This window comes from Nitrososphaerales archaeon (assembly GCA_025058425.1).
Lineage (GTDB): Archaea > Thermoproteota > Nitrososphaeria > Nitrososphaerales > JANXEG01 > JANXEG01.
Map to the genome: position 1 here is coordinate 1 of JANXEG010000002.1, position 48837 is coordinate 48837.

Here is a 48837-nt window from a genome sequence, read left to right on the forward strand (position 1 = left end):
GTTCGATGTAGTCGCTTTTGTAGAAGTTTCGAACTACGATGATGTCCGTAAAGTATCTACGAGTATCAACACGTTAGAAGGGATAAGAAGTACTGAGACATTGGTAGAGGCATAGTAATAACGAAATTAAATTCGTAAATATGCATATCCTAATCATCGTATCAAAATCTTTCAACCGATCGTATTAAACTTAAATTTCAGTCTTGGTTTAGTTAAAGTCGTGAGGGTAGAAGATTTAAGGTGCTTCATTCCAGTCGGTGGTAAAGCTCTAAGATTAAGACCTTTAACTCACGATGTATCGAAGCCTTGCATTAGATTCTTGAATAGACCTTTGATCGAGTTCGCCCTCTGTGAATTGGCTGAGCAGGGTGTGAAGAACTTCATCTTTGGAGAGTACGGCTACACCAATTACACGAATCTATTCGACCAGTATGGTGAGGGAGTCGGTTTTTCTGCGAAGTATAAAATCGAACCAAGAGTCCATATCAAGCATCAGCCCAACCTAGATGATTGTGGGAGTGCAGATTCTTACAGGTTGAATGTAGAGTATTACGATGTCCAAGATCCCGTCATCGTTGTACAAGGGGATAACATCTTTCGCATAGACCTTCAGGACTTTATAAGAAAGCACGAAGAGAAAGGTGCTATGATGACGATAGCGCTCTTTAAAGTTGATAATGTGGAAGGTTTTGGTGTAGTAGACTTGGATTCAGATATGAGGATCAAAAAGTTCGTCGAAAAGCCCCCGCCGAATGAAGCACCTAGCAACTACATCAACGCTGGTATATACTTACTCTCGCCTGAAATAAGAAATGAAGTTAAGAGTGAAGCTGTGATGAAGATAATGAAAGAGAGGAAGAGGTTAGATTTTGGTTACGATTTTATACCATACTTGGTCGATAAAGGTATACCGGTATACGGTTATGAGTTGAAGGTATGGTATGATATAGGTAGTCCAGAGAGTTATCTAAAGGCCATGAAGGATATCCTGTATGGTGCGATCAATATTAGGATTGTAGAAGAGAGGCTCTTCCCGGGTAAAAATATCTGGATTCAAGGTTTTAGTAAAGAGGCTCTAAAGGTAAAGAATGATACGTTGAGAAGATGTATTGAAGGGAGGTTATCTATAGAAGGAGCAGATTTGATAGGTAGGCACACGAGGATAGGTGATTATAGTAGGATAATCGATTCGAATATCGATAACTTCTGTATAATCGGTGAACATGTAAATATAGAGAGTTCAGCGATCATGGATGCGGTTAAGATTGGAGATTATGCAAATATATCGAATAGCATCGTAGGTAGAAAGGTCGTGATAGAATCGAACCGTCAAAATCCCACCCACATTGAAGGTGTATCGGTCATCGGTAATGCCGTCCGCATCGGAGAAGGTTGCAGACTTATAAGTACCAAAGTGAACCCGGGTTTAATAATCCCTCCCCGTATGACATACATCAATAAATTTATTCAGAGTTATGAAGATATCGTAAAGTTGGCAGAATGAGATCGATTATAGAGATTTAAGATAAGAACCATTAAACTGGTTTTTTATCTAAGATCTCAAAAATCACACATAAAATAAAAAACTTTGTGCGATCTTTCGCTATATAATAGATGTTTTTTGGAGGATAATGATAGAAGTTTATAAGGGTGATGATAAAAGACTAGCCATAAACAGTGGATGGCATGTCTATCAATAGCACTCAACGTACAATGGTCTACATATTCGCCTCAACATTCATCGTCACACTAGGATTTGGGGCTTACGTATATCTGATTCCAGTCTTTGCGATGACACTTCATGCATCATACGTAGATCTTGGATTGATCGGTACAGCTGCTGCCATACCTTATGCTATCGTACCGATATTTAGTGGCCATCTATCGGATCGATTCAATCGCATCCATGTCTTCTTACTTGGGATCGTATACAATGCGTTAGCTACAGTGATTCTAATCATCGCGAGTGATGCTAAGCAGCTTATTATACTGCGATTGATCGGTGGTATAGGCCTCGCTCTTTTCTGGCCCATCGCGGAAGCACTCATTTCTTCACTAACACCCTCTGAACATTTAGTTAAGGTCATGGGTAGGTTTAGTGCGACATGGGCGTTGGGCTACTTGATCGGTCCATTCCTTGGAGGTTATATATCACAAAACTTTGGCTATTATTCACTATTTCTATTAACATCGATCATCATAGCATCGGCGATCGTCCCACTCGCTAAAGTATTACCACACTATCGATCGAACTTTAACTTGGGGCGTAAGGGCTTTGATGTTTCAATAATTAAAAATGCACTTCCCGCATACTTATTGGTTTTACCCCATGCACTTATATTCAATGTTCTACTCTCGATATTTCCGGGGTATGCGAGTAGCCTTAAGATCACCGATCTGGAGATCGGTATTCTCTTTACTTTATTCGGTCTGGCTAGGATCGTCTTCTTCTTACTTTCGGGATCTCTAATCAAATATGGCTTCAAGCCTTTAATGATGACCGCTTCACTCATCCTCTTCCTATCCTCCATTATGTTAACGCTCTTTCAAACCACTTTGACCTTCATCTTACCATTGGTCATGATGGGTATCGCGATAGGGATCTTATCACCAGCTTTGATGAGTGTCGTTATTAGAATGGTTCCACGTGAGCAGGTCGGATTGGCCATAGGGGTTTATGAATCATTCTTTGGAATCGGTTTTATCATCGGCCCAATCTTGGCTGGTATTATAGCTGAAGTATGGTTACCCAATACACCTTACATCCTAATAGGAAGCTCAGCACTCTTCATGATCCCCTGCATCATTAAGCTACGGATCGATGATCGATCTCGGTTATCAATAAATACTGGTATATTGTGAATAAGGTGGAGATAAGAGCCAATGCATATAGTATGCATCAACTGTAGAGCACAATATAGCATAGATGAGAATATATACACATGTAGAAAGTGCGGGGATCTCCTCGAAATCGAATTGGATATTCAGGAGGTGAAGCGTAAACTCGATGAGAAATGGCGCTTTGCTCCATTATCGGTATGGAAGTACAGTGCATTTATACCAATAAGAGACCCTTCGAAGATCGTCACACTCGGTGAAGGTGGTACAAGGCTTCACTTCTGCCAAAGGTTGGCTAGGGAGTTGGGTATTAAGAACCTATATGTGAAGAATGAAGGGGATAATCCGACGGCATCCTTTAAGGATCGTGGTATAACCGTAGGGGTAACGAGAGCCTGTGAATTGAATGCTAAAAATGTCATCTGCGCCTCCACTGGCAACACATCAGCTTCATTGGCTGCTTACGCAGCCAAAGCCGGTTTAACATGTTACGTACTTGTACCATCGGGAAAGATCGCCTATGGTAAGTTGGTCCAAGCGATCATTCATGGAGCGAAGGTAATTCGTATAAGAGGAGACTTCGATCAGGCATTGAGAATGGTCTTAAAGGTCTCACATGAAGTGAAGGATGTATACTTGCTCAATTCGATAAATCCGTTCAGGATCGAAGGGCAGAAGACCCTATCCTACGAAATCTGTGAACAACTGAATAGGCCTCCAGATTGGATCGTAATACCCGTAGGTAATGCGGGCAATATTAGTGCCGTATGGAAAGGGCTTGTGGAGTTTAAAGAGTGTGGTATGATCGAAGGCCTACCGAAGTTAGCGGGTATTCAGGCCGAAGGGGCTGCGCCCATAGTGAAGGCTTTTGAGAAAGGTCTGGATAGGATCGAGCCTATACAAAACCCTGAGACGATCGCATCGGCGATCAGGATAGGTGCTCCAGCGAGTTGGAAGAAGGCTTTAAGGGCGATTCGTGAATCGAAGGGTATTGCAGTAACGGTTTCGGATAATGAAATTTTAAAGGCTCAGAGGGATCTGGCAAGTAGAGAGGGTCTATTTGTGGAGCCTGCGAGTGCATCTACAATCGCTGGACTCCGTAAGCTTTTAGAATTGAATATCGTAAAGAATGATGATCTGGTCGTATGTATCGCTACCGGCCATGGTTTGAAGGATCCCGATGCCGTTTTAAAATCGATGGACTATTATAGCATATCTGAGATAGAAGCCGATACAAAAAGCTTAATAGATCTATTGAAAGGCGGTTTATAAGATGAATCTCGATTTTTATCTGAGTTGTGTGAATTGCAACAAGGATTATGAGATAAACGTTAAGTACTGGAGGTGCCCATCATGCAATTCTCCTCTAGAGGTAGATTTAGAATACCCGAAGATCGATAGATTTTCATCGATCGTCGATAAGCATGAGCTTACCATCTGGAGGTATAGATTGATACCCTTCTCGGAGAATAAGATCAGTTTGGGTGAAGGTTTAACACCCATCATCAAGCATTATGAGGATGGCTTAGAGATCGATTTTAAGCTTGAATATATGATGCCTACGGGCTCCTTTAAAGATCGAGGCTCTGCAGTAAGTGTAGCAAGGGCAAAAAGTGTAAATGTTACAAGGATCGTGGAGGATTCATCGGGCAATGCTGGTGTATCTTACTCGGCTTACTCTGCGATGGCTAAACTCGAATCAAGGATTTACGTTCCTAAAGATGCACCTATAGCGAAGATCGTACTCATGAAGATGTGTGGTACGGAAGTTGTTGAATGTGAAAGTAGAGAAGAGGCATCAAAGAGGGCTGTATGGGAACTTAAAGAGAATGAATTGTACGTAGGCCATACGTGGGATCCATTCTTTATAGAGGGGATGAAGACAGAAGTTTATGAACTCTTCGAATTCCACAACCTCGATTATGATTCCATAATCGTACCCGTAGCTAGTGGTACACACATTTTAGGTATTTATAAGGGCTTCAAAGATCTGATGAATATGGGCTTCATCGATCACATTCCAAGGTTGTACGCTGTACAGGCTGGAGGTTGTACACCGATTTATGAGAGTTATTATAATACTCGATGGGCTGGTGAAGAGGGGTCGTTGGCAGATGGGTTGAGGGTAAAGAACCCTCCGAGGCTTAAAGCGATAATCAAAGTCGTGAAGGATACCGATGGTGATGTCGTAGTAGTGGGTAATAATGAAATAATGAAGGCGTTAAAGCATCTATATCGTCTAGGCTTTATAGTAGAACCGACTTCAGCTACCGCTTATGCTGCATTCGATAGGTTGAAGTATAAGATTGGGAGAAGGGTTTTGATACCGTTAACCGGTAATGGTATGAAGACGATCGATAGATTCACATCGATGTTCACATAATCCTTCTCTTCTTAGAAGATTGTATTGTTATATTTTTATCGATTCAGTGTCAGATTTTTTTAAAAAATTATTTTTTTGTTGTGATCTTAACACCAATCCATGATCATTTTCACCTTATAGCCCATTATAGCTATTACCAAATACTGATAGTTTTTCGAATATATCGAACTTTAAAGGTTCTTCCAGTTGCGTAAGAGTTGTGTAATGAGTCGTACACCGAAACCCGTAGCACCCTTCGGTATGTATGTCTTCTCCAAACTACCCTCTTGTGTGTATGCGGTACCAGCGATATCTAAATGCACCCATGGATAATTCTCTACAAATTTGCTGAGGAAGATCGCACCGATGATCGCTCCCGCTGCCCTTCCGCCTACATTCTTCATATCTGCCACTTCACTCTTGATAAATTCACCGTACTCCTTCCATAAAGGCAACTCCCAAACCATTTCTCCAGATAACTTTGCTGCCTCCATCAACCCCTTCTTCAAACGCTGATCATTCCCCATCATACCACACGTTAAAGTTCCGAGGGCTATTACACATGCTCCAGTCAGTGTGGCTAGATCGATGATCGCTTCAGGCTTATACTGAGTAGCGTACGATATGGCATCGGCAAGTATCAATCTACCCTCGGCATCCGTATTGATGACCTCTACAGTCTTCCCTCCATATATCTTGATAATATCACCAGGCTTGTACGCTTTACCACTTGGCAGATTCTCCGTAGCGGGTATAATACCTATAACACGTAACGGTAGTTTGAGTTTAGCTACCGTCTGCATAATCGCTATCACTGCAGAACCTCCAGATTTATCGTACTTCATCTCATCCATCCTCTCACTAGGCTTGATCGATATACCCCCACTATCGAATGTGATCGCTTTACCGATCAGTACTATGGGAGATACTCGATCATTCAATGGATTATACTCCAGAATGATGAATTTTGGCGGCTGATCACTACCCCTCGATACATTTAATATCCCGCCCATGCCCAACCGTTCCATATCCTCACGCTCCAAAATTTGACACTTTAACCCACAATCCTTAGCGACTTCTATAGCCTTCTCAGCCAGAAATGTAGGAGTGCCTATATTACTCGGCATATTGGCCAAATCTCTTGCGAGCTTTACCCCTTCCACTATAATTCCGCCAACCTTTACCCCTTCATAGATCTTCGGAACCAAGCCTTCATTCGGTGTGTAGATGATCAATTTCTTTACTAACTTCGCCCTCTCATCCTTTTCCGTTTTGTACTGATCGAATCGGTATAGTGCCAACTCACTACCTTCTAGAACGCTCTGTGCTATTATATCAGCATCAAACTCCGTACCCTCAAGGAATAGTTGGGCATAGCTTTCTAATCCGAGTTCACGTACGATCTGCGCAACCTTTCCCGATGCTATTCTAACGACTTCTAAATTGAACTCCTTCTTCTCTCCCAAACCTACCATCAGTACCCTTTTGATCTTAAGTTTGCCCATCGTATGGATAAGATTGGTCTGATTCAACCTGCCTTGAAACTCTTGAGCCTCTATGAGCCTCGTTATCAGACCGTCCAATGCTCTATCGATGAACTTTATAGTTTCTGATAATCCTTCCTTTTCAAAAAGGTTTACCGCGAGTAGCTCATAATCCTTAACTTCAATATTGCCACTCTCTACTACTACCTCCATCTCCCATCGATGATTATTGATCTAAATGGATAGATATACCATTTTCTATTTCTATCTCTATCTTATTCAGATGATGATGAGATGTGAATGTAAACGGAATCGATGGTATCTTCGAATAATTATCAATAGAGTGGGCTATCTTGAATGTAACTTTTGCCCAACTTTAATGCAATTTCGGCCTTTTGGAGCTCCGATCCTAAATATGCAGCATGATCGAGTAAAGAAACCAGACCATTGCTTACAATACTTCGGTAGATACTTTCAGCACTACTCCCTTCGATGATCAAACTCGGCCTATTCGAATTATGCTCGTAATGTAAGACGATGATCTTCTTCTCTTCTCTATCAACGTATACTTTGAAGTATCCCTTCGTATCAACCCCATAGTACTTTGGAGCTTCTTTAGCGTCAATGATCTTCACACCCTCCTTTAAGCTCTTATCGAACGGTGTATCTCTCAACTTTCTATCTCTCATGACAAGTAGATCGATGCCCAGACCTTTTGGTATACGATTATTCTTCTTCGCGATGAACATCATCTTTGATGCTGTAGCGAGTTCCTGAACATTTCCAAGATTCTTATCACTTACCTCTGTAGTAAGAATGATACCAACACCCAATTCGGTCGCTATACCCGTTAGGATCGCACTCATACCAACAGTATCGGCATCCATAAGTTCGGTAACATTCCCTACGCCCATAAGTAAAGGTGTATCGGGATTTCTTCTCCTAAATTCGTAGTATGCGACGATAGATTCGGTTATTCCGGGGCTGATTACGGGATCGAGAATAGGGTCTGCTATAACTTTGTTCAATCCGAGTTCGTAGGCTCTCTTTACATTCTCTTCCAACATTCTCACCCTCTCAGAAGCGATCTTTGGAAAGTACCTCTCACGGAAGTTCGTAGGGATCACTACAAAGGCTACCTTTGAACCGAACCTTGAAACCTCTTCCATATTTCCCGCATCTATACTCAATACCATATCTACACCGATCGATACCGCGGCCCTGATTTCCTCAACATCCATCGTATCCACACTTATAGGCACATTCACCACCTTTCTCACACTCTTTACTGCACGAATCAAATCGGATGGGTAAGATTCACCCGCGATCATCCCCAAGTCTATAATATCGGCACCACAATTCACATAGTACAGGGCTTTCTTCTGAATTTCTTCATCGGATAGTGATGGTACATTTACGATCTCTGCCATAATGCGAATCGGGAAATCTTCCCCTACAGCCAGATTACCGATCTCTAGATTTCTTCGATTCTTCAATAGAGTATCGCGATTCTCTTCGACTTCTCTTAAAGATTCGAACATCTTCTTTTGAAGCTCATTCTTCACCAGATCGTCTGCGGGATGGACTTTCGATAACTTTAATCTATCTAGCGAATTGAGGATGAAAGGAAGGTCCGCAGCGTAGCGGGGGCCTTTGAATGTAGGGATATTAACAACCTTCTCAACGACCGAAGCATCACCAAATACCAAACCAGGTAAGAGGATAAGGTCAAAACCCTTTAATTCCCTCTTCTCCAATTCTCGAGCGATGTAATTCGTATTCATAAGCGATGCCACGGCCATTGGGAGTGAAATGACTTCCACCTCTACACTACTCTCTCTACAATACTTTTGAACAAGATCCCTTGCCAATTGTCCAGTTACTACAAGAACCTTCATATACTCTATTCATATTTATGTTACGAGTCTTAATCATTAACCTTTACCTTGAATTGATTCAAAGTATGATTTATGAAAAAACTGTAAATCAGATACAAAAGATACTAAAGGATACTAAAGATCTAAAGAGGATTGTACCTTCTACCCTGTCTGATGGCGATAAGGCTCGCAGACTTCTGATCTCTCACTCCTCTCTTACTAGCTCTGGATGATGAAGTTGTGCCCCGTTCATCGACCAATTCGATTACGACAGAATTCTTTAAAGACTCATAGAGGCGCTTCGCAATTTTATTGGCGAGTATCGGATCTCCATCACCGATCTTCACCTTCTTTTCTACAGCTGCGTAACTCCTCATCAACATCGTCACTCTATCTACCAACTCATTTACATTCAGTACTACACCACCATCCACTTCCCTCTGTTGATAGTATACAACGAACCCGATCCTCTCGCCCGGATCGATGCCTACGATGAGTGAACCATTCTCTTCTCCGTAAAGGGCAGAAAAAATCTCTCTTTTAGCGGTATTCAAATCACTGCCCAGATTCTCTACACATAAGACCTTACGATGCTGGATTAAAGGCGCTTCCTTCCTCGTAGTCAATACCAATTTGATTCGTTGATGAATTCTCCCATTAGGTGGGATATCGATATAGGGTATGTTGAGCCTTTTGAGTAGGTTAGTTATTGTATAATACGCTCTTCCATCGATAGTAACTACGGCTACTTCCTTATCTAGATTCTTTACCTCACACCACCCTTGCATCCTCTAGATAATTCTTCCAATGTTACACTTATTTACTTTTCTTAACCTTCTAATAGATATGGGTTGCTAAAGAGTTGCCTTCAGAATCGGATGAAGGATTGACCGAATTCTTCAATAGGGTACGATCGATGGAGAAAGTGTTCATAAACTGGTCTGATACACAGTACCTCTTAGCAAAAGGTTGTGTGAATACTATTCTATGTGATGACCCTCATATCAGAACGGCCTTCACTCGTAATACTGTATTTCAGACTTTAGAGTCTGGTAAATCGATCGTGTATATAGATTTGGACACGATGTTCACGATCAGCCTTGAATATGAAGGGCTACAAACCCCTCATCTAGATAATCTCGTAATCACCAATCCAGACGATGGTAATATCGATCGTGTGATAGCAGAAGTATCTTCTTTGGAGAACCCTCAATTAGGTCTTGTGGTCTTCGACTCTGTAACCACATTTTACCACATATTTCCAAGTAAAGTAGATTATGGAGAATTGAACCGCAGATTGGGCATATACTTATTCCTCCTAAAGAAGTTGGCGATCGGATTAAAGACCCCTATACTTATTGTAAGTTTGTTGAGGGCTAAAAAGACTTCATCGAAGAGGTCATGGGTTTATAGTTATTCTGGTGGAAGGGTTTTAGAGAGGATGAGTGATGTTATACTTACTCTATCGAGGACCGATGATCTCGTTGAAATAAAATCATTAAAGCATCGTAACAAGATTTTAGAGGGTAAAGCCTTCATCATCCCTTTAAAATCTCTTAATGGTGAATATGAATAACTCTATAATGACCATCAGAATCATCATAAAGAGCCCCGCAATAAAGTATAGATTTGATAGCCGTTGCCTCATAACCTGCTTACCACTCTTATATAAGAGATAAATGCCGGATGTGCCGAAGACGATGGCAAATGAATGAATTACAGTCTCACTTAAAGTTTGAATGGTAGGGGTTGGGGCTATTATGTAGCCCGGTGGTAAACGTGACCCTTCTAAAATCGCATTCAAGGCACCACCCGCAAAGGTAGCGATGAAGATAAGATAGATGATCTCTAAGGCTTTATTCAATTCCAATTGTGATAAAAATTTAGAAAATCTCCTTGTAATTCTATTAATATTTATCTTTTGCCAGAACGATCTTGGCAAATTCGTTACTGCTCTTTTCAACCCCATGAAACTCACTCTTAAATGGTAATATTCATCCTAACGTTTGAAGATATGTAAATATAAATCTTTTCAAACTCATCAAACTCAAATATCAATATGTAGAGTTATAGTGTATTTCTCGATATAACCTTAACTGAATAAGTGATAATTTCATTAAATAAAAATTTAAATGATTTCAATTTTAAAGTGGTCTCTTTGCAAAATTTTACAATATTTATCATTAGAATTATAGAAGATTGGGCTTCGAAATCGAGTCCATCAAGAAACACTCCCTTCAACTTTAAAACATAATATCTTTTCACCTTTATAGTCCATATAATCGGCTACCAAGTCTAAACCTATCTTAACTTCATCCAATTTGCTCTTGATTATAGCTGTGATGGCTGGCCCTTCAGCCAATCTGACGATTCCAACTATGTATGGTGCTAACTCCTTAAACTTATTTGGTGGTGTATAGATGATGGTATAGGTCTCAAGTTTACCTTTGCCTTTAAGCTGAAACCATTCCCAATCCTTTGAATTACACGCCTGGCAGATCTGCCTTGGAGGGAGGTTGATGTACCCACACCTTAAGCATCTAGTAGCCATCAATTTTCCCTCTTTGATAAATTCATAAAATGATTTAACGCTCGCATCTCGTCCACTCATGCTCTAACTCACCCTTTTGAGTATGTGTACAGTACAACTACCTCCAGAACCACCCACATTATGTGCCAACCCGATCTCTGCCTTCACTTGGTTCACAGCCTCCCCTCTTAATTGCTTAACAATCTCATGAATCATTGCTACACCTGTAGCACCCACTGGATGGCCCTTCGCCTTTAACCCTCCATCCGTATTCACAGGTATCCTCCCTCCAACCTCAACCTCACCCTCGTCTATCAATTTTCCACCTTCTCCAGGTTTACAAAAGCCGAGATCTTCATAAGCTATCAATTCAGCAATAGTAAAGCAATCATGCACCTCAGCGATATCTACATCTTTAGGCTCGATCTTCGCCATCTTATATGCTTCTTGAGCTGCCACTCTCGCCGATCTTAAACTTGTATAACTTTGACGGTTGTGTAGAGCTATCGTGTCACTGGCTTGGGCTGATGCGATAATGTAGATGAGTGTATCTGTAAATCTTCTTGCCAAATCTGCTCTACATAAAATCGCGGCCGCAGCCCCATCAGATATCGGGCAGCAGTCGTATAGATTTAGAGGGTACGCAATCATCCTCGCATTCATGGCCTCTTCTAAAGTGATCTCCTTTTGAAAGTGGGCCAATGGATTCTTAGCAGCATTCTTATGGTTCTTAACCGCTATCTTTGATAATTGTTCCTTTTTAGTTCCATACTTGTGCATATGTGCTGTTGCTATCAATGCGTAAAGGCCCGGGAATGTCAAGCCCTGGGCCTGCTCGTAAGCTTCATCGGCAGCAAGTGCTAAACCCTCTGTTGTATACGCAGTATCGGAGATCTTTCTGGGCCCGCTATACATCTTTTCAACACCACCGACCAATACGATATCATGTAAACCCGATGCTACAGCCAAAACTCCACACCTTAATGCAGCACCAGAGGAAGCACAAGCACTCTCAACCCTCGTCGCTGGAATTGTGTTGATGCCTAACCAGTCTGCATAGAGCGAACCGAGGTGGCTCTGATGCTCCCACCATTCGGCAGAGAGGCACCCAATAAAGGCCGCTTGAATATCTTTCGGTGATATCTTTGCATCCTCTATCGCTTTAGAAGCTGCTTCTACAAAAAGTTCTCTTGTACCTTTATCCTCATGCCTACCAAACTTTGTCATACCTACACCGATCACAGCAACATTCAACATAACTCTACAACCATTTGATTATCTTGTGTATGCTCCTAATTAAGTTATTATCTTTACACTCTAAATTCTATTTACTACCAGTATTTCTCAACAAACCTCTATCGTATTATTTACTCCAACCAAAAAGCTTGGAGTAGTATCGATCTATTAATTATATCCTTCCCTCCAATTCTGTTTTGATTCGAATAGCGTACATTATATCACTACGGGTGATTATTCCAACAAGTCTTCCATCCTCTTGGACTGGAAGGCGGCCTATGTTGAACTTCGACATCTTTATGAGGGCATCTGCAGCAGTTTCGTTAGGGCTTGCACACTTGAGCTTTTCACAATGAGTCATAACATCACTCACTCTAGTTTCTTGCCACTTTTCTCTAGGAACCTTCTTTATATCTTCAAGTGTGATGAGCCCGATCAATTTAGAATCTTTTACCACAGGGAAACCTCCATGTTTATACTTCATAAAGTGGGTCTCTATGATATCCTTAATCGGCAGATCGGGATCGACGGTATGAACATCTCTAGTCATTATATCTTTGATCAAGACATCTGCTAATGCTTCACTCACGATCGTCTGTCTGTAGCTCGCTTCTGCACCATTCCTTAGGAACCAACCGATCAGGATAAACCACAGACCTCCAATAAAACTACCCCCGATTATGAAGAGAAAACCTGAGAAGATGAAGATATAAGAGAAGAAGACTCCGAACTTTGTAGCGATCTTCGTTGCCTGTAACAGATCCTTCTTCCGATACCAGATCATTGCCCTTAAGATTCGCCCACCATCGAGGGGGAAAGCGGGGAGTAAGTTAAAGGCACCTAGGAGTAAGTTGATGTATGCGCCATACCTTAACGATGCGATCGCCACAACTCCAAATACACTTAATGGGTAATGTAGAATCCATAAAATCAGCCCGATCGCAAAACTCGTTAATGGCCCAGCCAAAGCCATCTTAAATTCTACCCTCGCCTCTTTCGGCTCCTCTTCAATTTCTGCTACGCCGCCAAAGATGAATAGAACTATACGCCTTACCGGTAAGCCATTCTTCTTAGCCACGTAGGAATGTGCTAGTTCATGGAGTAAAACAGAGGTAAAGAGTATAAAGGCGCTTATTACACCAATCAAATAGTATGTCATTACGGATAGTCCGGGATACTCCGAAGGTAAATAACCTACAGCAAGTGTCCATACGATAAGTAGTACCGCAAGGACTAATGTAAAGTGAAGTTTTACTGGAACCCCTAAAAGTTTCCCAATTCTTAAAGACAATGCAATTCCCCATTAATTATGGAGTCTAAATTAATAAGTATTAGCTTCTAGAGAAGACTCATGAGGGTAACGAAAGTAGATCTTTCGTCTCTTCTCTCTATAAAGGCTAAAAGGATTATTAACGATATCACGTCGCTATATTTATAAATTCTTGGTTACATTCATTCCTTCGAACTCTTCATCCTCCTCGCCATCTCGACAAGGTTTTCTAACAACTCTCGAACCTTCTTTCTCGTCTTTTCATCGATCAACTTTAATTTTTCATCAAACTTTTCTTCAGCTAATGGGACCATGACTTCAGGCCTATTTATTGGATACATATTCAAGGCTACTAAAACCTGCCTAAGGTGGTACTGGGCGCGCGCCCCTCCAAAAGTTCCGACAGATACACTCATTATTGCTACGGGCTTACCCTCGAAAGAATTATCTCCATAAGGTCTGGAAGCCCAATCGATGGCATTTTTCAGTACTCCCGGGAAAGAATAGTTGTATTCTGGTGTTACGATAAGGATCGCATCTGCCCTCTTTATCCTTTCTTTAAATTCTTTAACTTTGGCTGGCATATCATCTTCAAGATCCTGATTGTAAAGAGGAATCCCTTCAATATCAAAGATCTCTAATTTGGCATTCTTTGGCATCAATTCCGCAGCATTACGTAACAGCGCCTTATTATAAGAGCCCTTTCTTAAGCTTCCAGCAAATCCTAAAACTGTGATCTGATCTTCGATCATTTTACCTAACTATATTCTCTTTAGTATAAAAATATTTTTACTTAATAAAATGATGTCATTTATAGAATGTGTATTACGATGCAATTCTACCTTATGAAATATCCATTGGCTCCATCGGATTTGTTAAAGGATAAAATTCCGTATGAAATTAAGATTTTAGCTGATATCTAATCCCTATCCATCCTCTTCATCTCTTAATAATCTGAAAAGGATTATGAGTTTGAATCTTTTAAGACTATCAACGGGCAAGTTATTGAATTCGAAGCCCGAGCGAGCAGCTCTTGAATTGAGCCAAATCTCTACGAATCATCTTATGGTTGAATAAGAATAGTTACAAAATTACTCTAAAGATACTTTCAATCTATACTGAGGATTGATTAAAATTATAACGTTTCAAAGGAAAGCTTATGTTTAAGTGTTTAGATCAATGATTAATAACTAAGACTAAAGTGTAATCGTGAAGATCACATGTTAAATAAAGAGGTTGAAGAATCGCTCTTAATGGCGCAGAAGAGTGAAATTACTGAACATTTTATCTATAAGAAGTTAGCAAGATCCTTGAAAGGGCCTAATAAGGGGATCTTGGAGCGCATTTCGAATGATGAGCTTAGACATTACGAGTTTTGGAGCACATATACGAAAAAGGATACAAAGCCAAATAGAATCAAAGTTTTGATGTATCTTTTAATCTCAAAGATCTTTGGAATAACCTTCGGGATGAAGATTATGGAAAAGGGTGAAGAGAAGGCTCAGGAAAATTATAAGAAAATATCCAATTTTGTACCAGATGCGAAGGATATCATGAAGGATGAATATGAGCATGAAGCACAACTTATGAATCTGATCGATGAAGATAGGCTGAAGTACGTCAGCTCCATAGTCTTGGGCATAAACGATGCACTTGTGGAACTTACAGGTGCTTTGGCAGGGTTTACATTCGCTTTTCAAAATTCCCGATTAATTGCTATTATAGGATTTATCACCGGGTTGGCAGCTTCACTATCGATGGTCGCATCTGAATATCTATCGATCAAATCGGAAGGTAGCGATAAAGAACCCTTTAAAGCGGCATTGTATACAGGGATCGCCTTTATCCTTACCGTTTTATTCTTAATATCTCCATACGTTATTCTTACAAATGTCTATATCTGTCTCGGTTTAACACTGATCTTTGCGATCATCATCATTTCCTTATTCACCTTCTATATTTCGATTACAAAAAACCTATCCTTTAAGAAGAGGTTTTTAGAAATGGTGATCATCAGCCTTGGGATAACCTGTGTAATATTCATCATCGGATTTCTCGTAAGGATCTTTTTAAATATAGAAGTATAGCTACAATGGCTTATTCTGAATTCTAATCTTCTTCTTAAACTTGTATTGCTTAACAAATCATAAATGCACTTAACATTTATTCGATTTACGTTAACCTTAGGAGGATCAAGAAGGTATCGAGTCATTAAAAACTTACTGAGATTGGTGCCAAGTGCGCAGAAAAAAAATTTTAATTTTTAAAAAATCCGACACTAAAAATGACTCGATAACCTTCTTATACCCCCTCAGCCAAGAAATTCATCCTACCTCTTTACCAAGGTATGTGAAATTACTAAAGATGTTTGAGCAGATTCACTTTCTTACACATCAGGTATTTTAAACTTATTGGCGGGCCTGGTGGGATTTGAACCCACGACCTACTGGTCTCTCCTGTAGGGTTTAAGAGCCAGCCGCTCTTCCTGGCTGAGCCACAGGCCCCATCGAATAATTCTAAATGGAGCTATTTAAGATTAAAACTGAATCTGTGAAAGAAATCCCTTCTACGATCATCGTATTTACCTTTATAGGTAAGCTGGCCGATTCAATCATTTAATGTGTCCATTAACCTTTGTAGGCTTAGGGTTGCGGGGTGTTGAGAGCCTTACTTTAGAAGGTTTGGATACCATAAAGGTGGCTGATGTGGTATATCTGGAGGTCTATACGAATCCGTTGAGCGAATCATCGATCGATAATATTCAGAGATTCTTGAATAGAGAGGTTAAAGTTGTAAAGAGGGAGTTTGTAGAAGATGGTAGGGCAATAATCGATCAGGCCAAGATCTATAATGTGGTGTTGATCTCGATGGGGGATCCGATGATCGCTACTACACACATGGATTTAAGGGTGAGGGCCGAGATGAACGGTGTAAAGACACGTGTTATACACAATTCATCGATCTTGACCGCGCTACCTGGTGAGACAGGTTTACATACTTACAAATTTGGAAAGGTCGTGACTATGACGAGAAGCGCATCCACACCGATAACTACAGTCTATCAAACGATTTATAACAATCTTTTGATGGGGCTACATACAATCGTATTACTCGAATACGATTATTATTCAAACTTCTTCCTTAAACCTCAAGATGCATTAAGAAGCCTTTTGCAGATGGAGGATATCCTTAAACAGAATATATTCGATCGAGACACATTCGTTATAGTAGCCTCGAGGATCGGTAATCCAGATCAAAATATCTTGGCTGGAAGGCTCGATGACCTATTAAGAAAGGATTTTGGAAACCCACCTCATACACTGATAATTCCAGGGGAGTTGCACTTTACAGAGAAGGAGGCCCTAAAGATCTTATTGAAGTTAAAGGATGATGAGATCATCGACAATTCTACGAAGGTCCGTCGAATGGCTGTATCTATGGTAAATAGATACGTGGAGAAAGCAAGAACCGCTTTAAAGAAGGCTATGGATAAATGTGCGAAGAGATCTGATGAGCGTTTTAAACTACTCTTTGAGAATGTAGCGTGCTACCTTTCAGACTCGATCCGTTTCCTCAATGAAGGGAAGTTTGAGTTGGCCATTCTAAGTGTAGGTTATGCTGAAGGTCTGCTCGATTCATTAAGGTTCACTGGACAGTTAGAGATCGAATGGTAGTAACCATAAATATTAGGGTTGATAAATTCCATAAAGCTGCCGTGGTGGAGATGGAGATGAAGACCAATGGCCTCACACAATCCCAAAGAAGGATCCTCGGTAGAATCTATTGTAACAGTATTGCTGGATATGTAAATAGAGTTGAGTATTTGGCCGAACAACTCTCTTATGATGTTAACTATTTAGAGGTACTTTGTAAAGATTTGGTGGATAGGGGGTTGATTGTAGAGGTAAATGGGGAGTATCGACTCACCGATAAAGGTAGATCCTCGATCGTAGTGGTATTCACAGGGGGTGTCTTCGATATAATTCATCCTGGCCATATATATACGTTGGAATCATCGAAGAATCTGGGTGATGTGTTGGTAGTATCGGTAGCAAGGGATAAGACGGTTATAGAGAGTAAGGGTAGAAGCCCGGTAAATCATGAGAAAGAAAGGGTAAAGCTGGTAAATTCTTTAAAATATGTAGATTTGGCCCTTCTGGGTAGTGAAAAGGATATCTTTGAGATAGTTACTCAGGTCAAACCGGATATCATCACCGTAGGTTATGACCAGAAGCATGATGAAAGGGTCTTGATCGAAGAGTTGCGTAAAAGAGGTATAATCGTAAAAGTAGTAAGATTGACCACACCGATGCCCGATATAAAGAGTTCAAAGATCAAGAAGGATGTGGAAGTTATGAAGAGCTTTTGAACCAATCGACGCTTGTAGAATAAACCTTGACCCTGACTAGATCACCATCTTTAAGATGAAGCTCCTTTCGAATTGAAATGGGTGCGATTATTTCGATCACAGAATCATCGTAATGAGTCCTCTCCGAAAGTACTACTGCACACTTCAATGAATCGTTGATGAGTGCTGGGAAGCATTTCGCACCACCGTAGGTTCTATGCTTATCCTCAAATCCCTCTATAGCAATACCTTGATATCGACTCAATTCACGCTTTAATTCTCGATCGGCAGCAGAGGTCAATCTTACATTTAATGTGCCGGGATAGGGGTCGAAGCCGAGCTTTTGAATAAATTGGCGTCGATAACCTTCGAGCGAGATATAGTATGCTCCTTCACGAAGTCCTGAGAATACACATCCTTTAAACTCAAAGACCTTGGGCGTCGCTTCTAAAATACTTCTCATCGATGAGTATATAGAAAGAAGCGCTTCGATACCCTTATCGGTGAGCTTCACATATCTTTCCTTACCGCTCTTCATCCTAATAATGTAACCAACCTTTTCCAGCTCACAAAGGTACTTCGAAGCTGCCTGTTGAGACCTTTCCAACCTCTTTGCCAATTCGATAGTGCTCAATCGAATCGCCTGATCCTTCGCACCTAATAAAAGCAATTCGAGGAGTGTTAAGAAGTGTGTCGGTTTGACCGATTTCAAACCTTTCTCAAACCTTCCTTAGAGATCCTATGCGCTTCCTTAAGTACTTTAGGGTAATCGACCCCAATATATCGTATAAACTTTAAGATATCTTTTACCGTTACTCTATGGCCAGGGCTTACATAGTATGGTTTAGCCCCCTCACTCTTCACAACGTATCCTACCTTCAAACCATCTACAATTATAGGTGCAAGATTTCCACTATACTTACCTACCTTACCTATGAGGAGTGACTTCGCTACACCTAATGTGGGCTTATCCATCAATACGCCGATGAAGACCGCGAGTCCAGCCTTTCTTGGATGTGCTAAACCATGACCATCAACGAGTAAAAGGTCTGGAAGTTTCTTCAATCTATTCAGAGATTCGATCATCAAAGGTGCTTCACGCATAAATAAATAGCCAGGGATGTAAGGAAAGCAAGGTTGGGCGATATACGTTGATACTTCTACGACTTCCTTCTTATAGTTATTCCAAACTACTGAAGCTGCACAGGCCATTTCGTTGCTATACGCTACATCCAATCCACAGATATTTTCAACCTCTTCGATCGATAAAGGTGTAAGCTTCACACATCTGGCGATTACTTCTTGAACTCTGCTGAGGAAGTTAAGTGTAGCTTTATCACATAAACCCTTATGGTTCATAGCGTTCCTTATATTCATCTTCTTTTGAAATCGCTTTTAAGAGTCGGTCGATCGATGTGAGAATTTGAGATCGCCTCACTTCTTCCGTTATCGCCGAGCGTGTCTCTTCGACGAGTATTCTTGCTACATCCAACTTTTTCCTCACACCCTTTGCTACATGCTCATATATTGCGAAAGGTGATAATAGTGTGTAGAGTTGCTCCATTATAGTGAATAGCTCGAGTGCTTCATGATTCTTCTCCTCTCTGATCCTGTCATAAATCAACCTCCTTAATTCGCCTATCGCATCGAGTAAGCCTAAGATGTACGATATGCCATTTACATTGAGAGTTTTATGAGAAGGTATCGTCTTTTTTGATACGATGGAGTATATAGTAATAGCTTCAACGTACTCTCCCTCCGGTTGGATAAGGTATTGGCTAAAATTACCTTTAGCGACCTTCCTCAATACCTTTAACTTATCCTCCACCAACTTAAGATTATTCTCAGCCTCTCTCGGTCTATGAGTATGTATATTGACTATAGCTCTTGATGAGAGAGAAATCGGCTCTCCCAAATCTCTAATTAATTTATCTCGCATCTTTACCGTTCGATTTAATTGGCGTGAAATGACCTTTAACGACTTCTCCACTTCTTTTAGGCTCATGTAAGTTCATACTATAGAAATTAGGCTGTATAAGATAAGTCTTCTTCAATGTAAGAGTTTCAAAGGTTTGATAGGGGTTGAAGGATACTTCGTCACTATCTGCAAAACTTTATCAAAATAATTAAGTACTTATATAGAATTTGGTTTATGGAGGGTGAGGCTGTTGAGCAACAAAGAGGAATTCATAAAGGAGTATAATAAATTCGTGATAACACGCTATAGTGAGCCATTTCCTCTGATCATCGTTAAAGGAAATGGTGTTTATCTCACAGATATAGAAGGAAAGGAATACCTTGACTTCTGGGCTGGCATAGCTACGGTGAATGCTGGACATAATAACCCAAAGATTCAAGAAGCTGTGAGAAAACAGATGAATGAACTGGTACATTGCTCATCCCAGAGCTACTATACCATTCCAGCATTGGAGTTGGCGAAGAAGATCGCTACTATAGCACCTTTTCAACCATGCAAAACGACATTCCATACGAGTGGATCGGAAGCGATCGATGTAGCGATCAAGATGGTTAGAAGATACACGAAGAGGCATGAAATCCTCGCGTTACAGGGTTGTTACCATGGGAGGACTTATGGGGCACACTCGATCGGCACCCCGGTGAGTGTTTATTCAAAGTCGTACGTCATGGGCCCATACGCTCCCGGTGTCGTTCACGTACCCGCTCCCTATTGCTATCGCTGTAGTTTAGGTTATGAGTACCCTCGATGCAACATTCAATGTGCAAAGATGATCGAAGATATCATAAACTTCGGCTCTTCGAGAGATATAGCTGCATTCATCGCTGAGCCGATCCTTGGAGTTGGTGGGATCGTAACACCTCCCGATGAATACTTCCAAGAGGTTAAAAAGATCCTCGATAAGTTTAATATACCCTTCATATCGGATGAAGTCCAGACCGGTTTCGGTAGGACTGGAAGGATGTGGGGCATTGAGACTTATAATGTTAAGCCAGATTTGATGGTACTTGCAAAAGCATTGGGGAATGGTTGGCCAATCTCTGCTGTTGTTGCACATGAGCAGATCGGTGACTCTCTAGAACCTGGAGATCACTTCTCAACATGGGGAGCGAATCCAGTGATGTGTGCTGCAGCTTCTGCGACCATCGATTACATCGTGGAGAATAGATTATGGGAGAATGCGAAGAAGATGGGTGAATTACTGATGAAGAGGTTGAAAGAAATGGAGAGTAAGTACGATATCATAGGTGAAGTAAGGGGGAAGGGTCTGATGATCGGTGTTGAAATCGTTAAGGATAAAAGGACCAAAGAACCGCTACGTGATAAGTGTAAGGAGATTCGCAAACGTTGTGCCGATTATGGACTCGTGGTGGGCTTCGGAGGGTTCTGGGCCAACGTCATAAGAATTCAACCCCCACTAACGATTAGAGAGGAGCATGTCGATAAAGCTATGGAGGCCTTTGAAAGAGCAGTAAAGGAAGTCAAAGATATGTAGATGATCAAAGTAATGAATGTAGCTCTCATAACTCAATATACAACAAGTTCTAATCCTCATAACTATCACGCGGGCAGAAGTTTTTTGAGCCTTTGAGCATATAAATTGTAAGGCCATTAGGAATACTTATAATGGAGTCTTTGATCGGATAAAGATAGGCAATGACGACGGTTCTAAAGGTAAGATCGTTCGGCTCTTTGATAAGTGAAGTCATTAAACCTGGTCTATGTACTGGTTGTGGTGCTTGTGTAGCCTCATGCCCCATTCTTATCTTAACTATGAAGGGTGATCTTCCGACGATCGTAGATAGGTGTATCAATTGTGGAATCTGTTACGCCCAATGTCCACAGACGAATTACTCAATGGAGGAATTCGAGAAGAGCTTATTTGGTAGAGTGAGGAGAGATGATGAGCCCTTCGGAGTTTATAGATCCTGCTTTTCGGCTAGGGCTTTAAACTTAGATGTTAGAAAGGGCGCTACTCATGGTGGTTTCGTCACCGCTCTGCTCCTATATATGATGGATGCTGGAAAGATCGATGGTGCGATTTTATGTTCGACGAGCGATTCTGAATTATGGAAGGCCGAACCTAAGGTCGCTGTGAGTAGAGAGGATATAATCAATAGCGCTGGTACAAAATATACGATTTGCCCAATGATTCTAGGTTTATCAAGGGCTGTAAGGGAGCTCGATAAGAGGAATGTGGCATTTGTAGGTACAGGCCATGAAATAGTAGCTATCAGAAAGTCCCAATTGGTAAAGAATGAATATTGGAGTTTGGGAGATTATGTCAAGTTGACCATCGGTCTATTCTGTGTAGAGCGTTTCTCTAATAGACTCATAAAAGAATATATTCCTAGTAAGGGCATCAATCCTGGCGAAATTACGAAGTTTCACTTAACCGAAGATAGCTTCATAATTTACAGTGGTGATAAAGTCTTACTTAAAACTCCCATCAAAGAATTGGATCCCTATGTGATGCCATGTTGCTATAAATGTTCATCATCAACGGCCGATCTGGCCGATATATCGGCAGGAGGTATAGGATCAGAACCGGGCTGGACCACAGTAATAATTCGAAGTAAACGAGGCGAGGACCTCTTTAATGAAGCCTTAAATGCGGGTTATATTGAAGCAAAACCCTTATCGCAAGATGGTCTCAATACGATCGTCGAATTCAGCACATCCAAAAGGAGATCGGTGAAGAAGGGTCCTTAAGCCAATAGAAGGATGGTTCATTACCTTGTATGGAAGATTGAAAGTAGCTAAGTTTATAAATCACTGACTTCCTTTAAAGTAAAAGTGGCCTTGTCACCACCTATCGACTTTAACGCATTTATTACATTCCTCCTCGCTTTGATAATTGGTATAGGAACGGGTATCCTAGGCTACATAATTAGTAGGTTAATAACACCATTAAAGCGCTATGATAGCAAGTATGAGAGGTTCGAATGTGCGAATCCAGCGGTAGGTAAGGGAAGAGGTTGGTTCATGATGCAGTACTATAGCTATTTAATAATCTTCCTAACGATCGAACCGATTATGATATACTGTTTCGTCTTTCTTATGGTGGATCGCACATTCTTCTTAAATGCGGTTCAACTCTTCATAATTATCTTACTTATGTTGATCCCGCCCCTCATCTTCGGCCTCGATGCATCAAGAAGGCTTGAATTATGGAAGAGTGCATAGTAACTTAGCAGCTTAGTATAACTCTAAAATTTTCAGTAGTTAAAGAGTGATCTGATATCAAGATATCAACTTGCAAAGGATTTCGGATTCTATGTATAATGGTTAAGATGATGATACCGAAATGATCTATAATGAAAATACCATTAACAAAAAGCCAATAAACGAACACATTTTTAGGTGGGGTATGTAATGGTTCAATGAGGGATGAGATTATGCAGATCTCAAAAGGTCTCGATTACCTTGATGCTGAAAGGCCACGTGTCGTAATCTTTTGTGGAAAGGGTGGTGTCGGTAAAACGACCTGCGCGACAGCTACAGCATTCCATTTTGCAAAGGTTGGGTTAAAAACCCTTATCATATCGACCGATCCGACACCTTCACTATCGGATATATTTGAAGTCAATGTGAGAGGGGTAGCGACTTCGATAAGAGAGAATCTTACCGCCATTGAACTCGATTACAACCTCGTTATTGAGAGGTGGAAGGAGAGGTTCGGCGATGAAGTCTATGCGGTAATTTCCTCATTCCTACCAGTGGGAAAGGAGATCATCGATTATATAGCTGGTGCGCCAGGTATCGATGAAGAATTTGCATTGAGCTATGTATTAGAATTCTATGAGAGAAAGGATTACGATGTAATCGTCTGGGATACGGCACCGGCCGGAGGGACCCTATCTTTGATTAAACTACAAGATAGATTCTACAGACATCTAGAAGATGCTGCTCGATTGTACATTAAGGTACGCCATGCACTAGATTTACTCACTGGCGGAAGGAGAGAGGATCCATTGAAGATAATCAAGACTTGGAAGGATCTGGCTCAAAGGGTCTTCGATATGTTAAAAGATAAGAAGACTCATGCTATAATCGTTACCATACCCGAAGCGTTGGGGGTTTATCAGACGAAGAGGATAGTGAACGAATTCAAGGCTTTTGGGATTAATATCACTCGGATCATCATCAATTATGTAATTACTCAAGAGATTTGTAACTGTGATTTCCATAGAGAGCGTGCTACTATGCAAAAGAACTACATCCGTTTACTCGATGAATCGTATGGAGAGAGTATCGGATTGACTTTATTACCACAATTATCACGAGAAGTAAAGGGGATCGAGGCCGTTAAAAAAGTAGAAAGTTTACTCTTCCAGGATTGATAAAGCCTATAAATCTAAATCTAAAGATAAGATAGCCTTTTTTGCAGGTTTGAGCGAAGATTCATATTTATATCTTTCCAAATCGATGTTCATTTAACTACATGATTGGAAAACTACACAAAACCACTAATAAACCTTCTAGACCGAATCAGTTATAGTACTAATGTAATATAGTAACTTCGATAATCCATCTCTTCTTACATAAACTATTTACTGTCTATTCATTAAGCTTAAGTACTAGTCGTTTTATTTCAAGAGGTGAAATTAATAGGGTGCTTATCGATGCCCCCCTCATTGATGCAGAGTTTTTTTAAAAAAATTAGGAATATTTTCATACGAATCATCGAGAAGAGGCCGATTAAAGATATACGAGATTGGGGCATCTCTTACTCACTCTGGCCAGCCCACTTCACTACTGCATGTTGTGGGGCTGAGTTTGCAGCAGCTTCAGCCCCACGGTTCGATGCAGAAAGGTTTGGCTTCTTACCATTTACCTCTGCACGCCAATGTAATGTGGTCTTTATAGAGGGAACGTTATCTAGGAAGATGGCAAAAGCAGCCCGCATGGTCTTTGAACAGATGCCTGAACCCAAATTCGTCATCGCGATGGGTGCCTGTCCAATAGATGGTGGGATCTTTTGGAATAGTTACAATATCGTTTTAGCCCATGAAATTCTCCCCGTGGATGTATACATTCCGGGCTGCCCACCAAGGCCTGAAGCCGTAGCCCGCTCGGTTATGATGCTTCAGGATAAGATTAAGAGAATGGGAGGTGTGAAGTATGAAGAGCTTAAATGAAATCAAAGAAATGGTTGAGAAGGAGCTCGGAAGTTTGGCTATTAAAATAGTCAGCGAAGTTCCAAACGTTATTACAATCAATGTTGAAGTTCAGAACCTTTTCGAGGTCGCATCTAAGCTAAATCACATGGGTTTTGATCACGTTAAGGCAGTTACTGGTACAGATTATCCGGCTGAGAAGAAGATCGAACTCACATACCATGTATCATCCTACACGGATATGGATCTCGCTAAGGTAATAATCGCTCTAAAGGCGCGGTTGGATAGATCCAATCCCAAGGTCACATCTTTAGTAAAGGTGTGGCCGAGTGCAGAATATCTTGAAAGAGAGACTTATGATCTAGTTGGGGTTATATTCGAAGGGCACCCGAAGCTCGAGAGGCTTCTTCTACCAAGCGATTGGGACCAAATACCTCCTCTATTAAAGGAATTCAAGATAAAGACTGAGGGTATCGATGCATGAGCGAAGATCGATTCATGCAGGTTCTTATAGGCCCCCAACATCCCGGTTCAGGCCACATGCGCTTTATAGTGAAGATGGATGGTGATATCATCAACGAATTCGAACCCGATATAGGGTATGTTCATAGATCGGTTGAAAAGATCGCAGAGAGTAAGAGATACATCCAGATAGTACCATTGGTCGAAAGGCCGACATTGGCCGATACTGCCAATACCAATCTTGGCTATGTACTCGCTTTAGAGAAGTTATTAGGTATCGATGCCCCTCCAAGGGCACAGTACTTGAGGACACTTCTGGCTGAAATAAATAGGATTCATAGCCACTTGTACGGTTTGGGGATACATGGGATAATGTTAGGTTCATCGACCGTATTCATGTGGTGCTTTGCTGATAGGGAGATATGGATAGAACTCGCCCAAGAGCTTACTGGAGCAAGAATCACATACTCATACATCATACCGGGGGGTGTAAGGAGGGATCTTCCCGATGGGTTTGGTGGAAAGATCTCTAAAGCTGTAGCTTACATGGAGAGGAGGTTGAAGGATTATGAAAAGATATTCATTAACAATCCGGTCGTAACGGCGCGGCTCATCGGTATCGGCACCATTAAGAGAGAAGAGGCGATAAGGCTCGGTATAGTAGGTCCTAATCTAAGAGCATCTGGTGTAAAGTACGATGTTAGGAAGGTCGAGCCTTACTGCGCATACCCTGAAATGGATTTTGATATCGTCGTTAGGGAAGAAGGTGATGCTTATGCGAGAGTCCTCGTAAGGGTCGATGAAATCAAGCAGAGTATGAGAATATTAAAACAGATTGTGGAGAAGATTCCTAATGGACCTATACTCAATGAAGCCTACTTAAAGATGATACCTCCTAGGTTAAGAGAAAGGGCAGAGCAGAAGGGTATGGTCAAGATACCTGCTACATTTATAAATCTAAAACCTCGTAAAGGTGAGGCTGTATCACGTGTTGAAACAGGTCGTGGAGAAGTCATCTACTATATAGTGAGTGATGGTTCAACGAATCCGTACAGGTTCAGATTCGTTTCACCTTCACTCAGAAATCTGATCGCTTTTAAATACGTAATGCCGGGGCATAGGTTGGCAGATATACCCGCGATCTACGGTAGTCTAGATTATTTCCCACCAGATGCAGATAGGTGAGATGATGATCATCGATCAATTGGTCCGATTGATCCTTCTACCCCCAGTCTTCACGATCATCGTATTTCCAGGCCTAATCGCGGTATTGGTAGTAATTGTGTTCTTGATATGGCTCGAGAGAAAGATCGCCGCGAAGGTACAATTAAGGTATGGTCCATTATACATATTAAAGCCACTGGGTGGAGTGATACAGACCGTCGCAGACCTTCTGCGCTACCTCTTCGCTGAAGTTATAATACCAAGGAGGGCCGATAAATTTTCATTCATAATGGCACCGATCTTATCCTTCGGATTCGCCTTCATACCGATCGCTGCCCTACCGATAAGTTCGAGATACTTTGCCTTTAGAAGTGACCTAAGCCTACTCATAGTACTCGCTTTATTGACTATTGCACCCATATTCATTTTGATAATCGGTTGGGCGAGCGATAACAAATTTTCATTCATCGGCAGCTTAAGAGAAGGTTACATGATCATGGCTTACGAAGTACCTCTCTTCCTCTCAGTATTGGCCATGGCGATTTTGTATAACACGTTGGATATCATAGAGATCGTTGAAGCACAATCGAAGGGGGTCTGGGGCATCATCTTAAACCCATTCGCGGCCTTCACATTCTTAATATGCACATTTATGATGACGGCGAGATTTCCATTCGAAATCTCTGAGGCTGAGCAAGAGATCGTGATGGGGCCATTTACCGAGTATAGTGGGATTATATTTGGGCTCTGTATGTCTTACTCATACATCAAGCTTTACATCTTGAGCCTACTCTTTGCCTATCTCTTCCTTGGAGGCTGGTACCCGATAGTATGGCCACTTACGTTGAATCCGATAATGCCCGGGATTATTACGTTGATCAAAGGTTTGATCATAATGATCTTAGGAATATTTTTAAGAAGTGTCTATCCAAGGTTCCGTATAGATCAGACGTTGAGAATAGGTTGGGAAGGTATGTTCACTCTATCGATAGCTTCGCTCATTCTATCCTTCGCTTTGATAAATTTGGGTCTGGTGAGGTAGTATGATAGATAATCTGATGATCCCTAAACCTTCCACGATTAAGAGGCATCTAGAAGCGATGATTACCGCTTTAAAGTACATCTTAGCTAAGAATAGGTTGACATTCAGGTATCCTGAAGTGGTGCAGATACTACCAGAAGGGTATCGGGGGATGATCAAGTTCTATATCGATAGATGTATAAGTTGTACATTATGCGCGAGGATCTGTCCGGCCGATGCGATCAAGATGTATACGGTAGGGGAGAATAAGCTACCGGGTATAAATTACATGCGGTGCATCTTTTGTGGATTCTGTGTGGATATATGCCCAAAGGAGGCCTTAGAGTTTAGTAGCATACATGACCTGGCTTACTATACACGTGAAGAGCAGGTACAGAAGCCCATCGAATTCTCTAAAGGCCCATCGATACCAACATTTAAAAAGGAGCCGATGAAGCTTTTAGTCAAAGTTGATGAATCGAGGGGGTTAAAGTATGAACATACCTAACCTCGATCTGATCCTCTTTATAACGTTCGGGATCATCGCAATAATTTCATCGATCATCGTCGTTGAACATAGATCGCTCGTCTATGCAGCATCATTCTTAGCGATACTGGGCATAACGAATGCAGCACTCTTTATCTTACTCGGCTACGCACTCGTAGCATTGTTCCATCTAGCGGTATATGTTGGTGCGGCAGTTACGTTTATACTATTCTCGATAACGATGCTCAAGGAAGCACCACTCGCAGATAGACCGACGAGGATCTTGGCAACGATCGTTACCATCTTAATACTCATCACATTTACATTGATCCTACTCACTAACACAAATCTCAACATTCCCGCACCTAGCCTCATAGCGAATTATAAAGTACTCGCTACCACTCTCGTCACAAAGTTTTGGTTCCCCTTGATCATCGCTGCATTAGCGTTGATAGTAACACTTATTGAGGCCATTACCTTAGCTAGAAGGGAGGTGGGCACGTAGATGCTAACAGCTACCATGTTTTTATCGATACCACTTATAATGCTGGCGATCGGTATTTATGGTCTTGTTTCGAGGAGGAATATGGTGAGGATGCTCCTATCTGCTGAAGTCATCTTCAATGCAGCGTTACTTGCATTACTCACCCTATCTTCAATTCCACTATACGCAGCTACTCAACTCGATAAACCGGCGATAGGTGGTACGATCGCCCTACTTGCTATAGGGATTGCGGCCGCTGAAATCGGTGTAGCGATTTCGATAGCGATCCTTCTATTCCAGATTAAGCAACATATCGATGTTTATGAATTGAAGAAGTTTAGGGGGTGATGGGATGATCGTCTTAGATACTCCTTGGCTCTTCTCTACAGTCCTCGTTCCATTTATCTTCTCATTGATCATGCCATTCCTTGAGAAGAGGACGAATGTGAAGGTGGTAGCTGCTGTAAGCACACTTACACTACTGTACTCATTAGCGGTCATAACCCTACTTATGCTACGTTATGGATTGAGTAAGGGTATCATCGATCCCTTACACTTCCGCCACGATCTGATCGGTTCGTTAACGATGCTCCTTGATAGCGTAAGTGGACCGATCGCATTCTCCATAGCTCTGGTAACGAGCTTTGTAGCGATATACTCACTACCATACATGAAGCATAGGTTCGAAGAGATGGAGAAGGAGGGTATTCATCCACCTTCATGGGGCATTTACTATATGCTCTACGTGATGTTCTCAGCGGCGATGCTGGGTACAACACTTTCAACGAACCTCATTCAATTCTACATATTCTTAGAATTGACACTGATCCCGAGCTTCTTACTCATAGCCTTCTATGGGTATGGTGATAGGGTTAGAATCGCGATCATGTATCTAATCTGGACGCATGTGGGAGCCCTCCTCTTCCTACTGGGGGTCGTAGCGATAGGCTTCACAACCAAGGTATTCGATATATTAAATGTTGATGCACTCAAGTTTAACGTAGGTATTGGTGAAAGGCTCAAAGATCTAACGGTCCCGGTAGCGATAGCTCTGATGATAGGCCTATTCGTCAAGATGGCCGTATTCGGTGTTCATATATGGCTTCCATACGCCCATGCCGAAGCGCCCACGCCCGTTTCGGCACTATTGTCTCCAAACCTGATCGGTATCGGAGGCTACGGTCTGATAAGGATCGTCTACATACTATTCCCAGATACCTTCAATACAGCTTCACCATACCTCATAGCTTTGGCTCTAATCACGATAATCTATGGTGGGTTGATGGCTTTGGCTCAAGATGACTTCAAGAGACTCCTTGCATACTCGAGTATAAGCCAGATGGGCTACATACTATTGGGGATTGCAAGTTTGACATTCTTCGGCATCACTGGGGCAGTAATTCATTATGCTACTCACGCGGTCGGTAAAGCCGTCCTCTTCATGGTCGCCGGAACTATTATAGTTCAAGCACATGGCCTTAGGAGTATAAGTAAGATGGGCGGTTTTGCTACGGCGATGCCGATTACAGCCAGTTTGGCATTGATCGGTTTCATGCACATCACCGGATTACCACCGACACTCGGGCTTTGGAGTGAGGTATTGATCGTCTGGGGTGCAATCGGTAAAGTCCTTACCACATCGTTAATCATCCTATTGGTATTCGTCATAGGCCTTACGATAGGGATAGGTATATCGGCAGCCTATGCCTTCCTCACGATGAAGAGGATATTCTTCGGACATCCACATGAGCACCATGTGAAGGTTACCGAGGGTAAATGGGATATATTGATACCCATCATCATAATCGGTATCGCTGGTTTGATATTATTCTTCTATCCAGCCTTATTTATCGATCCACTTCGCCACTTTTACGATTCGTTGAGGGTATAATCTATGAACATATCCGAGGTCATTGCCCATCTAACATGGTTAGCACCATACATTGGGGCTGCATTATCACTTTCATTATCGGCCTTAAAGTTTGAAAGGGCCAGAGATTACGTCGCCGTCACTACACTCTTCCTCAGCGCACTTTCATCCACGATAATTCTACAAGAAGTTCTGAGCAGTCGTGAAGGCTTCTTACATTATTCCTACCCTTGGATTCTAACACTCAATATCACGGTCGGTGTTTACATCGATACATTGGCCGCATTTATGTCTCTCATAGTCGCCTGGCTCTGCTTCTTAATAGGGTTTTATAGCTTAAAGTATATGGAGGGTGATCCCGGACTTACTCGGTACTGGTTCTTCTTTAACTTCTTCACCGGAAGTATGCTCCTCTTGGTTTTGGCAGATAACCTCATACTTATGTTCATCGGATGGGAAGGGACTGGTTTAGCCTCTTATGCGTTAATAGGCCATTGGTATAAGGATGAAGAGGAGAAGTGTGTGGGCGATCCCGGTAGGGTTGCGCTCGGTACATCTATGCTCTTCACACCGAGCCACAGTGGTGTAAGGGCTTTGATATTTACAAGAATCGGTGATGTCGGTTTTATAATCGGTATAATCATACTTTACATGATCGTCGGTACCGTAAGTATACCTGAAATTGCGAAGAATGCCGAATTATGGGGGAGATGGTTAGCAGCTAGAGGACTACTCCTACCATTCTTACTACTATTCTCGTTAGGAGCCCTAGCAAAGAGTGCCCAATTCCCATTCCACGAATGGCTCGTAACCGCCATGACCGGTCCTACTTCTGTTAGCGCGCTTATACATGCAGCCACTATGGTTAAAGCTGGTGTATACTTTATGTTGAGATTCTCTCCGATATTCCATCTAATTTCACACCTCGATGGTGTTTATACCTACTTTACGATGATCGCATACATCGGTGCCTTCACAGCCTTCCTGATGGCATCACAAGCGATTGTAGCACGTGAATTGAAGCTCGTCTTGGCATTCTCAACAGCTTCTCAGCTCGGCTATATGTTCCTTGCGATCGGGGCTGCAGGCTTAATTCATGAGTTCGTCGAAGGCTTTCTTGCATCTTTTAACCATTTGATGAGCCATGCGATATTCAAAGCATCACTCTTCCTAGCAGCTGGAGGTATAATTCATACCGTAGAATCGAGATACCTTGATGATATGGGAGGTCTATCGAAGTATATGAGAATAACATTTACCTCAACCCTTATAGCGGCTTTGAGCTTATCTGGCTTCCCGCCTCTGATGGGCTTCTGGACGAAAGATACCATACTTGAAGTCGTTAGTAAATCTGGATTGATAATCCCCCTCATACTAGGGATATTAACCGCCGCTATAACCGCGTTCTACTCGATGAAGGTCGTTTTAAGGACATTCATCACCCCCGCATCTCACAACGTTGAGCATTTAATGAAGGAGCATAAAGTCCATGAAGCCCATCCGATCATGATGGTGCCCTACACGATCCTCGCATTAACCTCATTAATCGTTGGATCTTTATGGTACTTTATAGTCGGTAGTTTGAATAAAGCGATTACGAAGCATATCCTCGGTCTGGAGGAGATCCATATGAAATTCGCAGTCCATCTTGATCCCGTGATCACAACTCTATCGATATCGATGGTGATCATCGGTATTGGATTGAGTTTCGTTGCTTATACGGGTCCATCGTATGCGAAGCTCATCAACGAATCGTTAGCCACAAGGCCCCTACTCAGAGGTTTACATAGTTTCCTCTATGATCGATGGTATATAAATCCCATTTACTATAGGATTATAGTGAATGGATTTAGATGGTTCTCAAAGAGCATATTCAAATGGTTCGATACATTTATCATCGATAACGTCTATCACGTACTCATACCTAGAGTTACAACTATAACTTCAGCATACACATTTAGAACTGTAGAAACGGCTGGTATAGATCGGGGTTACAACAGCATTACGGTCAGGATCGCTCTAACCTTTTCAAATATCTTCAGAAGTATTCAAACGGGTAGAGTGAACCATTACATACTGATATTCCTCGTAGGATTCGCCCTATTCTTAACCCTAACATTCACGTGGTTGATTTAAAGTGTCCGCGCCGATCGAAACTCTGATGAATACTTTGGCTGTATTGCTCATAGCCTCTGGAATCATCACACCGACACTCGATTATACATTTAAAAGGAGGTTAAGTGCGTACATCGTCCTTTTCACCATACTTATCGCATTATTCATATCGTTATTCTTACTCTACTTGACATACAATTTTAGCGTGTTGCTTTATGATGGTGTAGTAAAGGTCGACTTTTATGGTGCATTTCTCGCTCTATTGGCTATGATCGGCACATTACTCGTCTTGATCGCATCTATGCATGAAGTAAGAAGATGGAGCACAGGGCCGAGCTTTTACTCCCTATTACCATTAACCCTTCTCGGTGTACTCTATACGATCTTCCTTAACGATATAATACTGCTCTTTATAGCATGGACATTGGTCTCTGTTGCTTCATACGCTCTTGTAGGGATTAAGAAGGATGAAGATTCACTCGAAGGAGCAGCGAAGTACGCTCTGATGGGTATCATGGCGACTACATTTATGCTCTTCGGTCTAGCATTCATATACGGTTTAACAGGCTCGACGAAGATTTCTGAAATGGTTCAATACCTAAAGCCTTTGAGTAACGAACCCCTCTTCCTCATCGGATTCATTCTCTTAATAGCCTCATTCAGCTTTAAGATCGGGGTTGTACCCTTCCATGGATGGTTACCAGATGTTTACGGTGGAGTACACCCGTCGTTGGTATCGTTTGTAGCTGGTGTAGTCAAGATAGTCGGTATCGCAGCACTCCTTAGAGTTGTATATCCATTGGCCCAGATAGTAGGTGAGGTGTGGTTGGTGATCTTTTCAATACTCTCGATAATCACGATGACCTTTGGGAATATCGCCGCTCTGGTTCAAAGAAATGTCCAAAGGATGATGGCTTACAGCAGTATAGCACATGCTGGCTATATCTTATTGGGTTTTGTAGCAGCTATAGGTACGGGCTATCTTTATGGCCTTCAAGGTATAGCTCTACATATCTCAACATACGTATTTGCAAAGATAGGGATCTTTGTAGCCCTCGCATACCTAAGTAGAATGGGTCTAAGGCTAGATCTTGAAGGTTTAGGTGGGTTGAGTAAGAGGATGCCTATAACATCTATATCGATCACGATGCTATTATTAAGCCTCATAGGTGTACCGCCATTGTTAGGTTTTTGGAGTAAATTCCCATACCTCTTTTTATCGACGATAGATATAGCACCATGGCTTACATTCATCGCGATTGTAAATAGCGGGATCTCGGTAGGTTACTACGTTCAAGTGATAAGATATATGTTCTTTGTAGGGAGTAAAGTAGAAATTGTTGAAAGTATCAAAGATCCAGAGTTTATAGTGATTCTTATCACTACACTTGCAACGATCATACTCGGTTTAGGGATCGCTCCCCTTATAGCTTCAACTTTGACTTTGTAAAGATGATCTATTAGAAGACTCCTTTTACGTTTCATTCGATCAATACAGCATTTATTTGATAAATTTCATCGGTTATTACATTCCCTCTAACCAACTTTCTACGCCTCTCCCCTCTTCTAACGGATCGTAAACCTACGCCCTTCGTTAATAAAACGTATTTCTTCACACCACCTGATACATCACTTCTCATAGGAAAGCCCGCTCTATCACTCCCTCCTGTAATCTTGATCTTGCCCTTCAATCCTATCACAGTAGCGTCTACGATATCACCAATCTTCATCCCTAGGAACATTTGGGCCCTCTGATCTTTGAGTTCATACGTTGTAGCCTTGCCCGTTTTTGGATCTGAAACTACAAGTTTAAATGTCGGCAAACTGCACCAACCTTAAGGTCCCTATACCAATATTTTAACTCTTTTCTCTGAACCTTTGATACACTTAAGAATCTTCTAATCCTTTTGGTTTTTACTCTTTAAAGAATTTGAGAATTTGAGAATTTGGCAAATATAACATAACCTTTCTTCTTTCTTATTCATATTCTCAATTTCTCAATTTATATCAATTTATGCTCATCTTATGTTAAAGATGGCTTAACCCATTCAGATACCAAAAGTTTTTCTCATATAAAGGCCTGCTGAGATTTTAAGATCTCACAGATCTCCCTCTTTTGTAAATAACCTCTTTCTCGCCCATAGGGCTACGTTGACTAGACTTATCATGATCGGTACTTCGATCAAAGGCCCTATCACCGTGGCAAAAGCCTCCTCCGAAGCCAAACCGAATACAGAAACTGCAACGGCTATCGCTAATTCGAAGTTGTTACTGGCTGCTGTGAAGGCGAGAGAAGTAGTCCTTTTATAGTCAAGCTTTAAGTAGTATCCTAGACCAAAGGATGTAAAGAACATTATTATGAAGTACATCAATAACGGAACCGCTACCCTAGCAACATCGAATGGTAGATTGACTATGTATTCTCCTTTAAGGGAGAACATGATGACTATGGTGAATAAGAGGGCAAAGAGAGATGTGGGGCTCAGCTTAGATATAAAGACTTTATCGTACCAAATCTTCCCCCTTCTCCTTAAAAGGTAGAACCTAGTGATCATACCTCCAAAGAATGGGATTCCAAGGTAGATCGCTACCGATTGTACTACTTCTATCAATGAAATCTGGACGACCTGTCCATATCCTGAGATCCAAGAGCTCAATACAGTTATGTAGAGGTAGGCTAGGATCGAATACATGGCTATCTGAAAGATGGAGTTTAGGGCTACAAGTATAGCTGCCCATTCATTATCTCCATCTGCAAGGCCGTTCCATACTATCACCATAGCGATACATCGTGCGAGGCCTATGAGGATTATCCCATTTCTAAAGGCAAGATGGTTTGCTAGGAATATCCAAGCCAAGACGAACATCAAGAATGGCCCAACGATCCAGTTCTGAATGAGTGAAAGGGATAGCATGGTCTTTGAACCTTCTGCCTTGATGATCTTTCTCAGATCTTCATATCTGACCTTCGCGAGTGGGGGGTACATCATCCAGATCAGCCCGATCGCTATCGGGATGGATGTTGTACCTATGCTCATAGAGCCAATGATATCGGAGAGTTCTGGTGATGTGTAGCCTAATCCTATACCTATCATCATCGCTAGGAATATCCACAGAGTAAGAAACTTGGTGAGCCAGGGGAGCTGAATACTCTCCTTTTTGGTTATGGAAGAATACATTTCTTGACCTTCGACTAGGATTTCTGGCATATAAGTCTTTTTATTTCGATTTATTTCGAGATAAGTTGAGGTAAATTGTAGAAAGTTGTAAAGATTTGGATTATCTTTTACAAAGTGAAATCTTTAGCAATTCCTAATTCATCAAAAATAACTTTAACTATTAACTAAATTAAAGTATGAAGAGTTAAAATCCATACGATGGATTGACCTTCCTCCTAATCTTAATAATCTCTTCTAAAACTTTAACCTCCTCTTCACCTAATCTATGCATGTATTTACTCTTCAAAAGCTTCACATCCGCATCATTAGGAAGTGTATAGAGAACCTCGCCTTCATGGATATGCCTGCCCATGATGGGCTCCATCATAGAGATAGCGACCTGTGAACCAGTTTGTGCTTCGTTTATAGGCTCTCCCTTATCCTGTATCTGATGGACCGTGCCTATGGTCTTACCATTCTCGTTCATGAGTGTAACCTTCTGTCTAAGTCTACCCGATAAAACTTCAACACCAAAGATCGCTGGATTGCTCCTTCTAAATACATAACCTTTAAGTATACGTATTTTACAAGGTGGTGTAAGCTTCATAAACTCTAATCGTTCAGCGGCCTCTTTCTCTCTAGCAACCCAATCTAAATAACTCTGAATCAAATTATAGACGATAGGGTCTGAGAAGACTTTGATATTATGTTTAATGGCTTCTTCTTCAGCATCGGGTAAAAGTCTAACGCCAAAGGTCAATACTACTCCCAAGTAAGGATCGTCCTTCGCTACGGTACTTGCTTCGATGATATCCCTTCTCGTTACAGGTCCGATATCAGCGATCCGTATAGGAACCTCCCTCCGCTTCAACATATCTACTATCGCTTCAAGGGTACCTAACGTGTCTGCCTTGATGATCACACCAACACTATCGGTATGGATGAAGACCCTCTTCATTTCGCTCTCCACGAGCTTCATCGCCTCTTTAATATCATCGGGAGTCTCAATACCTATTAATAGGGTCCCCGCTAGAACACCTTCTAGATCTGGGGTGACGATCTTTACACCTGCTGCAGCACTTACAGATTCGACGGGGGTGAATTTATCACGAGGATCTCTCATTTCATCCAGCGGTTTTGGCATAAATAATGCCTTAACCCTTGTTACTACAGCACCATCCCTCTTGCCCAATACTATCGTATCACCGATCTTTAATGTACCATCGAGGAGTATCACGTTGGCTGTATGGCCTAAACCTATCTCCTCCTTCACTTCTAACGTAATCCCACGGGCTGGCCCTGATGTAATTGATAATCTCTTCGTTAAATACTGCTGGGCCAACCCTATTAGAACTGCCATAAGTTCGGGTATGCCTTCTCCAGTCTTCGCACTCACAGGTACGATCGCGATCTCTTTTGTGAAGTCTCTTACACGATAGAAAGCCTCAGATTTAAAGTTGAGGCGTGAAAAACTTCCGACTACATTGTACAACCTTTCATCCAATTCTCTAACGACAGATTCGCTCTGAGCTTTTAAAGAATCGGTAAAGTAAGGTGTTTTACCACTCTTCCAACCCGGTATTAAGTCTATTTTATTCAGTGCTACCACGAAAGGCACCTTTCTACTTCTTAAGATCTCTACACTTTCATAGGTTTGGACTTCAAAACCCTTCATGACATCGATTACCAATATTGCTAAATCTGCCGCCGATCCTCCTCTAATGCGTAGATTCGTGAAGACCTCATGTCCAGGTGTATCGATTACTAACAGTCCGGGTATGCGTATTTCAGCTTTAAATGAAGCGAGTAGAGGGCCACAGATCTGCTTCAATGTCTCCATAGGGAAAAAGCTTGCACCGATATGTTGTGTCATTCCGCCCACTTCTCTTGCTTGTACCGCGGTACCTCGAATTTTATCCAATAATAGAGTCTTTCCCGAGTCTACGTGCCCCAACACTACAACGACTGGTTGCCTTATCTGGCCCATCAAGACCAACCTTATCTCTCTATCATCATAGAATCGTTAAACTATTATAAAGAGATGGTTCACCACAATTTATTTAGTTCTCTATCAAATTAATTTAAGATTAAGAAAAGATGATTTTAGATTCTCTGATGAAACTTTCAACCGAGTCTGAAGCATGTATAAGATTCTCCGTTATAGCAAAGCCATAATCACCGCGAATAGTTCCAGGAGCGGCCTCTAAGGGGTTTGTTGCACCGATCATTCTTCTTACCACACTGATCGATGAAGGCCCTTCAAGTATAGCTGCAACTATAGGGCCCGAGGTTATGAATGAGATCAATTCTTCATAAAAATGCTTTCCCGCATGGGGGGAATAGAACTCTTCAGCCTGTGCCCTCGTCATCGTGAGCATCTTCAAATCTACAATCTTGAAACCTTTATTCTCAAATCTTGAAATAATTGCTCCCACTAAACCCCTTCTTACACCATCGGGCTTTATCACGATCAAAGTCCTTTCATTTTTCTCACTCATTTCTTTACCTCCGTTTTATAGAAACGGGTCCATTTAAGTTTACGAGGGTCGCGTTTTAACTCTAAAGCATTCTTTCTACATTTCGAGGAACAGTACCATCGAACCGAACCATCATTCTTAACGAACATAATCCCTCTACCTAGAGGGATATCTGCACCACAGAAAGAGCACTTTCTAACACCGTACACAAATTGACACCAACCTTACTTGATCTTACGTGCTTCACGCTCCACTTCTCTTAACATCAATATATCTCCTAAGCGGACTGGGCCCTTTACATTTCTGGTTAAGATACGGCCTTTATCCTTCCCTTCCATAATTTTAACCCTCACTTGAATTATTTCGCCAGACACCCCAGTCCTACCCACGATCTGTATTACCTCCGCTGGAGTTAAACGTTCTTCTTGAACCTTGCTCAACGGGTACCGCCCGTAGATTTAACTTTTGATATAGCATTGATTATCTGCTCTAATAAACCTTGGGCTTCACCGGGCTCCACTATACAGGCAGAAGCGGCACTTACATCGATACCCAGTACAGAGCCCATCTGAGCCTTGCTCGGTACGTAAACGTAAGGAATCTTTCTCTCTTCACAGATTATGGGAAGGTGTGCGACGACCTCCGGTGGCTCCACATCTTCAGCGATCACTACGAGTTTAGCCAAACCCCTCTCAATAGCTTTTGTCGTCTCATTCGTACCCTTTCGAACCTTGCCCGTTTGCCTCGCCTGCCTCAACGCTTCATATGTAGCTTCAGAAATCTCCTTTGGTGTTTCGAATTTTACGTAGTATGGTTTGGGGGTCATCTTTAATCGCCCATAAAGGCTATCAAAGTGGTTTTATAAAAATATGTTGCTAATCTATGTGTTTTTTAATAAACTGTCTTCTTAAAGCTCAATCTGAAGAGCCATATACAAAGCGATAAATTGGGCTGATGATATTAAATCTCGAGTATTGATACTCTTTGATTGATGGATAGCAAGGATTTAAACATCTTAACCTTAATATTTTAAAGGATGTTCGATCTCAGCATACTGGAGCCAAGACCAGAATTTGCAAAATTGGTCACCTTTGTACCAAATAAGAAGGTTCCTATACATAATTGGTTTCATTTCAAAGAGGGTTTCTCAAGAGATTTTGTCATCAAAATATTCGATCTCTTTAAAGCGAGAGAAGGTATGAAGGTACTCGATCCCTTTTGTGGCTCTGGTACAACCTTACTCGTAGCGAAAGAATTTGGGATCGATGGTTGTGGTGTCGATGCCTCTCCTTTAGCAGTCTTTGTAACCCAAGTCAAAGTCGCTGATTATGATGTAGAGGAGTTGAATAGAGTGAGCGAAGATATCTTCTCAAAAAGTTTTAGAAAGTGTGATATTGGAGAGGTTAGTTGGCTCACCAAAGCTGCTTTTTCAAAGCATGCTTTAGAAGATATAGCATTTTTTAAAGAAGAATTGAAGCGCATCGATGATCCAAAGGTAAGAAATTTTTTCACTTTAGCTCTGATGAATTCAGCGAATAAAGTGAGTTACGCGATCAAAGATGGCTCTTACATAAGGATTCGTAAAAAACCACACCCTCCTTTAAGAAAGGTATTCAAGGCCGTTGTGAAGAAGATGATTAAGGATTTAAAGAAGTTTAAATTTAAAGGCTCAAAGATCGATGTGATTCTTGGTGATGCGAGAAAACTCGAATTCCTACCCGATGAGGAATTCGATCTAATAGTAACTTCACCTCCCTACCTCAATAAGATCGAGTATACGAAGGTTTATCGTATCGAATATGAGCTATTCTTCCCTCATGTAAAGGTCGATGCCCTTCGTTCTTATATTGGTATGAATGTGAATGTGAAGGACGATCTATTCCCAGAGCTTCGATTGCCACTTGCTGCAAAAGCTTACTTGTATGATATCAATAGATCGCTTGAAGAGATGAAGAGAGTATTGAAGGTTGGGGCGAGGATCGCTCTCGTCATTGCAGAGGGTGCCTTTCCAGATCGTATAGTGCCATGTGATCTATTGGTTGCAGAGCTCGCGGAAAGAATTGGATTCCATGTCGATAAGATACTTGTAGCTGCCGAAAGGGTCGTCACGAGGGATAGGACTGTAAAGATAGGGAGGGCTAGAGAGAGTGTTATCCTGATGCAAAACTGAATCCTTGAGCTGCACACTTCAAACTCTATACGTTACAAGAGATAAATTCAGTCTAATCACCTCAATTACCGATCGGATGATGAATTATACAATCTAACACAAAAACCAAAGAATCGATGGATTTGATCGTTTAGCGTTATCGTTATTTAGAAGTTTACGTCTTGTTGTGTTCGGTGACCATTCTGTCTAAAGTTAAAAGGGTCGCGATCGCATCCATCTTTAGCGTTCTAATGTTCGTATATAAGATGGTTTTAATGGTTCTACCGACACCCATCGATAAGATGTTTATCTTTATTCAGGCCCTTTTGTTCGCAATATCTTCGTTAATGTTGGGAAGGATGGGTGCCACATATGTGGCAACGATAAGTGGTTTACTTGTAACTATATGGAGGCCTGCATTTGCTCCATTCAGCCTACTCTTCAGCATAATGTATGGAATCTTGATAGATATTTTCTTCTATTTATTCAAAGTCAAAATGCCCCATGGCGGTGTAAAGACCAATAGAACCATTCTATCCCTCACAGTAAGTACGGCGATGATAGGGTCGATAGCCCTATACGTGACATTTATGATCAGCTTAATACCCATATCTCCCATTCTACACTTTTCCGTAATCGTCTTAGGTACTATCAATGGCGCTGTAGCTGGTTATCTTACATCCTTTATTTGGAATAGATATTTAAGACATAGATCATGATGCTTGGGTGCATCAACAATCGATTCTAAGTTTTAAATCAACATTTATTCATAAGGTTTATTCAAATTCGAATAATGGAATAAGATGTTGGGATTTAAATTCTCAGAACTTTTTACTTTCAATATGTGAGATAGTAAGCTAAAGTTATTAGATACTAGATACCAAATCCGAGCCATCAATCCTTAAGTTACGATTCTAACCTTCGTTAATTCTTCGAAGACCTTTATTAAAGAAGAAGTGTCTTTATCACCCAATCCTACGGCTCTAGCTATAGCGAATAATTGTTGTGCAACACTTGCCATTATAAGTGGAACTTTAAGCTCTTTCGCCAACTTTAACGCCTCCTCCAAATCCTTATACATCAGATCTACCTTAAAACCGGGATCAAAGTTCCCTTTAAAGATGTGGTGCGCAAATTTTCTCTCAAAAGTTCGACTACTACCACTACTTGCAGATACGATCTCATAAAGCTTTCTGGGATCGAGACCAGCTTTAACGCCCATGGTCATTGCTTCTATAGCACCGACCAAATTTACAGCAGCCATGGAATTATTGACCAATTTGGCGATTTGTCCAGAACCTAGAGGGCCGACATAAAAGATTTTATCACCTATGATCTTCAAGACTTCTTGAACCCTCTTAAAACTCTCTTCATCACCACCAAACATGATCGCCAATCTCCCAGTCTCTGCACCCTCCGTTCCACCACTCACTGGTGCATCACAGAGCTTCACATTCTTCTTCCTTAAGGCTTCATCACACTCTTTATAAACCGTTGGTCCGATTGTACTTAGGTCGATCACAATAGAACCCTCTTTTATACCGTATAAAACTCCATTCTCTCCTAACAAAACATCTTTTACCACTTCACCATTCGGTAGGCTCATTATAACGATATCCGAATTCTCTGCAACCTCCTTTGGATTATTACATGCTCGTGCTCCTAACGTTGCTAAGCTCTGCACCCTCTCTTCGATTATGTCATAAGCGTAAAGTTCGTAACCGGCCTTCAATAGGCGCGCTGCTATCCTACTACCCATTGCTCCAAGGCCGATAAAGCCTATCTTCATAATTATCTCTGTAAGCAATCCTATTTTTATATGTAACTATGCTTCTATCCTTTACATTCCCTTTTCTCACTTTAACTCAACCATTTCATTCACATAGGTACATAGGTAAGGTGTTAATTTCATTCGCTTTATTGAGATTTATGTAATACATATCGCCACGTATGCTTATTATTTAAACTCCTCTTTGCTCCTCAATATCATTTCTTCACCATCATTACCTATAACCTATATAAGGAGTGAAAGACTTAGAAGAAAGGGGTCTTTCGATGCTAGAGATAGATGGTGGTGTAAAGAGTGGTAGTGGTACCATCTTACGCTTATCGATAGCCTTGGCTGCAATCCTCAACGAAGAGTTACACATATATAACATTCGTAAAAAGCGCAGCCCATCGGGATTAAGGCCACAACATCTGGAAGCGGTCCTTACGGCTGCTAAACTCTGCAATGCAGAGGTTAAAGGTGCTTATGTGGGCTCGGAGGAGATACGGTTCAAACCCAATGAAATATCGGGTGGTGACGTGAGTGCTGAAATTGGTACAGCTGGTAGTATACCTATGCTGATCATGACTGTATTGCCGATATGTGCTTATGCAAAGAAAGATGTGAATCTTCGTATAAGTAAAGGTGGTACAGATGTTAAGAGAGCGCCGACGATCAACTATCTCCGATATGTGCTTCTACCGACACTTGAAAAGATGGGGCTGAAGACATCTTTAACGATCCACGCATTCGGTTATTATCCCATCGGTATGGGTGATGTGTCCATTAAAGTCCAACCATGTAAAGGATTGAAACCGTTGAAGATTGAGGAATTCGGAGAATTACAGATGATTCGTGGCCTATCTGTTTGCACATTCTTAAGAGAGAGGAAAGTAGCGGAGAGGCAAGCGAATGCTGCGAAGGATTACCTTGAATCTCATGGTTATAAAGCTGAGATCGATATTCTCTACGATACATCCAACCCGCTTCAAAAAGGTAGCTCACTAGTTTTATGGGCAAATACGAGTAAGGGTGCGTTATTAGGTAGTGATGCGATAGGTGAATTACGCAAGCCGAGTGAGGCTGTTGGCCATGAAGCCGCTGAAGAGCTTGTTAAAGAGTTAGAGATAAAAGCTACTGTAGACACTCATCTTGCTGATATGCTTATACCATACATCGGATTGGCCGATGGTGAATCTATCTATTTAACACGTTCAATTACTGAGCATTTGGATACGAATATTTGGCTTACTGAAAGGATTTTAAATGTGAAATTCCATATAGAAAAGGTAAATGGACTCTACCGCATAAGAAAGGTATAGCGATCATGGGGTGTTAAATGGTCAAGGCTAAGATTCGTGGGATCTATGCAACAGCTTTAACGAAGCTCCTTCTCGATAATGGTTTTGAAATCGTCCAACCATCGATCGAGGTTCAGAAGAGATTTAATTTAAAATTTGATGAAAGTCCTTACGATCTCAACATCTACGATCGATGGGATAAGCAGGGGGTTCATGTATGTGGAGAGTCTAAGGCTGTAGAAGCTCTTTGCAAAGTCTTAAGAGAAAATTTATTAGATGTGATTATAAGAAGGATCGAGCAGCCAACTGTACAATCTCCCTTGCAGAATCAGTTCCTAGATGTAGAGTTTCCAGGATTATCAAAAGTAAAGCTCGATGATATACGAAGGTGTGTGGTTCCAACGGTAAAAGGCCATCACTACTATAAGACTTGCGGAATCAATATTTCATCAGCTGTAGATATGGCTGAGAAGCTCATCGCTAAAGGATGCCCTATCGATAAGGTTGAGGAGCTCTTAAGGTTAACCATCAAGCACGAATATCCTAGCGAAGGGCGTGAGATAGATATCGAACATGTGAAATTGGATGGGAATATCCTTCATTTGGGCAAGGCTCTAGTGAAGGTGTATGATGAGGATAAAGGTATTCTCAAACTTCATCGATCTATCAAAGGAGAAGGTACGTATGATGGGCTTAAAGTACCTAAGAGGATAGGCGATTATGCTGTTACAGAAGTAAAGTTGGGAGAATGGTATCTGAAGACTCGATACTTTTCTTCTGAGAATCACTATAAAGGTATGTATGTAAATATAAACACACCGGTCGAGTTGTATCCACGTTGTATTCGATACGTAGATTTAGAGGTGGATGTGTGTATCGAGCCGAATGGTGAAGTATGGGTAGTGGATGAAGAAAAGCTCGAAGAGGCGGTCAAAAAGGGGGTAGTATCAGAGAGTTTACTGAATACCGTTAAGGAGAAGGTTAAAGAGTTTTTATGCCAGAATCATAAGATCATAGTTGAGGGTTTATAACCTCTGATGAGTTAGTAACAAATAGATCTTCACCCAAATGATGTAAGACCTTTACCTTCTTCACATCAAAAACTTTCTCAAATAGGCCTTCATTCACATACGCTGCTACTACCTCTCCAATAAAGAGTGTATGGTCACCAACCTCTATTTGATTTACAACTTTACACTCTAAATGTGCGATACACTCCTCTATAATCGAGGCTCTTACTTTTCTTGCTACTCTTGCTGTAAGCTTTGTCTCATTGAATTTATCCACATCTCTACCAGATCTCCTCCCACAAAACAATACCTGTTTAGCCAATTCGATAGTCGGTATATTCACGACGAATTCGCCCGTTTTAGAGATCAGATCGTGAGAGTACCTTTTTGGTGCGATCGAAATACCTATAAGTGGGGGCTCATGTGATAAGGGCGTACTCCAAGCTACACTTATGATATTACTCTTATTATTCTTGGGATTGAAGCATGTAACCAATACGATATGTCTTGGATACATAAGTCTCGTTAAATACGACCTATTTACATCGATCTTTCTCATACAAATATGAGTAACAATTTAATGCATTTATAACTCTTTACGATTATCCTCTAAAAGTAACATCGACTGTTAAACTTTATCAACCCCTTTCAAACCCTTCCACACTTCGTAAGCACTCTCAAAATCCTTTACTAATAATAGATCGGTGAATATCACATGATCTTTTACCAACTCTACTATTTCTTCACTTGAAACCCTTATACCGTAGAGTACCTCATCCCTTATTTTACTCCACAATATATCGAGGGGCTTGTAAGATCGGTCTAATTCGACCTTTTCGATTTTAAAACCTGCATCTTTGAGGTATGCTAACAGATCGTCAGAAGCATCTAAACAAACATTTACATCTTTGGCCCTCGTAATTATATACTCTCCATCTCTTTTACAACATTCTAGATTTAATCTTACATCTTCCTTGATCACTTCTCTCCATCTTTCAGGGTTTATCTTACCGAGCCTTGCATTTAATGTCATAATGAGTATTTCGTTAATAAAGTTATGAGAGGCTTTGTGATACGATTTATCACGATAACAGAAGACTTTCACGCCCACTTTATACAAAATAGGTAAAGCTTCGAATATTGGTTTAAATACTTTAAGTGTATGGGTATCGTAGGGTTCTTCTATAATGCCTTCATTCTTCATCTTTTCAATTATTACATAGCTTGGATTGATACCGTGCATAATTTCGTCCAATAAAGTCTGCCAATCGGTAGGAAGGTTGATGAACAAACGGTCAAAGAAATTCACTTTCATCCACTTGACAACCTTTTCCTTAGATCGTATTGTATCCTCGCTGATTAAATTGATGATCCTCCGCACAACTTTATCAAAATAGGAACCGTATTATAAACTCATCAATACACCTGTGAAAGGAAGGAATGCTTATTTATGCTTGGAAGAGTGAGAAGTAATGATAATCTATGGAGAAAAGGTTGGTAATCGTAGCACTGGGTGATAGCTTGACTGTAGGTTTTCAATCTAACAACCCATTTATGCCACCCACCCCTTACACTCACTATCTAACGTTGAAGATTGAAGAGATGTTTAAAGAGCTTAAGGAAGGGCGATCTGTCTATATTTACAATAAAGGGATCGTCGGTGATCTAACGAGCGGTATGCTTCACCGCTTCTACGATGATGTAATTTCATTAAAGCCCGAATACGTTATCATACTCGGGGGATCTAACGATATTGGATGGGGCTTCCCTCCCTCGATGGTCTTTAAAAATTTAGAGAAGATGTATTCTACTGCAAGAAAGCATGGTATAGAACCTATTGCTTGTACAATTCCTTCTATATTGGGTTTTGATAGCTTGATACCTCCGAGAATAGAATTGAATAATCTCATTAAAGATTATTGTGAGAAGAATAAGGTTCCTCTTGCAGATCTCTTTACTATAACATCCGATCCAAATACCAAAAGACTTCGTGAAGAATATTCAGATGATGGTCTTCATCTAACTACAGAAGGTTATAAAAAGATCGCCGATGTGATCTTTGAGGTACTGCGTGATCTTATCGTTAGAAAGATGAATCTATAAAAAGCCCTAAAGATGAATGTAAATTTTGAAAAGGATCGAATGTATCAATTTGTTATACATCGACTTATCTTATTAATCTTAACTAACCATGTACAACTTTAGCCTTTCTTCATTCACCTTCAATCCTAATCCAATTTCATCTACCACTTTTATATGGCCTTTCGAGAAAATCTCGATCGGTGAATGTAATATTTCGTTTGCCAATGGATTTGGGCTTTCTTTTATATCGTAGATTTCATAGGTTAAGAATGTGTCTTCAGGTAAAGATGCCGATAATTGAATACTTGCAGCTCTACAACCAGCACCAGACAATCCTATATGTGGTGTATAAGGAAGGTTGAACGTTCTCGCCAAATTTGCAATCTTCATACACTCAGTAATTCCGCCAGCTCTTGAAATATCCGGTTGAACAATATCGATCGCTTCATTCATTATCAACTCTTTAAAATCGTACCTTGTAAAATGTGATTCTCCAGCACAGATCGGAACATCTAACTTCCTTTTTAATTGCTTATAACCTTCCAGATCGTACGGAGGGACCGGTTCTTCAAACCAGGAAATCTCCATAGATTCTAACACCTTGCCCAACCTTAATGCTTTAGTAAAGTTATATGCAGAATTAGCATCCACCATTATCTCTACACCATTTCCAACTTCTCTTCTAATCGCTCTTAGATTCATTATATCTCTCTCAACACCCATTCCAACCTTGACCTTGATTTGATCATGCCCTTCATCGACCCATTCTCTAGCCCTCCTTGCCATATTCTCTGGTTTATCAAAGAGTATCGATGATGCATAAGCCTTTAACTCGCTTCGAAACTTTCCTCCCAGTAGCATATGAACTGGTTGCTTAAGGTACTTGCCCTTTAAATCCCAAAGTGCGATATCGACACCAGACATCGCTTCGATGAAGTAGCCTTTATAATGGCCCCTTGTCTTCAATGCTGAAAATATCATCTCCCACAACACTTCAATCTCCAAAGGGTCCTTACCGATGATTATCGGTTTGATCAATTTCTCAATGATCTTTGCAGTTGCCTGTGGAACTTCTCTTGTCAAACTCTCTCCATAACCGAATAGGCCTTCATCACTAACGACTTTAACGAAGCATGCTGAATATCCCTTTCTAACCTTTTTACTCAATTCATCTCCATATGGCAAATACCCACTGATCGCACCCTTCGCTTCAGCGTACAGAGGATAGACCAAAATATCGACTATCTTCATATCTCACGTAGTGTTAAAACGTTTTAACATTTAATCTTTTATTTCATTATCTCAATATGCTACAAAAGATTTATTTATTAAGTCGCAACCTAACGCAGTAGATGAAGGTAAACATTACCTATTGGAATGATAGAATAGGAGGAACCTTAGTTAAGAAAACAGTGGATGCTTATAATTACTTTTATAAAGTAGGGCCTGCCGGGAGTTGGCAGATGGTAGTTGCAGATGAAGAAAAGACCGTTCAAGCTAATGTAGTGACAAATATCAAAATCAACAAAATCGTAATACCTGAAGAGTCTATAATCTTCCCCTGCTCTGTTATGCGCCATGCGTTAGGCTTTGTAGTAAGTGTTGTTAGCCTCGGTAAGCCGAAGAAGATCGAAGAGCAAAGGATCATCGATGAAGTATTATTTTACCCTATTCACAATGGGATGATATGTAAAGGAGATTTACTTGGCGTGATGAATGTTCTTTACGCTCATCCTGAGCATGAATTATTGGAAGATAGCGTAATCAGTTGGCTGAAAGAGAGGTGTAGATATTGAATGTTAAATCGGTGTTAAATCTTTGAACATTTAACATTTGTGCCTTTAACGGTGAGCTTAAGATAAGAACTAAGAACTTCTATAATCAGGGCGCTTCGACCTAATGATTTTCGCTAGGTTTCTATAGCTAGCGCCGGGGGTGGGATTCGAACCCACGAGACCTCGTAAGAGGTCACAGGCTCTCTATTACGGACTCAAGGCTTACGCTCTAATTACGAACTGCGCATTATTGTGTAATTTCATAGTCCACTCTGCTACCCCGGCACTCCCATATAAACTAACAACATACGATGAACCTATTAAAATTATCCCTTGACTGTGAAGAGTAAAAGGAACTACATAGCGATGATAGTTATTATCAATTCTTTTTAATGAAGTATCATTAAAACGAACAACAACATCAAATTCTGTTTCCAATATTGGTTTCATAAAAACTCATATTTTTAAATT

Annotated in this window: 50 protein-coding genes and 2 tRNA genes; 28 read left to right on the top strand and 24 right to left on the bottom strand. The window is 41.0% G+C overall.

Going from position 1 to position 48837, the window contains the following annotated elements; translation table 11 throughout:
* The first annotated feature begins 220 nt into the window (after nt 1-220).
* From NZ896_00255 to NZ896_00270, 4 genes are all read left to right on the top strand, one after another.
* Nucleotides 221-1504, top strand: coding sequence for an NDP-sugar synthase (locus tag NZ896_00255; GenBank protein ID MCS7115888.1), 1284 nt, complete (start codon nt 221-223; stop codon nt 1502-1504).
* 182 nt (nt 1505-1686) lie between these two features.
* The gene (locus NZ896_00260) at nt 1687-2862 is read left to right on the top strand and encodes an MFS transporter (protein MCS7115889.1); all 1176 of its coding nucleotides are present in this window, start codon (nt 1687-1689) and stop codon (nt 2860-2862) included.
* 21 nt (nt 2863-2883) lie between these two features.
* On the top strand, nt 2884-4110 hold the full coding sequence (gene thrC, locus NZ896_00265) for a threonine synthase (protein ID MCS7115890.1): 1227 nt from the start codon (nt 2884-2886) through the stop codon (nt 4108-4110).
* Between the two features lies 1 nt (nt 4111).
* Nucleotides 4112-5221, top strand: a complete 1110-nt coding sequence (locus NZ896_00270) for a pyridoxal-phosphate dependent enzyme (protein MCS7115891.1) — start codon at nt 4112-4114, stop codon at nt 5219-5221.
* A gap of 170 nt (nt 5222-5391) precedes the next feature.
* Here NZ896_00270 and NZ896_00275 read toward each other — a convergent pair whose 3' ends face one another.
* From NZ896_00275 to NZ896_00285, 3 genes are all read right to left on the bottom strand, one after another.
* Nucleotides 5392-6897 (bottom strand): leucyl aminopeptidase, encoded by a 1506-nt coding sequence (locus tag NZ896_00275; GenBank protein ID MCS7115892.1) that lies wholly within the window; start codon nt 6895-6897, stop codon nt 5392-5394.
* Between the two features lie 122 nt (nt 6898-7019).
* Nucleotides 7020-8582, bottom strand: coding sequence for a dihydropteroate synthase-like protein (locus NZ896_00280; protein ID MCS7115893.1), 1563 nt, complete (start codon nt 8580-8582; stop codon nt 7020-7022).
* A gap of 122 nt (nt 8583-8704) precedes the next feature.
* Nucleotides 8705-9349 carry a hypothetical protein gene (locus tag NZ896_00285; protein ID MCS7115894.1) on the bottom strand — a complete coding sequence of 215 codons (645 nt, stop codon included), beginning with the start codon at nt 9347-9349 and terminating at the stop codon, nt 8705-8707.
* Nucleotides 9350-9423: 74 nt separating this feature from the next.
* On the opposite strand from NZ896_00285, the gene NZ896_00290 reads away from it, so the two are divergent.
* Nucleotides 9424-10137, top strand: a complete 714-nt coding sequence (locus tag NZ896_00290; GenBank protein MCS7115895.1) for a hypothetical protein — start codon at nt 9424-9426, stop codon at nt 10135-10137.
* Here NZ896_00290 and NZ896_00295 read toward each other — a convergent pair.
* The 5 genes from NZ896_00295 to NZ896_00315 form a co-directional block, all read right to left on the bottom strand.
* The gene (locus NZ896_00295) at nt 10108-10530 is read right to left on the bottom strand and encodes a hypothetical protein (protein ID MCS7115896.1); all 423 of its coding nucleotides are present in this window, start codon (nt 10528-10530) and stop codon (nt 10108-10110) included. The genes NZ896_00290 and NZ896_00295 overlap by 30 nt on opposite strands.
* 252 nt (nt 10531-10782) lie before the next feature.
* A complete protein-coding gene (locus tag NZ896_00300) occupies nt 10783-11172 on the bottom strand; it encodes a Zn-ribbon domain-containing OB-fold protein (GenBank protein ID MCS7115897.1) in 390 nt (129 codons plus the stop codon).
* Nucleotides 11173-11175: 3 nt separating this feature from the next.
* The gene (locus tag NZ896_00305) at nt 11176-12345 is read right to left on the bottom strand and encodes a thiolase domain-containing protein (protein ID MCS7115898.1); all 1170 of its coding nucleotides are present in this window, start codon (nt 12343-12345) and stop codon (nt 11176-11178) included.
* A 154-nt stretch (nt 12346-12499) separates the two neighbouring features.
* Nucleotides 12500-13618 carry a CBS domain-containing protein gene (locus NZ896_00310; protein ID MCS7115899.1) on the bottom strand — a complete coding sequence of 373 codons (1119 nt, stop codon included), beginning with the start codon at nt 13616-13618 and terminating at the stop codon, nt 12500-12502.
* 161 nt (nt 13619-13779) lie between these two features.
* Nucleotides 13780-14349, bottom strand: coding sequence for an NAD(P)H-dependent oxidoreductase (locus NZ896_00315; protein ID MCS7115900.1), 570 nt, complete (start codon nt 14347-14349; stop codon nt 13780-13782).
* A 468-nt stretch (nt 14350-14817) separates the two neighbouring features.
* Between NZ896_00315 and NZ896_00320 the strand changes: the two genes are divergently transcribed.
* A complete protein-coding gene (locus NZ896_00320; protein MCS7115901.1) occupies nt 14818-15684 on the top strand; it encodes a VIT1/CCC1 transporter family protein in 867 nt (288 codons plus the stop codon).
* A gap of 325 nt (nt 15685-16009) precedes the next feature.
* Here the strand turns inward: NZ896_00320 and NZ896_00325 are convergent.
* Nucleotides 16010-16101 (bottom strand) — tRNA-Lys (locus tag NZ896_00325).
* Nucleotides 16102-16215: 114 nt separating this feature from the next.
* Here NZ896_00325 and dph5 point away from each other — a divergent pair.
* Both dph5 and NZ896_00335 read left to right on the top strand, forming a co-directional pair.
* On the top strand, nt 16216-17271 hold the full coding sequence (gene dph5 / locus NZ896_00330) for a diphthine synthase (GenBank protein MCS7115902.1): 1056 nt from the start codon (nt 16216-16218) through the stop codon (nt 17269-17271).
* Entirely contained in the window at nt 17265-17966 is a 702-nt protein-coding gene (locus tag NZ896_00335; protein ID MCS7115903.1) for an adenylyltransferase/cytidyltransferase family protein, read from the top strand. Before dph5 ends, NZ896_00335 begins: the two co-directional genes overlap by 7 nt.
* On the opposite strand, the gene NZ896_00340 is transcribed toward NZ896_00335, so the two are convergent.
* From NZ896_00340 to NZ896_00350, 3 genes are read right to left on the bottom strand one after another with little or no spacing between them, the layout of a single operon-like run.
* Nucleotides 17950-18657 carry a CTP-dependent riboflavin kinase gene (locus tag NZ896_00340; GenBank protein ID MCS7115904.1) on the bottom strand — a complete coding sequence of 236 codons (708 nt, stop codon included), beginning with the start codon at nt 18655-18657 and terminating at the stop codon, nt 17950-17952. The two genes, NZ896_00335 and NZ896_00340, sit on opposite strands and share 17 nt — an antisense overlap.
* A complete protein-coding gene (locus tag NZ896_00345) occupies nt 18654-19322 on the bottom strand; it encodes an endonuclease V (protein ID MCS7115905.1) in 669 nt (222 codons plus the stop codon). Before NZ896_00345 ends, NZ896_00340 begins: the two co-directional genes overlap by 4 nt.
* On the bottom strand, nt 19294-19950 hold the full coding sequence (locus tag NZ896_00350; GenBank protein ID MCS7115906.1) for an RNA-binding protein: 657 nt from the start codon (nt 19948-19950) through the stop codon (nt 19294-19296). Before NZ896_00350 ends, NZ896_00345 begins: the two co-directional genes overlap by 29 nt.
* Before the next feature lie 163 nt (nt 19951-20113).
* Between NZ896_00350 and NZ896_00355 the strand changes: the two genes are divergently transcribed.
* The 14 genes from NZ896_00355 to NZ896_00420 all read left to right on the top strand — a co-directional run bounded on the left by NZ896_00355 (nt 20114) and on the right by NZ896_00420 (nt 34096).
* Nucleotides 20114-21418, top strand: a complete 1305-nt coding sequence (locus NZ896_00355) for an aspartate aminotransferase family protein (GenBank protein MCS7115907.1) — start codon at nt 20114-20116, stop codon at nt 21416-21418.
* Nucleotides 21419-21579: 161 nt separating this feature from the next.
* Nucleotides 21580-22635 (top strand): Coenzyme F420 hydrogenase/dehydrogenase, beta subunit C-terminal domain, encoded by a 1056-nt coding sequence (locus NZ896_00360; protein MCS7115908.1) that lies wholly within the window; start codon nt 21580-21582, stop codon nt 22633-22635.
* 90 nt (nt 22636-22725) lie between these two features.
* A complete protein-coding gene (ndhC, locus tag NZ896_00365; protein MCS7115909.1) occupies nt 22726-23109 on the top strand; it encodes an NADH-quinone oxidoreductase subunit A in 384 nt (127 codons plus the stop codon).
* A 212-nt stretch (nt 23110-23321) separates the two neighbouring features.
* The gene (locus tag NZ896_00370) at nt 23322-24266 is read left to right on the top strand and encodes an ArsA family ATPase (protein MCS7115910.1); all 945 of its coding nucleotides are present in this window, start codon (nt 23322-23324) and stop codon (nt 24264-24266) included.
* Between the two features lie 282 nt (nt 24267-24548).
* Nucleotides 24549-25064 (top strand): NADH-quinone oxidoreductase subunit NuoB, encoded by a 516-nt coding sequence (nuoB, locus tag NZ896_00375; GenBank protein ID MCS7115911.1) that lies wholly within the window; start codon nt 24549-24551, stop codon nt 25062-25064.
* Complete coding sequence (locus tag NZ896_00380) at nt 25048-25527, top strand: NADH-quinone oxidoreductase subunit C (GenBank protein ID MCS7115912.1); 480 nt, start codon at nt 25048-25050, stop codon at nt 25525-25527. Before nuoB ends, NZ896_00380 begins: the two co-directional genes overlap by 17 nt.
* The gene (locus NZ896_00385) at nt 25524-26690 is read left to right on the top strand and encodes an NADH-quinone oxidoreductase subunit D (GenBank protein ID MCS7115913.1); all 1167 of its coding nucleotides are present in this window, start codon (nt 25524-25526) and stop codon (nt 26688-26690) included. Before NZ896_00380 ends, NZ896_00385 begins: the two co-directional genes overlap by 4 nt.
* Before the next feature lie 4 nt (nt 26691-26694).
* The gene (nuoH, locus tag NZ896_00390; GenBank protein ID MCS7115914.1) at nt 26695-27711 is read left to right on the top strand and encodes an NADH-quinone oxidoreductase subunit NuoH; all 1017 of its coding nucleotides are present in this window, start codon (nt 26695-26697) and stop codon (nt 27709-27711) included.
* Nucleotide 27712: 1 nt separating this feature from the next.
* Nucleotides 27713-28198, top strand: a complete 486-nt coding sequence (locus tag NZ896_00395) for an NADH-quinone oxidoreductase subunit I (protein MCS7115915.1) — start codon at nt 27713-27715, stop codon at nt 28196-28198.
* A complete protein-coding gene (locus NZ896_00400; GenBank protein MCS7115916.1) occupies nt 28185-28682 on the top strand; it encodes an NADH-quinone oxidoreductase subunit J in 498 nt (165 codons plus the stop codon). The genes NZ896_00395 and NZ896_00400 overlap by 14 nt, the downstream gene beginning before the upstream one ends.
* On the top strand, nt 28683-29009 hold the full coding sequence (nuoK, locus tag NZ896_00405; GenBank protein MCS7115917.1) for an NADH-quinone oxidoreductase subunit NuoK: 327 nt from the start codon (nt 28683-28685) through the stop codon (nt 29007-29009).
* 4 nt (nt 29010-29013) lie between these two features.
* Nucleotides 29014-30552 carry an NADH-quinone oxidoreductase subunit M gene (locus NZ896_00410; protein MCS7115918.1) on the top strand — a complete coding sequence of 513 codons (1539 nt, stop codon included), beginning with the start codon at nt 29014-29016 and terminating at the stop codon, nt 30550-30552.
* Nucleotides 30553-30555: 3 nt separating this feature from the next.
* A complete protein-coding gene (locus NZ896_00415; protein MCS7115919.1) occupies nt 30556-32667 on the top strand; it encodes an NADH-quinone oxidoreductase subunit L in 2112 nt (703 codons plus the stop codon).
* A 1-nt stretch (nt 32668) separates the two neighbouring features.
* The gene (locus NZ896_00420; GenBank protein MCS7115920.1) at nt 32669-34096 is read left to right on the top strand and encodes an NADH-quinone oxidoreductase subunit N; all 1428 of its coding nucleotides are present in this window, start codon (nt 32669-32671) and stop codon (nt 34094-34096) included.
* Nucleotides 34097-34127: 31 nt separating this feature from the next.
* Here NZ896_00420 and NZ896_00425 read toward each other — a convergent pair whose 3' ends face one another.
* From NZ896_00425 to rpl7ae, 7 genes are all read right to left on the bottom strand, one after another.
* Nucleotides 34128-34469, bottom strand: a complete 342-nt coding sequence (locus NZ896_00425; protein MCS7115921.1) for a 30S ribosomal protein S6e — start codon at nt 34467-34469, stop codon at nt 34128-34130.
* A 276-nt stretch (nt 34470-34745) separates the two neighbouring features.
* Entirely contained in the window at nt 34746-35825 is a 1080-nt protein-coding gene (gene arsB, locus NZ896_00430; protein ID MCS7115922.1) for an ACR3 family arsenite efflux transporter, read from the bottom strand.
* A 184-nt stretch (nt 35826-36009) separates the two neighbouring features.
* Nucleotides 36010-37791 (bottom strand): translation initiation factor IF-2, encoded by a 1782-nt coding sequence (gene infB, locus NZ896_00435; protein MCS7115923.1) that lies wholly within the window; start codon nt 37789-37791, stop codon nt 36010-36012.
* A gap of 100 nt (nt 37792-37891) precedes the next feature.
* Nucleotides 37892-38302, bottom strand: coding sequence for a nucleoside-diphosphate kinase (gene ndk / locus NZ896_00440; protein ID MCS7115924.1), 411 nt, complete (start codon nt 38300-38302; stop codon nt 37892-37894).
* Nucleotides 38299-38490: a 50S ribosomal protein L24e gene (locus NZ896_00445; GenBank protein MCS7115925.1), complete on the bottom strand. Its 192-nt coding sequence runs from the start codon at nt 38488-38490 to the stop codon at nt 38299-38301. Before NZ896_00445 ends, ndk begins: the two co-directional genes overlap by 4 nt.
* Nucleotides 38491-38505: 15 nt before the next feature.
* Nucleotides 38506-38721 (bottom strand): 30S ribosomal protein S28e, encoded by a 216-nt coding sequence (locus NZ896_00450; GenBank protein ID MCS7115926.1) that lies wholly within the window; start codon nt 38719-38721, stop codon nt 38506-38508.
* A complete protein-coding gene (gene rpl7ae / locus NZ896_00455; GenBank protein MCS7115927.1) occupies nt 38718-39107 on the bottom strand; it encodes a 50S ribosomal protein L7Ae in 390 nt (129 codons plus the stop codon). The genes NZ896_00450 and rpl7ae overlap by 4 nt, the downstream gene beginning before the upstream one ends.
* 210 nt (nt 39108-39317) lie before the next feature.
* On the opposite strand from rpl7ae, the gene NZ896_00460 reads away from it, so the two are divergent.
* On the top strand, nt 39318-40451 hold the full coding sequence (locus tag NZ896_00460) for a hypothetical protein (protein ID MCS7115928.1): 1134 nt from the start codon (nt 39318-39320) through the stop codon (nt 40449-40451).
* A gap of 161 nt (nt 40452-40612) precedes the next feature.
* Complete coding sequence (locus tag NZ896_00465) at nt 40613-41149, top strand: hypothetical protein (GenBank protein ID MCS7115929.1); 537 nt, start codon at nt 40613-40615, stop codon at nt 41147-41149.
* 182 nt (nt 41150-41331) lie between these two features.
* On the opposite strand, the gene NZ896_00470 is transcribed toward NZ896_00465, so the two are convergent.
* A complete protein-coding gene (locus NZ896_00470) occupies nt 41332-42219 on the bottom strand; it encodes an NAD(P)-dependent oxidoreductase (protein MCS7115930.1) in 888 nt (295 codons plus the stop codon).
* Between the two features lie 266 nt (nt 42220-42485).
* On the opposite strand from NZ896_00470, the gene rtcA reads away from it, so the two are divergent.
* Nucleotides 42486-43520 (top strand): RNA 3'-terminal phosphate cyclase, encoded by a 1035-nt coding sequence (gene rtcA, locus NZ896_00475; protein MCS7115931.1) that lies wholly within the window; start codon nt 42486-42488, stop codon nt 43518-43520.
* A gap of 17 nt (nt 43521-43537) precedes the next feature.
* Nucleotides 43538-44530: a DUF402 domain-containing protein gene (locus NZ896_00480; protein ID MCS7115932.1), complete on the top strand. Its 993-nt coding sequence runs from the start codon at nt 43538-43540 to the stop codon at nt 44528-44530.
* On the opposite strand, the gene NZ896_00485 is transcribed toward NZ896_00480, so the two are convergent.
* Both NZ896_00485 and NZ896_00490 read right to left on the bottom strand, forming a co-directional pair.
* The gene (locus NZ896_00485) at nt 44511-45026 is read right to left on the bottom strand and encodes a flavin reductase family protein (GenBank protein ID MCS7115933.1); all 516 of its coding nucleotides are present in this window, start codon (nt 45024-45026) and stop codon (nt 44511-44513) included. The two genes, NZ896_00480 and NZ896_00485, sit on opposite strands and share 20 nt — an antisense overlap.
* Before the next feature lie 111 nt (nt 45027-45137).
* On the bottom strand, nt 45138-45824 hold the full coding sequence (locus NZ896_00490) for a hypothetical protein (GenBank protein MCS7115934.1): 687 nt from the start codon (nt 45822-45824) through the stop codon (nt 45138-45140).
* A gap of 167 nt (nt 45825-45991) precedes the next feature.
* Here NZ896_00490 and NZ896_00495 point away from each other — a divergent pair, with 167 nt between their 5' ends.
* Nucleotides 45992-46612: a GDSL-type esterase/lipase family protein gene (locus NZ896_00495; protein MCS7115935.1), complete on the top strand. Its 621-nt coding sequence runs from the start codon at nt 45992-45994 to the stop codon at nt 46610-46612.
* A gap of 78 nt (nt 46613-46690) precedes the next feature.
* Here NZ896_00495 and NZ896_00500 read toward each other — a convergent pair whose 3' ends face one another.
* Nucleotides 46691-47842, bottom strand: a complete 1152-nt coding sequence (locus NZ896_00500) for a mandelate racemase/muconate lactonizing enzyme family protein (protein ID MCS7115936.1) — start codon at nt 47840-47842, stop codon at nt 46691-46693.
* Nucleotides 47843-47943: 101 nt separating this feature from the next.
* On the opposite strand from NZ896_00500, the gene NZ896_00505 reads away from it, so the two are divergent.
* Nucleotides 47944-48387, top strand: coding sequence for a DUF22 domain-containing protein (locus NZ896_00505; protein MCS7115937.1), 444 nt, complete (start codon nt 47944-47946; stop codon nt 48385-48387).
* 131 nt (nt 48388-48518) lie between these two features.
* On the opposite strand, the gene NZ896_00510 is transcribed toward NZ896_00505, so the two are convergent.
* Nucleotides 48519-48651, bottom strand: a tRNA-OTHER gene (locus tag NZ896_00510).
* Nucleotides 48652-48837 lie beyond the last annotated feature (186 nt).

Coding starts and splice junctions, on each gene's coding strand:
- NZ896_00260 (MCS7115889.1), top strand. CDS start 1,687: ATGTCTATCAATAGCACTCAACGTACAATGGTCTACATATTCGCCTCA.
- thrC (MCS7115890.1), top strand. CDS start 2,884: ATGCATATAGTATGCATCAACTGTAGAGCACAATATAGCATAGATGAG.
- NZ896_00270 (MCS7115891.1), top strand. CDS start 4,112: ATGAATCTCGATTTTTATCTGAGTTGTGTGAATTGCAACAAGGATTAT.
- NZ896_00275 (MCS7115892.1), bottom strand. CDS start 6,897: ATGGAGGTAGTAGTAGAGAGTGGCAATATTGAAGTTAAGGATTATGAG.
- NZ896_00280 (MCS7115893.1), bottom strand. CDS start 8,582: ATGAAGGTTCTTGTAGTAACTGGACAATTGGCAAGGGATCTTGTTCAA.
- NZ896_00285 (MCS7115894.1), bottom strand. CDS start 9,349: ATGCAAGGGTGGTGTGAGGTAAAGAATCTAGATAAGGAAGTAGCCGTA.
- NZ896_00295 (MCS7115896.1), bottom strand. CDS start 10,530: ATGGGGTTGAAAAGAGCAGTAACGAATTTGCCAAGATCGTTCTGGCAA.
- NZ896_00300 (MCS7115897.1), bottom strand. CDS start 11,172: ATGAGTGGACGAGATGCGAGCGTTAAATCATTTTATGAATTTATCAAA.
- NZ896_00315 (MCS7115900.1), bottom strand. CDS start 14,349: ATGATCGAAGATCAGATCACAGTTTTAGGATTTGCTGGAAGCTTAAGA.
- NZ896_00320 (MCS7115901.1), top strand. CDS start 14,818: ATGTTAAATAAAGAGGTTGAAGAATCGCTCTTAATGGCGCAGAAGAGT.
- dph5 (MCS7115902.1), top strand. CDS start 16,216: ATGTGTCCATTAACCTTTGTAGGCTTAGGGTTGCGGGGTGTTGAGAGC.
- NZ896_00335 (MCS7115903.1), top strand. CDS start 17,265: ATGGTAGTAACCATAAATATTAGGGTTGATAAATTCCATAAAGCTGCC.
- NZ896_00345 (MCS7115905.1), bottom strand. CDS start 19,322: ATGAATATAAGGAACGCTATGAACCATAAGGGTTTATGTGATAAAGCT.
- NZ896_00350 (MCS7115906.1), bottom strand. CDS start 19,950: ATGAGCCTAAAAGAAGTGGAGAAGTCGTTAAAGGTCATTTCACGCCAA.
- NZ896_00360 (MCS7115908.1), top strand. CDS start 21,580: ATGACGACGGTTCTAAAGGTAAGATCGTTCGGCTCTTTGATAAGTGAA.
- NZ896_00370 (MCS7115910.1), top strand. CDS start 23,322: ATGCAGATCTCAAAAGGTCTCGATTACCTTGATGCTGAAAGGCCACGT.
- nuoB (MCS7115911.1), top strand. CDS start 24,549: ATGCCCCCCTCATTGATGCAGAGTTTTTTTAAAAAAATTAGGAATATT.
- NZ896_00380 (MCS7115912.1), top strand. CDS start 25,048: ATGAAGAGCTTAAATGAAATCAAAGAAATGGTTGAGAAGGAGCTCGGA.
- NZ896_00385 (MCS7115913.1), top strand. CDS start 25,524: ATGAGCGAAGATCGATTCATGCAGGTTCTTATAGGCCCCCAACATCCC.
- nuoH (MCS7115914.1), top strand. CDS start 26,695: ATGATCATCGATCAATTGGTCCGATTGATCCTTCTACCCCCAGTCTTC.
- NZ896_00395 (MCS7115915.1), top strand. CDS start 27,713: ATGATAGATAATCTGATGATCCCTAAACCTTCCACGATTAAGAGGCAT.
- NZ896_00400 (MCS7115916.1), top strand. CDS start 28,185: ATGAACATACCTAACCTCGATCTGATCCTCTTTATAACGTTCGGGATC.
- nuoK (MCS7115917.1), top strand. CDS start 28,683: ATGCTAACAGCTACCATGTTTTTATCGATACCACTTATAATGCTGGCG.
- NZ896_00410 (MCS7115918.1), top strand. CDS start 29,014: ATGATCGTCTTAGATACTCCTTGGCTCTTCTCTACAGTCCTCGTTCCA.
- NZ896_00415 (MCS7115919.1), top strand. CDS start 30,556: ATGAACATATCCGAGGTCATTGCCCATCTAACATGGTTAGCACCATAC.
- arsB (MCS7115922.1), bottom strand. CDS start 35,825: ATGTATTCTTCCATAACCAAAAAGGAGAGTATTCAGCTCCCCTGGCTC.
- infB (MCS7115923.1), bottom strand. CDS start 37,791: ATGGGCCAGATAAGGCAACCAGTCGTTGTAGTGTTGGGGCACGTAGAC.
- ndk (MCS7115924.1), bottom strand. CDS start 38,302: ATGAGTGAGAAAAATGAAAGGACTTTGATCGTGATAAAGCCCGATGGT.
- rpl7ae (MCS7115927.1), bottom strand. CDS start 39,107: ATGACCCCCAAACCATACTACGTAAAATTCGAAACACCAAAGGAGATT.
- NZ896_00460 (MCS7115928.1), top strand. CDS start 39,318: ATGTTCGATCTCAGCATACTGGAGCCAAGACCAGAATTTGCAAAATTG.
- NZ896_00470 (MCS7115930.1), bottom strand. CDS start 42,219: ATGAAGATAGGCTTTATCGGCCTTGGAGCAATGGGTAGTAGGATAGCA.
- rtcA (MCS7115931.1), top strand. CDS start 42,486: ATGCTAGAGATAGATGGTGGTGTAAAGAGTGGTAGTGGTACCATCTTA.
- NZ896_00480 (MCS7115932.1), top strand. CDS start 43,538: ATGGTCAAGGCTAAGATTCGTGGGATCTATGCAACAGCTTTAACGAAG.
- NZ896_00485 (MCS7115933.1), bottom strand. CDS start 45,026: ATGTATCCAAGACATATCGTATTGGTTACATGCTTCAATCCCAAGAAT.
- NZ896_00490 (MCS7115934.1), bottom strand. CDS start 45,824: ATGAAAGTGAATTTCTTTGACCGTTTGTTCATCAACCTTCCTACCGAT.
- NZ896_00495 (MCS7115935.1), top strand. CDS start 45,992: ATGGAGAAAAGGTTGGTAATCGTAGCACTGGGTGATAGCTTGACTGTA.
- NZ896_00500 (MCS7115936.1), bottom strand. CDS start 47,842: ATGAAGATAGTCGATATTTTGGTCTATCCTCTGTACGCTGAAGCGAAG.
- NZ896_00505 (MCS7115937.1), top strand. CDS start 47,944: ATGAAGGTAAACATTACCTATTGGAATGATAGAATAGGAGGAACCTTA.